The organism is Streptomyces sp. OR43 (genome assembly GCF_008042275.1).
In the GTDB taxonomy this organism is placed as follows: domain Bacteria; phylum Actinomycetota; class Actinomycetes; order Streptomycetales; family Streptomycetaceae; genus Streptomyces.
In genome coordinates this window covers 171,722-215,340 of sequence record NZ_RDBK01000022.1, presented here as the reverse complement: position 1 = coordinate 215,340, position 43,619 = coordinate 171,722, and the positions used below count along the sequence as shown (strand labels likewise).

Annotated in this window: 34 protein-coding genes, 1 tRNA gene and 3 pseudogenes; 22 read left to right on the top strand and 16 right to left on the bottom strand. The window is 69.6% G+C overall.

What is annotated here, in order from left to right:
• Positions 1-118 precede the first annotated feature (118 nt).
• The 13 genes from EAO72_RS10780 (at position 119) to EAO72_RS10720 (ending at position 12,466) form a co-directional block, all read left to right on the top strand.
• Positions 119-1,693: an ABC transporter substrate-binding protein gene (locus tag EAO72_RS10780; protein WP_148017029.1), complete on the top strand. Its 1,575-nt coding sequence runs from the start codon at positions 119-121 to the stop codon at positions 1,691-1,693.
• Positions 1,694-1,734: 41 nt separating this feature from the next.
• Positions 1,735-2,763, top strand: coding sequence for an ABC transporter permease (locus tag EAO72_RS10775; protein ID WP_148017028.1), 1,029 nt, complete (start codon positions 1,735-1,737; stop codon positions 2,761-2,763).
• Between the two features lie 2 nt (positions 2,764-2,765).
• Positions 2,766-3,656: an ABC transporter permease gene (locus EAO72_RS10770; protein ID WP_148017027.1), complete on the top strand. Its 891-nt coding sequence runs from the start codon at positions 2,766-2,768 to the stop codon at positions 3,654-3,656.
• Positions 3,653-4,534: an ABC transporter ATP-binding protein gene (locus EAO72_RS10765; RefSeq protein WP_148017026.1), complete on the top strand. Its 882-nt coding sequence runs from the start codon at positions 3,653-3,655 to the stop codon at positions 4,532-4,534. The genes EAO72_RS10770 and EAO72_RS10765 overlap by 4 nt, the downstream gene beginning before the upstream one ends.
• On the top strand, positions 4,531-5,391 hold the full coding sequence (locus EAO72_RS10760) for an ABC transporter ATP-binding protein (RefSeq protein WP_148017025.1): 861 nt from the start codon (positions 4,531-4,533) through the stop codon (positions 5,389-5,391). Before EAO72_RS10765 ends, EAO72_RS10760 begins: the two co-directional genes overlap by 4 nt.
• A gap of 64 nt (positions 5,392-5,455) precedes the next feature.
• Positions 5,456-6,796 (top strand): NtaA/DmoA family FMN-dependent monooxygenase, encoded by a 1,341-nt coding sequence (locus EAO72_RS10755; RefSeq protein ID WP_148017024.1) that lies wholly within the window; start codon positions 5,456-5,458, stop codon positions 6,794-6,796.
• 146 nt (positions 6,797-6,942) lie between these two features.
• On the top strand, positions 6,943-7,734 hold the full coding sequence (locus EAO72_RS10750; protein WP_148017023.1) for an alpha/beta hydrolase: 792 nt from the start codon (positions 6,943-6,945) through the stop codon (positions 7,732-7,734).
• A 136-nt stretch (positions 7,735-7,870) separates the two neighbouring features.
• Entirely contained in the window at positions 7,871-8,428 is a 558-nt protein-coding gene (gene ssuE, locus EAO72_RS10745) for an NADPH-dependent FMN reductase (protein WP_148017022.1), read from the top strand.
• 392 nt (positions 8,429-8,820) lie between these two features.
• Positions 8,821-8,973: an aromatic-ring hydroxylase C-terminal domain-containing protein gene (locus EAO72_RS41910; protein ID WP_187285002.1), complete on the top strand. Its 153-nt coding sequence runs from the start codon at positions 8,821-8,823 to the stop codon at positions 8,971-8,973.
• A gap of 97 nt (positions 8,974-9,070) precedes the next feature.
• Complete coding sequence (locus EAO72_RS42480) at positions 9,071-9,388, top strand: putative quinol monooxygenase (RefSeq protein WP_222724082.1); 318 nt, start codon at positions 9,071-9,073, stop codon at positions 9,386-9,388.
• A 457-nt stretch (positions 9,389-9,845) separates the two neighbouring features.
• Positions 9,846-10,574 (top strand): hypothetical protein, encoded by a 729-nt coding sequence (locus EAO72_RS10730; RefSeq protein WP_148017021.1) that lies wholly within the window; start codon positions 9,846-9,848, stop codon positions 10,572-10,574.
• 6 nt (positions 10,575-10,580) lie between these two features.
• Positions 10,581-11,708: a hypothetical protein gene (locus EAO72_RS10725; RefSeq protein WP_148017020.1), complete on the top strand. Its 1,128-nt coding sequence runs from the start codon at positions 10,581-10,583 to the stop codon at positions 11,706-11,708.
• Between the two features lie 200 nt (positions 11,709-11,908).
• Entirely contained in the window at positions 11,909-12,466 is a 558-nt protein-coding gene (locus EAO72_RS10720) for an SMI1/KNR4 family protein (protein ID WP_261991410.1), read from the top strand.
• A 484-nt stretch (positions 12,467-12,950) separates the two neighbouring features.
• Here the strand turns inward: EAO72_RS10720 and EAO72_RS10710 are convergent.
• From EAO72_RS10710 to EAO72_RS10695, 4 genes and pseudogenes are all read right to left on the bottom strand, one after another.
• A pseudogene (locus EAO72_RS10710) lies at positions 12,951-13,713 on the bottom strand (IS701 family transposase); the annotation flags it as partial.
• Between the two features lie 199 nt (positions 13,714-13,912).
• Entirely contained in the window at positions 13,913-18,199 is a 4,287-nt protein-coding gene (locus EAO72_RS10705) for an nSTAND1 domain-containing NTPase (protein WP_261991408.1), read from the bottom strand.
• Between the two features lie 134 nt (positions 18,200-18,333).
• Entirely contained in the window at positions 18,334-18,702 is a 369-nt protein-coding gene (locus EAO72_RS10700) for a CU044_2847 family protein (protein ID WP_148017016.1), read from the bottom strand.
• Positions 18,703-18,964: 262 nt separating this feature from the next.
• Positions 18,965-19,260, bottom strand: a pseudogene (locus EAO72_RS10695) (IS3 family transposase); the annotation flags it as partial.
• A gap of 167 nt (positions 19,261-19,427) precedes the next feature.
• Between EAO72_RS10695 and EAO72_RS10685 the strand changes: the two are divergent.
• Positions 19,428-20,891 carry a tyrosine-type recombinase/integrase gene (locus tag EAO72_RS10685; protein ID WP_410090203.1) on the top strand — a complete coding sequence of 488 codons (1,464 nt, stop codon included), beginning with the start codon at positions 19,428-19,430 and terminating at the stop codon, positions 20,889-20,891.
• Between the two features lie 32 nt (positions 20,892-20,923).
• Here the strand turns inward: EAO72_RS10685 and EAO72_RS10680 are convergent.
• Positions 20,924-20,997: transfer RNA gene (locus tag EAO72_RS10680), tRNA-Pro, on the bottom strand.
• 128 nt (positions 20,998-21,125) lie between these two features.
• On the opposite strand from EAO72_RS10680, the gene EAO72_RS10675 reads away from it, so the two are divergent.
• Complete coding sequence (locus EAO72_RS10675; protein WP_148017014.1) at positions 21,126-21,830, top strand: thiamine pyrophosphate-dependent enzyme; 705 nt, start codon at positions 21,126-21,128, stop codon at positions 21,828-21,830.
• Positions 21,831-21,892: 62 nt separating this feature from the next.
• The gene (locus tag EAO72_RS10670; protein ID WP_148017013.1) at positions 21,893-22,795 is read left to right on the top strand and encodes a transketolase family protein; all 903 of its coding nucleotides are present in this window, start codon (positions 21,893-21,895) and stop codon (positions 22,793-22,795) included.
• Between the two features lie 250 nt (positions 22,796-23,045).
• On the opposite strand, the gene EAO72_RS10665 is transcribed toward EAO72_RS10670, so the two are convergent.
• Positions 23,046-23,993 (bottom strand): NAD-dependent epimerase/dehydratase family protein, encoded by a 948-nt coding sequence (locus EAO72_RS10665; protein WP_148017012.1) that lies wholly within the window; start codon positions 23,991-23,993, stop codon positions 23,046-23,048.
• A 142-nt stretch (positions 23,994-24,135) separates the two neighbouring features.
• On the opposite strand from EAO72_RS10665, the gene EAO72_RS10660 reads away from it, so the two are divergent.
• Positions 24,136-24,861 carry a TetR/AcrR family transcriptional regulator gene (locus EAO72_RS10660; protein WP_148017011.1) on the top strand — a complete coding sequence of 242 codons (726 nt, stop codon included), beginning with the start codon at positions 24,136-24,138 and terminating at the stop codon, positions 24,859-24,861.
• Between the two features lie 137 nt (positions 24,862-24,998).
• Here the strand turns inward: EAO72_RS10660 and EAO72_RS10655 are convergent, their stop codons facing one another.
• The 5 genes from EAO72_RS10655 to EAO72_RS10635 form a co-directional block, all read right to left on the bottom strand.
• Positions 24,999-27,197, bottom strand: a complete 2,199-nt coding sequence (locus EAO72_RS10655) for a right-handed parallel beta-helix repeat-containing protein (RefSeq protein WP_148017010.1) — start codon at positions 27,195-27,197, stop codon at positions 24,999-25,001.
• Positions 27,194-28,660, bottom strand: a complete 1,467-nt coding sequence (locus EAO72_RS10650; RefSeq protein WP_148017009.1) for a M1 family metallopeptidase — start codon at positions 28,658-28,660, stop codon at positions 27,194-27,196. Before EAO72_RS10650 ends, EAO72_RS10655 begins: the two co-directional genes overlap by 4 nt.
• On the bottom strand, positions 28,657-30,330 hold the full coding sequence (locus EAO72_RS10645) for an extracellular solute-binding protein (protein ID WP_148017008.1): 1,674 nt from the start codon (positions 30,328-30,330) through the stop codon (positions 28,657-28,659). Before EAO72_RS10645 ends, EAO72_RS10650 begins: the two co-directional genes overlap by 4 nt.
• Before the next feature lie 58 nt (positions 30,331-30,388).
• The gene (locus EAO72_RS10640; protein ID WP_148017229.1) at positions 30,389-31,249 is read right to left on the bottom strand and encodes a carbohydrate ABC transporter permease; all 861 of its coding nucleotides are present in this window, start codon (positions 31,247-31,249) and stop codon (positions 30,389-30,391) included.
• Positions 31,250-31,331: 82 nt separating this feature from the next.
• Positions 31,332-32,354 (bottom strand): ABC transporter permease, encoded by a 1,023-nt coding sequence (locus tag EAO72_RS10635; RefSeq protein ID WP_148017007.1) that lies wholly within the window; start codon positions 32,352-32,354, stop codon positions 31,332-31,334.
• Between the two features lie 339 nt (positions 32,355-32,693).
• On the opposite strand from EAO72_RS10635, the gene EAO72_RS10630 reads away from it, so the two are divergent.
• From EAO72_RS10630 to EAO72_RS10610, 5 genes are all read left to right on the top strand, one after another.
• The gene (locus EAO72_RS10630; protein WP_148017006.1) at positions 32,694-33,683 is read left to right on the top strand and encodes a hydroxyacid dehydrogenase; all 990 of its coding nucleotides are present in this window, start codon (positions 32,694-32,696) and stop codon (positions 33,681-33,683) included.
• A 62-nt stretch (positions 33,684-33,745) separates the two neighbouring features.
• The gene (locus tag EAO72_RS10625; RefSeq protein ID WP_148017228.1) at positions 33,746-34,840 is read left to right on the top strand and encodes a LacI family DNA-binding transcriptional regulator; all 1,095 of its coding nucleotides are present in this window, start codon (positions 33,746-33,748) and stop codon (positions 34,838-34,840) included.
• A 159-nt stretch (positions 34,841-34,999) separates the two neighbouring features.
• A complete protein-coding gene (locus tag EAO72_RS10620; RefSeq protein ID WP_148017005.1) occupies positions 35,000-36,358 on the top strand; it encodes a M60 family metallopeptidase in 1,359 nt (452 codons plus the stop codon).
• Positions 36,359-36,381: 23 nt separating this feature from the next.
• A complete protein-coding gene (locus EAO72_RS10615) occupies positions 36,382-38,781 on the top strand; it encodes a polysaccharide lyase 8 family protein (RefSeq protein ID WP_148017004.1) in 2,400 nt (799 codons plus the stop codon).
• Positions 38,782-38,814: 33 nt separating this feature from the next.
• Positions 38,815-40,752 carry a DUF2264 domain-containing protein gene (locus EAO72_RS10610; protein ID WP_148017003.1) on the top strand — a complete coding sequence of 646 codons (1,938 nt, stop codon included), beginning with the start codon at positions 38,815-38,817 and terminating at the stop codon, positions 40,750-40,752.
• A gap of 21 nt (positions 40,753-40,773) precedes the next feature.
• Here EAO72_RS10610 and EAO72_RS10605 read toward each other — a convergent pair whose 3' ends face one another.
• From EAO72_RS10605 to EAO72_RS41905, 5 genes and pseudogenes are all read right to left on the bottom strand, one after another.
• On the bottom strand, positions 40,774-41,364 hold the full coding sequence (locus tag EAO72_RS10605; RefSeq protein ID WP_148017002.1) for a GAF domain-containing protein: 591 nt from the start codon (positions 41,362-41,364) through the stop codon (positions 40,774-40,776).
• Complete coding sequence (locus tag EAO72_RS10600) at positions 41,361-42,014, bottom strand: GTP-binding protein (RefSeq protein WP_148017227.1); 654 nt, start codon at positions 42,012-42,014, stop codon at positions 41,361-41,363. The genes EAO72_RS10605 and EAO72_RS10600 overlap by 4 nt, the downstream gene beginning before the upstream one ends.
• A gap of 178 nt (positions 42,015-42,192) precedes the next feature.
• Positions 42,193-42,564: a DUF742 domain-containing protein gene (locus tag EAO72_RS10595; RefSeq protein ID WP_148017001.1), complete on the bottom strand. Its 372-nt coding sequence runs from the start codon at positions 42,562-42,564 to the stop codon at positions 42,193-42,195.
• 2 nt (positions 42,565-42,566) lie between these two features.
• Positions 42,567-43,001: a roadblock/LC7 domain-containing protein gene (locus EAO72_RS10590; protein ID WP_148017000.1), complete on the bottom strand. Its 435-nt coding sequence runs from the start codon at positions 42,999-43,001 to the stop codon at positions 42,567-42,569.
• Positions 43,002-43,008: 7 nt separating this feature from the next.
• A pseudogene (locus EAO72_RS41905) lies at positions 43,009-43,619 on the bottom strand (hypothetical protein); the annotation flags it as partial.

Genomic DNA, 43,619 nt, shown 5'->3' with positions numbered 1-43,619 from the left:
CCCCATGCCCACCCTCGCCGCAGCACCGCCTGGATCCATGGCCCCCGCCTGCCTTCGCCCGCCCCTTATGTCCCGGTATATCCGAGCCGGTTCGGGGCCTCGCCACAGAGAGAATGAGATGTCCCCACGACTCACGACGCTCCGCCCCGGACCGATCGCCCGGACGGCCCGGCGGGCCGGTAGCCTGCGGGCCGGCGCCCTCGCAACCGCCTTCGTCGCTCTGCTCACGCCCGCCCTCAGCGCCTGCGGCGGCGACGTCTCCGCCTCGGCCGGCGGCTCCACACTGAAGTGGGCCTCCCCGTACTTCCCGGGCCATTGGGACCCGGTGGTCTCGGGCAGCGGCGCACAGTTCCGTGAACTCGCCCTGGTGTACGCATCGTTGACGCGCACGGACGAGACGGGCAAGGCTGTCCCCGATCTCGCGGAGAGCTGGAAGTACAACGATCGCGGCGACCTGATCACCTTTCACCTGCGCCCGGGGCTGAAGTTCAGCGATGGCGAGCCGGTCGACGCGGCCGCGGTCAAATCGGCCATCGAGCGCGCCAAGAAGCAGAAGAACTCTGCCCTGTTCGGCGATCTGACCTCGATCGAGTCGGTGGACGCCAACGGGCTGGACGCGGTTCTCCACCTGTCTCAGGTCGACTACCAGATCCCGCAGCTCCTCGGAGAGCGGGTCCTGCAGATCGCCAGCCCCAAGGCGGCGAACGACCCCGCGAAGCTGGACCAGAACCCGGTCGGTGCCGGGCCGTTCATCGTGAAGCAGCTGATTCCCGGCACCAAGGCCGTCCTGAGGAAGAACCCCGGCTACTGGGATGCGAAGAACATCCACATCGACGACGTCGAGCTGACCTCGGCCCCCGACGCCTCGACGGTCGTCTCGGGTCTCCAGACCGGTGTGTACAACTTCGCCGACCTCGATCCGAGCCAGGCCGACGCCGCCAAGAAGGCCGGCCTCGACGTCTTCTCGCAGCCCGGCTTCAACGCCTCGAACCTCAGCATCAACGTCAACAAGGCCCCGTTCGACGACGAAAGGGTCGTCGACGCCCTCCGCTACGCGGTCAACCGTCAGGAGTTCGTCGACAAGCTGACCTTCGGCTACGGAGAGGTGACCGACCAGCCGTTCCCGAGGAAGTACGTCGCCTACGACCCCGAGTCCGAGAACTCCCACCCGTACGACCCGGCGAAGGCGAAGCGGCTCCTCGCCGACGCGGGTCACCGGGCCGGCAACATCAAGCTGAACCTGGTCATCCCGGCGGAGGACCCCCAGGCCGAGATCGTCCAGTCGCAACTGGCCGCCGTGGGCATCAGCGTCACCATCAAGATCGACAAGAACTGGGCCACCCCCTTCTTCGCCAAGGACCTGGCCTTCTCGCTGTACTCGACGACCGGGCGCGATTCCGCCGTACAGACGCTCACCGCCCACTTCGGCCCCGACGGCCCGCTGAACCTCAGCACCCCGTACCAGCCGGACGGCTTCGAGGCAGCGGTCGGCAAGGTCCGCCGCACCCCGCTGGACTCGCCGCAGTACGCAAAGACGCTGCGGGAGGCGACCCGGGCGGGCCTGAAGAGCAACGCGCTGATCTTCACCTACTCCTCGCCGAACCTCTTCGCCAAGAGCAAGCAGGTCTCCGGCCTGCCCAAGAACCCCGCCCACATCGACTGGACCGGTGTGACGGTCTCCGGCGCCAACTGACCACCACTCACAGAAGAGAACGGAAGAGAGGAGGCAGCCCCATGACGACTACCGCCCCACAGTCCGCACCCGCCCACCGCGGCGGGGTGGCCGCGGCCAGGACCCGGCACGCGACGGGCCGTCTGCTGGCCGCCCTCGGCCGGTCGGTCGCGATCTTCGTGCCCGTGTTCCTGGTCGCCACCTTCGTGACGTTCGCCCTGCGGTCGCTGAGCGGACTCAGCCCGGCACGCATCCAGCTGGGCGAGCAGGCGACGCCCGAGGCGATCGGCCGGATCGAGGCCCATTGGCGCCTCGACAAGCCCTTCCTGACCCAGTACTGGGACTGGTTCTCCGGTGTGCTGCACGGGCAGCTCGGCACCAGCTGGGTCAACGGGGCCGACATCTCGACGCTGATCGGACTCGGCCTGGGGGTGAGCCTCTCGGTCGCGACGTTCGCCCTGGTCATCGGGGTGGTCGTCGGCTTCGGCCTCGGCACCCTTGCGGCGCTGCGGCGCACCACCGCCGTCGACCGGGCGATCACCGGGTTCGTCACCGTGATCTCGGTGATGCCGGCCTTCGTCGTCGGCATCGTGCTGGTCGCGGTCCTCGCGGTCGGACTGCGGCTCTTCCCCTCGGCCGGCTACATCCCGGCGGAGCAGGGCGTCGGCCCGTGGCTCGCGCACATCACCCTGCCCGCGCTCGCGCTGAGCTTCGACGTCATCGCCGACGTGGCCCGCCAGTTGCGCGCCAGTCTCATCGCCGCGTACGAGGAGAACTACGTGACGGGCGCGGTGGTACGCGGGCTGAGCCCCCGGCGGATCTTCTTCGGCCATGTCCTGCGCAACGGCATCGGGCCCGCCCTCGCGACGCTTGGCCAGAAGTTCCCCGCGCTGGTCGGTGCGTCCGTGGTGACGGAGTGGATCTTCGGTCTGCAGGGCTTCGGACGATTCGCCAACGACTCCGCCCAGGCCGGTGACGTACCCGCGGTACAGGGCGTTCTCGTCGTCTCGATCGTCCTGGTCGTCTCCTTCAACCTGATCATCAATCTGGTGCTGGCCCGCGTCATGCCGGCATCCCAGCGAGGAGTGTGACCATGGTGCGCCGCGTACTCGCGCTCACGTCCGGACGGATCGCCGTCGCCATCCTCGTCGTCGTCGCGTTGCTGGCCGTCCTCGGCCCCTGGCTCGCTCCGCAGAACCCCCTGGCCACCAGTGACCACCCGCTCGCGTCCGTGTCACACGCTCACTGGCTGGGCACGGACTACCTCGGTCGTGACGTGTTCAGCCGGCTCCTGGACGGATCACGCGTCAGTGTCCTCGGTTCCCTCGAAGTGGCGCTGATGGCACTGGTCGTCGGCGCCGTTCCCGGCATCCTGTCGGTCTACCTCGGCCGGGTCTTCGAATGGCTCACGCTGCGCCTGGCGGACACTTTGGTCGCTCTTCCGTTCCTGCTCTTCGCCATCGCCGTGATCGCTCTGCTGGGCAACGGCATCACCCAGGCCATGCTCGTGACGGGGGCGCTGGTCTCCCCGCTCTTCTACCGGGTGGCCCGCGCCGCCACGCTGGCCGTCGCCCGCTCCCCGTACGTCGAGGCCGCGATCGTCTCCGGGGCCTCCATCGCGTGGGTCGTGCGGCGCCACGTCTGGGTCAAGGTTCTCCCGCCGATCGCGGTCGCGCTCGCGCAGACCATCGGTGTCGGGTTCGTCATCGTTTCGAGCCTGACGTTCCTCGGCATCGGAGTCCAGCCTCCCGCGCCCACCTGGGGCGGGCTGCTCGCCTCGGACCTCGGCTACCTCAGCCACCAGCCGTGGGCTCCGGTGGCGCCCGCCCTGCTCATCATGATCACCGTCTGGGCCTGCAATCTGCTGGCCGATGCCATGCGAGACGTCTCCGGTGAGGCGGGCCGTGCGTTGGCCAACCACCGCAAGGTCCGCGCCCACCGCCCCGACCGGACCGGTCCCGCCCCTGCCGGAGGTTCCCTGTGACCACGCTGTCCCCGAACATCGCGACCGGGCGGGCCGCACCCGCGGCGACCGCCGGCCCGCCCGCCCCGCCGGTGCTCGCCCTGCGCGACGTACGCATCACCGACCGCGTCAGGGACCGCGAGATCGTCCACGGGGTCAGCCTTGAGCTCACCCCGGGCAAGGCGGTCGGCATCGTCGGTGAGTCCGGCAGCGGCAAGACGCTCACCTGCCGGGCCGCGCTCGGCATCCTGCCGCCGCACTTCGAGGTCTCCGCGGGCTCCATCGAGATCGCCGGGACGGACATCGCGACCCTGACACCCCGTCAGTGGACCGGCCTGCGCGGCTCCACGATCAGCGCCGTCTTCCAGGACCCGGCGTCCTACCTGAACCCCTCGATCCGCGTCGGAGCCCAGATCGCCGAAGTGCTGCGTACCAAGCAGGGACTGAAGCGGCGCGCGGCGCGGCACCGCGCCGTCGAGCTGCTGCGGGCGGTGCGGCTTCACGACCCGGAGCTGGTCTACGGCCAGTACACGTACGAACTGTCGGGGGGCATGCTCCAGCGCGTCCTGATCGCGGCGGCCATCGCCGTCGAACCACGGACACTCATCGCCGACGAGGCCACCACCGCGCTGGACGTCACTGTCCAGGCCGAGATCCTCGACCTGCTCTCCGAACTGCGCGAGCGCACCGGCCTGGCGCTCGTGGTCGTCTCCCACGACCTTGCCGTCGTCTCCCAACTGTGCGACGAGGTGCTCGTGATGCGAGAGGGAGAGGTGGTCGAGCACGGCCCGACCCGCGCCGTCCTCCACGATCCCCAGCACGCATACACCCAGTTGCTCATCCACGAACACGAACAGTACGGCCTGGAGAAGTTCCTCGCACCGAAGGAGGCGGCGTGACCACCGAGTTCGCACCGTCCGGCAGCGCGGAGTTCCCCGGTGCCGTCCTGGACGTCAGCGGACTGGAGGTGCGCTACGGCCGGGGCCGTCGTGGCCGCCGGGCCCTGAACGGCGTCTCGCTCAGCGTCTCCCCCGGTGAAACCCTCGGCGTCATCGGCGAGACGGGGTCCGGCAAGTCCACGCTCGCCCGAGCCGTTCTGGGCCTCGTGCCGGTATCGGCCGGCTCGGTCCGCGTCGACGGCGAGGACGTGAGCGCGTACGGGCGCCGTCAGTGGCGTACGCTGCGCCGCCGCGGGGTGATCCAGTACGTCTTCCAGGATCCGCTGCGCAGTCTCGACCCGGACCTGACCATCGAGGACTCCCTCAGCGAACCGCTGCTCGTCCAGGGGGTGCCGCGCAAGGAGGCTGCGGCCCGGGCCCGTTCGTTCCTGGACCGCGTCCACCTGTCCGAGGAACTGCTGGAACGGCTGCCCGGCGAACTCTCGGGCGGGCAGCGCCAGCGGATAGCCGTGGCCCGGGCCCTCGTCACCGAACCCCGGGTGGTCATCCTCGACGAGCCGGTCAGCGCGCTGGACTCCGCCAACCGGGTCCAGGTCCTGGAGATCCTCAAGGAACTCAGGGCCACCGGCGTGGCCCTCGTCCTCATCTCGCACGATCTCGGCTCCGTCGCCGGCACCGCCGACCGCATCGCCGTGCTGTACCGGGGCGAACTCGTCGAGACCGGCACCGCCCGGGACGTCATCAGCCACCCCCAGCACGCCTACACCCGACTACTCGTCAGCTCGGCCCCGACCCTGCGCACGGGCCCTGCCGACCGGGCCGAACGCGAAGCACTGCGCGCGCTGCTGAACGCCTGATCATCCGGGCATGCCAACGCCTCACGACCTGGCCGTCCCGGCCGGCCCCTCGAAAGGAACATCCATGTCCCGCAAGATCCATCTCGCACTGCACCCGGTCGGAGTCGGAGGGCCCGGTCAGCACGGCCTCTGGAAGGACCCGCTCGTAGCCAAGAACGCCAGCATCGACATCAACTACTACATCCAGCAGGCCCAGGCGGCCGAACACGCGCTCTTCGACGCCCTGTTCATCGTCGACAGCCAGTTCATCAACGACACCTACCCGTCGCACTACCTCAACCGGTTGGAACCCCTCACCCTGCTGTCCGCGGTCGCCACGCACACCAGGCACGTCGGCCTGGTCGGAACGGCGAGTTCGACGTACAACTCGCCGTTCAATCTCGCCCGCCGGTTCGCCTCCCTCGACCACATCAGCGGCGGCCGCGCCGGATGGAACGTGGTCACCAGCTTCGACACCGGTACCTCCAAGAACTACGGTCTGGACGAGCATCTCGACTACGCCACCCGTTACGGCCGCGCCCTGGAGTTCGTCCAGGTCGCCCGGGGCCTGTGGGACTCCTACGAGGACGACGCCTTCCCGGCCGACGTGGCGCGCGACGTCTTCCTCGACCCGGCCAGGCTCCACGCGCTCGGCCACGCCGGGGAGCACTTCAAGGTCGCCGGCCCGCTCAACATCTCCCGCTCCGCACAGGGTCAGCCGGTCATCTTCCAGGCCGGGGTCTCCGCCGAGGGCCGTGACCTCGCCGCGCGGGTGGCAGAGGGCATATACGCGCCCGGCGGTTCTCTGGAGCAGGCGCAGGAGTACTACGCCGACATCAAGTCGCGCACCGCCGCCTACGGACGCGACCCCGACCACATCAAGGTCTTCATCCACGGCGGCCCGGTCGTCGGCGCGACCGACGAGGAAGCCAGGCGCCGGGAGCGGGAGATCTTCGAGGAGGACAACAACTTCGAGCGCAATCTGGCGCTCCTGGGCCGCTCCTTCGGCGCGTACGACTTCAGCGGTCATGAGCTGGACGCCCCCTTCCCGGACGTCTCCCACCTCGCGGAAAAGGGGGGCCGGACGGGCGCTGCGGAGATCATCGAGCGAGCCCGGGTCCAGAAGCTGACCTTGCGCCAGGTCGCGGAGTCGGTCAGCGCGTTCCGTCGATCTCCGTTCGTCGGGTCTCCGGAAACCGTCGCCGGGACCATCGAGCAGTGGTTCGAGGCCGGCGCCTTCGACGGCATCAACCTCGCCTTCCGGAACAACGACGACCTGAGCCGGTTCATCGACGGTGTGGTTCCGCTGCTGCAGAAGCGCGGCCTCTTCCGGACCGAGTACGAGGCCGACACGCTGCGCGGCAACCTCGGCCTGCCGGTTCCCGAGAACCGCCACACCCGCGAGCGCCAGCTCGTGAACGACTGATCGGCGTCCTCTGCCGAACCGCGGAAGCGGTGCGTCACGGCGCCCCCGCCGGGGCGGGCCGGGGAACGCGACAGCGTCACCGGCCCGCCGCCGCGGTGCTCGCACCCTCCGCCCCCACATCCCGACCCAACCCGCAGGAGCCCGACATGCCCGAATACACCGACCACTTCGGCCCCGAGGGCCTGCGCACCCGCGGCACCGTCGTCGTGGTGCCGGGCCGGGGCGAGACCCGGACGGCATACGACCGCTTCGGCAGGCGCCTCGCCTCCGACGCCTACCGTGTCCGCGTCATCAACGCGCCGGACATCGACGCCGACGACCTGCCCGGCTCGCTGGCCCGATTCCGTACGCGACTCGCCGCAGCACTCGACGGCACGGCCACGGATGACGGCATCGTCCGCCCCTTCGTGGTGGTGGGAGCCGACTCCGGTGCCGCCGCTGTTGCCGCACTGCTCGGCCGGGACGCCGGCCCCGGCAGCAGTCGACCGGATGCCGTCGTCCTCGCGGGGCTGCCGGGCGACGGGGCAGCGGCTGCTGGAACGTGGGACCAGGAACTCGACGTACGCACCTTCTGTCCCGCCCATCGGGCCGCGCTCACCGAGGACTCCGAGGTGCGGCGGGGCTCACTCGGGGATGCGGTCCCGGAGGCCCTGCTCGCCGCGGCGTACGGTCTCGACGAGGACGGTGGCATCCATCCGGATGTGGATGTGCCGACGCTGATCCTCGTAGGGGACGAGGACCCGCTCGCCGACCGCGCCGCACTGGCACGTACCGCGAAGTCGCGTTCCCGGGCCCGCCTTTCGGTGGTCCGAGGCGGCCGTCACGATGTTCTGAACGACCTCCAGCACCGTTCGGTGGCGGCCGAGGTCGTCACTTTCCTGGAGACCCTGCGCAACGAGCTGACGCCCGTGATCGCGGTGGAATCCAGTGCTTGGTGAGGACCGTCGTCCGGCCCGCCCCTCGGCGACGTCGCGACCTTCGGCGGTTCCGCCACCCCTCCCAGCCGTCCCGTAGCGCCTCCAGCCGGTCAGGTTCGCCCGCGCTCCACCGGCAATCGACACGAAAGGTCTCCCCATGGCCACCATCCTCTCCGTCTCGGGAAGTCCGTCCTCGACCTCCCGCACCACACGGCTCCTGCGTGACCTGGACGACCGCCTGAGGAGCCAGGGCCACGACGTCACCTCGCTGGAGGTCCGCACCCTGCCGCCGGACGCGCTGCTGGGTGCCGACTTCAGGCATCCGGCCATCGTCGCGACGACGAAGCTGTTCGAGCGCGCGGACGGGGTGGTGATCGGCACACCCGTGTACAAGGCCGCGTACTCCGGGCTGCTGAAGTCCCTGCTCGACCTGCTCCCGCAGTACGCGCTGACCGGCAAGACCGTGCTGCCTCTGGCCACCGGTGGCAGCATCGCCCACGTCCTGGCGATCGACTACGCGCTGCGCCCCGTGCTGAGTTCCATGGGGGCCGCGCACATCGTGCCGGGCTGGTTCACGCTCGACAAGGACATCACCGTCGGTCACGACGGTGCGCTGACCGTGGCCCCGGACTCCGCCGAAGCCCTGGCACAGGTGACGGACGGGTTCTCCGCGGCCCTGGGCGGCCGGATCGCCGTCCTGGCGGCCGCCGAATAGCCAGGGGGAAGCCGTCGCACGGGCAAGACCGACGGGCCTGCCCGTCGCACGGGCAAGGCCGACGGGCCTGCCCGGGGCGTGCTTTCCCGGGGCCCGGGCAGCGGCCGCCCCGCACCACGGCGGCGAGACACGCACGCCACTGGCCGCGTGACGCCCGGGGCGGACCGCCTCTCCGGGCGCAGGACCGCTCGGGCTGATTCCCGGCCGGCCCCGACAGCGGCTCAGGGCCGGTTCGCGATTGCTCCCGAGCCGGCCCTGACGTCACCGTCCCGCTGGACTCGGCGTACTCGCCTGTGCAACCGCGTCCTTGACGTTCGTCGGCTTCGTCCACGAGCTGCTGAGTTTGGCCGCACGCCGCACGCCGCAGGGCGTCGTCGGCATCGAACCAGATCGTGTACCGGTCCGGTCCAGCGCGCAACGACGTCGGCTTCACAGCGGTGCTCGTACGCCCCGAGGGCGTCGTGGCCTGGGTCGCAGAAAAAGACCGTGACCCGGGCGCCTTCGAGCAGGCCGCCACACGCTGGTTCGCCCCCGCCCAGCACTGACCTGGCCTGAGCCCATCACCGACAGGGCCGCCACGCCGCCCCGCCCAGCCACGCCCAGTCACGCCCATGACGGTGCATGACACGCACGGAGCACCTCATGATCGACCCGAGCCGGCCCGGCAAGGTCCTGCGGTTCAAGGCCAAGCCCGGCAAGGGAGATGAACTGCTCGCCCTGTGCGCCAAGCTGAGCGACAAGTCCCCCGCCACCGACAAGGTCGTCATCGCGCGTGCCGAGGACGACCCCGACACCCTGTGGGCCATGGAATTCTTCAAGAGCGACAAAGCCCTCGCCGCCCAGGACACCGACCCCAATGGGACGAGCTGCACGCCCAGATCGGCGCACTCATGGAGGAAGGCTTCACCCCCTCGCCTGCACGAAGCTCGCCCCGGCGTCCCGCGCTCTCGCACCGCCTGAGCGGCTCCCGTACCGCACGCCGCCCCGCGTATGCCGCCGATCAGCTGCCGCCGAGGCCAGACCGGCGGCCGCCCCACCTTCGCCCCCTTCGGCAACAACGGCTCCAGCCCCGCCCACTGCCCGTCCGCGAGGTCTCCTCGCCCCACGACCTGAGACCATTCCTCACTCAAGATCCACTTTCGATACACGGTCTGTTGGCCCTTGAGCGTGCTACTTGGCCTCTGAGCGCGATGGATGGCCCGCTGAGCAGCCTCTGAATCACCCTGATCCCGACGAGGCCGACGGCCTCCGGCTCGGGCATCTGTCCATGCCTGAATCAAACGCCGGGCCGGCCGGCGGGACGACGGGCGAGCACGTGAATGCTCCGGTGACAGGTGGAGCACATGATCGCGTGACCTGCGCGAGTCTGTGCCATCGGGCAGACTGAACGACCGCCAGAACAGTACGGTCGTGCCCCATGGAAGCAGAAGAAGCTGGACGTGCAGTTCGAACCGTCCACGAGGCCGCTGCTCACGCGTTGGAGCGGCTGGAAGGTATCGACAATGTAAGGGCGGAGGCGGACGCCAAGTTGGCCTTGCTCGGCGGTCTGGTAGACGAATTCTCCGCCAGCATGCGGAGCGTTCTGCCTGTTTGGGCCGAGATGGCCTCCGGTGGTTTCAGGTGTTCGTACCCAGGAGACCCCGAACACCTATGGGTTGCTCTCGGCGCGTTCCTCGCTCTGAACGAAGACCGCGCCGAGACGCTAGTTGACAAACGCTTCCGGATCCGGGACCTGATCGGCTGTCTCAAGAGGGAACTTACCGTCGCGCTTGCCGAACTCGATCCGCCCATCCCACAGCCTGAAGCCGGCACCAGTGAGAGTGCCCATCCGTCGCTCAATCCGCCCCTCCAGCAGCCTGGCGCCGGCGCCAGTGAGGGTGCCGGCTCGTCGGGGTTGATTGGCTCGCGCCCCCCTGGTCCTGCGTTCCATGAATATGTACCGGAGGGTGAAAGGCACCGATGGAACAGGTTCAGGGACCGTGGACGGGAATACGCCGAGGCTGTCGCCGAGGAGCAGCGCGAGATCCCATCACCGCCGGAATTGAACTCGGCGCACTCGGTTCCGGGGACCATCTCCGGCCCTTACGACGATCTGCGCGAACCGTGGTATCGCCGTCTGGTGCGCCGCAACCGGGGCCGGCGGTAGTCAGCGGTGACCGGGCTGATTCAGAGCGCCCTCGGAGGTGGGCGCGCGTTGCTGGTCGGGTGGATCCTGCCCAGCCTGATCAACGTGCTGGTCTTCGGGTTCGTGGTGGTGCCGAAGCTGAGCAGGTTCGCAGCACTCGGAGCTGAAACGGGCCGGGCCGCGATCTTCGGTCTGGTTGCCACTGCGGTCCTCGGTTTGGTCCTTGCCGCCCTGCAGACACCGCTGTACCGCGTCCTCGAGGGCTATCTCGGTTGGCCCCAACGGTTGGCTGCGGCGCGACGCCGACATCATCTGGCCCGCAAGCACCTTCTGCGCAACCGCGTGGACGCTGTGGCCTTGGCCGGGCAGGAGCGTGCTGGTTGTCTGGCCGTTGCCGACCAGCCCGCGCTCGCTGCCCTCCGTGCCCACCCGATCATCAGCCGCCACCTCGCCACGGACGTCAACAAGGGCGAGGTCTGGTTCGCGCTGCTCAACGAGCGGCTGCACCGTTACCCGCTGGACGATCAGCAGGTCGCCCCGACGCAACTCGGGAACGCCGTTCGACGTTTCGAGGAGTACGGCTACGACCGCTTCCGGCTCGACTCACAGGTGCTCTGGCACGAACTCAACGCTGCCGCCCCGGATTCGGCTCGCCAGCAGACCGATGACGCTCGGATGAGCGTCGACTTCTTCATCAGCTTGCTCTACGGGCACCTCATCGTCGTCGTGGCCGCCATCGTCGAACTCGCCGTCGGCAACGCGTCGCGTCCTTGGCTGGTCGCAGTGATGATCGCGAGCCTGCTGCTGCTGACGATGCTCTGGTATCGCCTGGCGGTCGTGGCCACCGACGAGTGGGCGGGCGCGGTCCGGGCCATGGTCAACCTCGGGCGACACCCGCTTGCCGCAGCGCTCGGACTCACCCTCCCTCAAAGGCTCGAGGACGAACGCGCCATGTGGCGCCTCGCGAGCAATCTTGTCGACACCGGCTTCCGTCCAGGGCTATCCGCCCTGGATGCCTACCGGATTGCCCCCTCGGAACCGAGCGCGGCACCTACCCCGACCCAGTCCACGCTACCGGCGGCTCGTTCATCTCCAGCAGCGCCAGCAGCCACTGCCGACTCACCACCCAGTGGCGGCGCGCCAGCAGGCCCATGACACCGCCTTCGTCGTCCGGGGAGGTCCGATCGCACCTGCTGGCACCCATGGTTCTGCGCCGGGCGGTCAACGCCTTCGGCTGTCCCTTTGGCTACCTGCTCCGATGGACGGGCCAATGGGTCTGAACTTCCCGGCGCCCACCTGTCCACGCGGCGGCCCTGACCGTCGGCATGTCAGTGGGCTCTGACAGCATCACGGCCATGACCGATACCGATGACCTCGTGCAACGCGTTGCCACCCGGGCCGCATCGGACAGCAAGGACCTTCCCGAGCCTGTCGACGAAGCCCAGATCACAGAGGCCGAGGGGCAACTGGGCATCGCGCTGCATCCCCTGCTGGCGCGCCTGTATCGCGAGGTCGCGGACGGCGGCTTCGGCCCTGACTACCGGCTGCTGCCACTGCTTGGTCCGGGCTCCAGCGTCGTTGGCGAGTACCTGACGCGACGTGAGGCGTCCGTTGGAGTGGAGCGCCCGGAGTGGCCCGAAGGCGTCGTACCCATCCTGACCTGGGGCTGTGCCATGTACGCAGGCGTTGATTGTCGCAGTGAGAACGGTCAGGTCCTGCTCTTCGAGCCGAACCCGTACAGCGGCGGATCGTGGGACCAGTGCTGGTTCCTCGACTCCGCCAGCCTCGCAGCGTGGCTGGAGACGTGGCTCGCGGGGACGGGCTGGTTCGAGGAGGACGCCTTCGACAGGGACGACCAGGTCGAGCCTCAGCCATGGGACCAGGCCGCAGGCCGACTGTCCTCCGGTGCATAGCGAAACAGCAACGCTCCGTCCCGTTGGCGCAGGCTACGAGCCCCACCGTCATGACCCGCTGACCGGGTGAGGGCGCCGGGCCTCCAGCTGGTCCCCAACTGGTCCCCAAAAATGATCAAGGGCCGGTTTCGGATTGCTCCGAAACCGGCCCTGCTCTACGACTGTCTCCAGTCGGGACGACAGGATTTGAACCTGCGACCCCTTGCCCCCCAGCCACAACTGGTCCCCAACTCACGCCCAGGCCATGCCTCATGCCCTTCAGCGATCCCTACGAGAGAGACAACGATGTAGCAGACTGCCCCACCGATTGGGGCAGTCTGCCGATACCGTCCCGTTCCTGGGCCGGGACTCCATTCATGGGTGTGTGTCAGCCTCATGGCGCTCCATGGCAGAAGAGGAACGAACACCCTGTGAGCATCGCTCGCGTAGACGGGCGGGTACAGCCTGCCCGCTCCGGTAACCCGAAGCAGGTCGGTCCCTACCGGCGGCACCCGGCAACCTGCACGAGATCGGCGACGGTGGCGTCCAGGGGCGCGGATGCGAGGAAGTAAGCGAACTCGTCGGGCCTGGTGATGCTGCGGCGGGCAAGCATCCAACGTTGCCGGGTGGGCTCGTCGCCGTCGAACTCCCAGGCCGTCGGCAGGCGGCCGGCAGCCCAGTCGTAGAGCCGAGGCCCTTTGGCGCCGTCGCCGCAGGAGAGCCGCTGCCATGCCTCGGCGGGAGCTTGGCGGGAGCTTGGCCAATGAGGTATTCGATGCGGGGGCCGTGCACTTGCTGGGACTTGGGCATGGCCACGACGTAGGAGAGGCCGGCGTCTTCCAGGAAGCGTCGGAAGCGGGAGTCCTGTCCGTAGGCGGCATCGGCCGCTACCCAGGCGACGGGCAGCGGTCCGGCCTGCGCGCGCAGGACCATGGTGCGGGCCAGCTCGTTCTGGGTCGCGAACGGGCGGTTTGCGGGGATGCGGGCCGTGCGGAAGCGTTCCGGGTCGTCGATCCAGGACTTGGGGACGTAGAGCTCGCGGTCGACGAGAGCGTGGCCGCAGGTGGTGGCGTAGGCGGCGAATACGCCGACCTGGCAGTTCTCGGTGCGGCCTGCGTTCCGGACTACTGCCGTTGCACCCCGGCGGAGGTGGTGCCCTTCTTGACGAATCCGGTGTCATCAATGATCAGGATGCCGTCGTCGGTGCCGAGGTGATCGGCGACGTATCCCTGCAGGTCGTCGCGTATCTCGTCGGCTTCCCAGCGGCTCCTCGCCACGTCCCCTTGACGACTGCGCTGGTGCCGACTCGCACGTCCGAGCCCTCCAACTGCAATCGCGTCGGCCTCTCCCCCGGTCGACCGTGCCCGTCCCGGTTTCACGTACCGGTCACGCGCGCCGTCGGCGAAGTCCAAGTGTTCGGGGAAAGCTTCTGATAGGTCACAGAAACACCCATACAGAAGCTTGATGTCAGGTAGGGCAGATGCGATCCGGTAGGCCGGCGGGCAGCCCGCGGCGCTCGTCCTGGGTGAGATCATGACCGACGACGTCGCACAAATGGCGTTTCCAGAGCTCGGGGTCGAGGTGAATTAGGTCCAGGCGACCATTTTCTCCGTTTCCTCCTCCGAAGCCACCTCCGGAAAGAGTCCGCAACAAGGTGTTTCCATCTTTGGTGGCCGCCAGGAAGTACTGATTCGCCGCGAAATCGTATGTCTTGAAGCTGCTGGGGTTCGATAGCTGCTGGAAGCGTACAGTGCTTCCGTTGGCCACATAGAATTCACCGTCGTTTGCAGTGAAGCCGAAGGTATACCCTTCTCCAGTGAAATTGTCGTTCGATCCCAGCGGTCCGAGTGGGCCGACCACTCTATGCGGTCGCTGTCCAGCCGCCGCCCACCATAATTCCAGCATGCCGCCTGAGGTCTTAGCGGCCGCGTAATGGCCACTGCTGTCCAGGAAAGCCCGCTCAACATCCCGGCCAAGAGGGACGCGCAGCGCTCTGTTCTCCCTGCCCGTACGCAGATTAATGGCATGCAGCACTTGATTGCCGTAGATCATCACCTGTGCGTAGCCCGTTTCGGGACGGCTGTTCAGCGCGAAGTCCGAACGAAAACCCACTTCAGCTGAGCTCGACCGGGGCGTCTCACCGAACGGGAGCGCGTGGGCGTCGATGGGTCTGGACAGGTGTCGGCCGGTCCGGGCGTTCCAGTGCTCAATCCGGCTGCCGGAGAGCGTCGCGAGTTCATCACCCCCCCGAAGGAAAGCGAGCGTGATCGGTTCCGCGTGTCCACGCTCATCGACGGGAGGCGTAAGAGTGGTGATCTCGGCTACCAGACGCAGGGACGGAATTTCCCGGATCAGGATCTTGTCAGGTCCGACTACGTCCGCCACGAGAGTTCCCGCATCGTTGACCGAAAGTGAGTTCTCTGCGTCTGGATCCTGTGCCCCGATTAGTTGGGGCCGCTTTACCGAGGATGAAATTAATCCGGAGGCCGCATCAACGAGAGCCAAGGTAAAGGAGTTATCAGGTTTGTCCCAGCGCCTGACACGGGCGACCAGTGTCTTCCCACCGTCGATCAACCGCGGCGAGTTAACGTCGATGTGAGAGCCGTCGATATCACTCGGGGTCAGTGGGACTGCGGCCAGTGAAATATCACCGTCAGCTACGGTCAGTACGAGCGGCTGATGTTCATCTCCGAGAAGCTGGCCTGTGGCCACTGCGGACGAGGGAGCCATAACATGCCGCACGCGGCGTGCGTTCCGAGTCTCGACGATCACGCCGTGGTGGTTTACCGCGAAGCGGTCGCCCTTCTCATCGACAGCAATGGCTCCGCAGTCACTATTGGTCCCCGAGTATGTGTATGTGTTCAGCACCCGCCCATCCGCCACACGCAGTGCTCGGTATGCGGCGTCTACTTCGTCGCCCCGTGCCACCTGGCTGCAGACAACCAGCACGCTCCCGTCTCCCGATAGGGCCGTGGGCGAGTTCGTTGCCTTAGGGTCAACATTTCCCGCCAGCTCGCGGACCTTCCCCGTACCCGATTCCACTGCCTTCAGCGAAGCTGCGCCGGTCTTGGAGTCTGTGTGCCTGACCACCAGCGTGTTCTCGTCCGGCCCGAACCACACGGACACGCCGCCTTGCGTTGGCACCCGGCTGGGCACGTTCTGGTGGCGTCCCGTCCTCAGATCCCACAGCCCTAGCCGCCCCTCTGCAATGGTGGCCAAGTGCCCAGCGCCGGGTGAGAACGCCATGAAGTTCTCACTCTCGATCAACGAGTTCACCTGTTCGGTAATTTCCTTGAATTCCGCGCCGCGCAAGGAGTGTGGCTTCCCGAGTATGTCCTTCGGTTCGGTGGCAGTGACGGCAACGTCGTGCCAGACGAGCGCCCCCGCCGCAGACAGATAAGCTATGCGTCGCCCGTCCCTGCTGACCAAAGGGTGGAAAGCCATCTCGTCAAGGCTCAGTTGGAGCTGCTGAGTTCTCCCCTCCGCCTGGCGTACGAACAGCGTGGCGCGGCCGTTATCCGTCGTCGCGAAAGTCACTGTGCCGTCTACGCTCGATGCGACGTTGCGGATCTTCCCCTCAGGCCCAGTCAGCACCCACGCGGCTTCCTTGAACTGGTCATACCTGCGGAGCATGGCATTGCGGGCCTCATCCGTCGGCGAGATTTCATAAGCTCCCATGGCGATGAGCGCGGCCTGCCCGGGATCACTTTTGGCCACCTCGGCGGAGTAGTTGGCAAGCAGCCGGGATCGTGACTCCTCCTCGCGCTGGGTACTTACGCGTTGCTGGTAGACGAGGAAGGTACTCAGACCGACGATCAGTGCGAGGACCACGGCGGCCGCGGTCCAAGCGGCGCGAAGTCGGTTTCGACGCACCTGACGAAGCCGTCGTGCGCGCAGGAGGAAGTTTGCCTCCGCGTCGTCGAGCTCCGCTTCTCTGCCCTTGAGTCGCTCTTCTAGGGCTGCGAGTTGGACGGTCCCGGGCAGTAGACCAGCTGCCTTGTTCCCGTTGGCCCAGCGTTCACGTTCGTGGGCGAGTTCCGCTCGACCAGCCAGGAAACTGCTGTCGGCCCGCGCCTGATCTCGGAGGGCGGGCCAAACTTCGACCAGTGCCTCATGCACGAGCTCGACCGATTCCGGTTCTCCGGGGCCGCCATGTACGACGAGCAGTCGCCGTTCGTCAGTGGTGAACCATTGCGCGATGTCCCACCGCTTCTGTTGCGCCTCCTGCCGGGTCAGCCTGCGGCGCAGCGGGGTGGAGCTGCCGGGCAGCACCCTGATCAGTCCGGTGAGTAGGCGTTGCGCTTGGAGTGCGTCGTGTTTCTGGATGCACAACTTCCAGGCTTCCTCGGCGTGGCGTGCCAGTGCGCCGGCAACGCCGCCCTCCTTTTCGTAGGTCGCGAACCGTAGCAGGCCATCCTGCTGCCCCTCCCACAGCTTGTCCAGAGTGAAGCCGAGAAGCGGCAGTCTTCCTGGTTCGTCCCCCGCGTCGGCCAGAATGCGTTCGACGAGCCCTTCCTCGTAGCGGACGCCCGGGATCTGCTCCAGCGGCTTGCTGACCACATCTCTGAGCTGTTCTCGCGACATCGGAGTCAACGGCAGCGTGACACCAGCGTGCACGGCCGGACCGAGACTCGGGTGCTTGAGGGCCGCGTCCATGAAATCGGCCCGGAGCGTGACCAGCACGCTCAGTCCCGCGGCTGGCGGTCCCGAGGGGAAGAGCACTTCGACGGCCTGGGCGACGTCGCTGGGGTCACGGGCCAGCAGAGCTTCGGCCTGATCGAGTACGACGAGGAGCTTCCCACCCGCTGCGCCGCGGATGCGGTGGAGTGTGTCAGCGAGCCCCATCTGTGCGAGCCACTCCTGCACCTCCCCGGCGTTCCGCACCCGCGTCGACCCGCCGGGACCGAAGCAGAAGGCTTCGTACATCTCGGTTGCGAGCGCGGCCACCAGCGAGCCGATTGCCCCGGCGTTTACCACCAGGACGTCGTATCCAGCCTTGCGCATCCTAGGTACAACGCCGGCCAGCGCGAGCGATGACTTACCTGAACCCGAGGGCCCATACACGGTGACAGCCCCATGATGGCCTCGCAGGGCGCCAGAGACGTTGGCGATGTCATCGTCACGCCCGAAGAACACTTCCGCGTCATTCTCCCCGAAGGCTTTCAGGCTCCGGAAGGGAGAATCTGGCTGCAGGGCCTCTTTGAGCTGGGGTAACTCTGCGCTGAGGGTGCTCGTCCGGATCATGAAGGTCTGCGGGGCTTCGTGATCGTTTTGTGTCACGACGATGAGGCCGATGGCCGCGCCCAGTTGGGAGTCCCAGACGGGACTGCCGCTGAACCCCTTCTTAACGCGGGGTTCTTCGCTATCCAGTCGGGAGAACTGCCGCCAGCCCTGCTCGTTGGTACCGCTCGGCCGTCCCCGGGACCAGATTCCTCCCGGCTGTGCGCCCGTGAATCCCACGACACCGACAGCGTGGTCCCAGGCGGTGTCAGGCTCAACCATGGGAATCGGGCGGGTACCAGGAATTACATCCCTCAGGCGCAGGACCGCGATGTCTCCCGATTCGTCCTCGCGTTCCGGGACGAAGTGCTCAACCTCGGCGGTCCAGGTCTTCCCTTTCAACTCAGCGACCAGGGGTACATCCAACGTCACCGAGGTTCGGGCGACGACTTTCTGCAGACGCGGGTACCCCAAGGCATATGCCACTACGTGGGCACAGGTCAGCACCAGGTCCGGAGCGATAAGAAAGGCCACGCCCACAGGCTCACCACTCTGCCCCTTGATACGGACAACCGAAGAGGCCAATGCCTCATCCGGCTGCTGTGGCCCCGCCCCCGTCATCGCCGCCTCCGCCTACCGCCCTTGTGGACACCCGTCGTTGAGTCAACTCAGCCAGCATTCTCGCTCGTTGAGCTGTTCGTAGCACTACGGTTCCAGGTGAGTGTCACGGAGAAATTCGCTGCGGTCGCCGTCGAAGCGATGACGACGTCCGCTTCTGCAGACAGGGACACGCCGAACTCCAGGGCGATCTCATCCGGTGCGTGTGCAAGTTCTCTGAACCGCGTCACGAAGCTGTCCGCCACGGGACGTACGGTGTCCAGCATCTGTCCGAGGCTCTGCCCTGCGCGGGCAACGGTACGGCCACCCCGCCCGACACGGACGAGCGACTCGTCCACTTCACGGATTTGGACCCGTACGACTTCCTCGCTGCCGCCGCCCAGTGGGACTTCGACGGTACGAATGTGCTGATCGCTCATCGGCGCTTGAGCCCGCCTGTGGCCGGGACGAAGCTATCTGCATTGCCGCTGCTGTGGCTCGGGCGAGGCCAGGGAACGGTGGCTGGATTCACAGTGACACGCATAGTGCTCCTCACTCTCGGGCAACAAGCTTCCGCCGGCCTCGGCGGCAGCGAGACGTGGGCCCACCGGGGATCATAGCCACGTGGGCGGGGCGCGGACTCGGTAAGTGAAAGGTTGCTTGCTCAGCTGACATTTGAGGGCCATCGGGTCTGATGCAGGTTCAGGTGACAGGCTCGGCCCGGCGGGCCGGTGGTGTCATGACGGTTTCGAATTCGACGACGTCAGACGACCGAGTGAGGCTTGTCTGCAGCGTCGGTGGCAGGTCCTCTCGATCCAGCTCACGATCGCGATCCGCAGTTCCTCACGGGTGACCCACGAGGGGCCGTCGAGGACGTTCTTCTGCAGCAGACTGAAGGAGGACTCCATGGCTGCGTTGTCGGCCGCCACCCCCACGCTCCCTATCGATCCGGCCATCCGGTGCCGGTCGAGCGTACGGACGAACTTACGGGGCCGGAAGGCGACGAGGGCCGCCACGACGGCGTTCCAGTACGTGGCAATCTTCATGGGTGCCTACTTCTGGGGGAACTTGAGGACTTGGCCGACGCCGATCCTGCTGGGATTGGCCAGCTTGTTGAGGGTGGCGATCTGCTTGTAGCGGCCGGCGTCGCCGAACCCGGCGCGCGATGGACGAGAGCATGTCGCCCTTCTTGACCGTGTACGTCGTGCTCGTGCCCGGCGACCAGTTCGCCCCCCTCGTTGAGGAGTTCGGCGACATGCGTGCGCATGGACGCCATCGCGAACCCCTTGGGGTCCACCTTGTCGTCAGACCATTCGAGGTGGCCGATGAGGCTCTTGGCGCTCCGGCCGTGTGCCCGGCAGATCACGGCGGCGCTACAGCGGCTGGCTCCGACCACGATCTCCCCATTTCCTCAGGTCAGAAGCAAAGGCAGACGACGAAGGATCAATTGGCTGACCGCTGCTACTTGGCGCCAAGACAAGGGAAAATCGCTGGTCACGGACTCTCTGGCGGGCGTGGTGGTCGCGTGTGYTCGCACGCTGAGAAGGTCAGGCCCATCTCCGCCCCTGGAGGCGATCGTCATGCGCACCAGCGCCGACCGAGGCCGCATCTACCGCCGCTGCGGCTGCAGAGACACCCACCGCCACCAGATAGGCGCCCGCTGTCCACACCCAGTCACAGACAGCACCCACGGAACCTGGGGCTTCGCCGTCGATGTCCCCGCCCCAGCGCGCTCGGCGACGCCGTCCGCCAGCACCGCCTCCCCCACAACCCAGCTTCTCCCCCGGTGCTGCACCGGCCGCCGTCGCCGGAACGACGGATCTGGACAGCGGAGGAAGCAGCCCGATTCCTCACCCACTGCCATCAGACCGACCCCGAGATGGCCGACCTCTTCGAGGTCCTCATCGGCACCGGCATGCGCAAGGGCGAGGCCCTCGGCCTGCACTGGGACGACGTCCACCTCGCCCAGGGCGTGCCTTACATCCGCTGCACGCTCTCCGCCGTCGACAACAACCGCCTCGTCTTCACGACGCCCAAGACCCGGTCGAGCAGAGGCTGGGTCGCCATCTCACCCCGCGTGGCCACCGCGCTCCGCCACCGCGCACGATCCGCTCCAAGTCTCCGCGGCGACCCGTTCGCGGGACTGGTCTTCTGCCAACCCGACGGCCGCCCGCTCGGACCGCACCTGGTACTCGACCGACTCCACCGGCTGTCCGAGGAGGCCAGGGTCCCCCGGGTCACGGTCCACTACCTGCGGCATCTCGCCGCCACCATCACCATTACCGCCGGCGTCCCCCTCACCGTGGTCTCCAAGACGCTGCGGCACTCCACCCTGTCGACCACCGCGAACCTCTACAGCCACCTCACCCAACAGGCCGCGCACCAGGCCGTCGACACCATCGACCACGTCCTCAGCGGCGCCCAGCAGCCGGCGGTCCGTACAGACCGGCCCGTGCGGCTGCGACCACCACGCGACCACATCCACCGCCCCCGTGCAGCCCTCCACAAACTCCGCTCCCCCGCACCACCCGCCACCAGCACCCAGGCGAACCAGCCCCGGTCCAGGCGTGCGATCACACTGCGACCACCACGCCCCGGGACGCACGAAAAGCCGCCCTCTCATGGATGAGAGAACGGCCTCCGACCTGCGTTTCCGCATAGTCGGGACGACAGGATTTGAACCTGCGACCCCTTGACCCCCAGTCAAGTGCGCTACCAAGCTGCGCCACGTCCCGCTGCCCGCCTGACCTGGGGTTTCCCCCGGTCCGAACGCGCATGAGAACAATACCGCACTTCCACCGGTGGTCACGAACGCCTTTCGCCGCTTGACCTCAACCGCGCTTGACGTTGAACGCTGGGCGGCATGACGCACACGACCGCCACGAAAACGCCCGCCGCCTACCGCGACCTGTCCCGGCTGATGAGCCTGATGACCGGCGACGAGAAGCACGGCCCTGCCGCGACCTCGACCCTGGACGCGCTGTGGGTGCTGTACGACCGGGTTCTGCGGGTGACACCGGAGACCGTCGACGCCCCGGACCGGGACCGCTTCCTCCTGTCGAAGGGGCACGGGCCGATGGCCTACTACGCGGTCCTCGCCGCCCACGGATTCTTCGGGGAGGAGCTGCTGGCAGGTTTCGGCTCGTACGGATCGCCGCTCGGCCACCATCCCGACCGGCTTCTGGTGCCGGGCGCCGAGATCGGCAGCGGCTCACTGGGACACGGCCTGCCGCTCGCCGTGGGCAGTGCGCTGGGGCTGCGGGCCCAGGGACTGACCGGGCCGCGGGTCTGGGTGCTGACCGGCGACGCCGAGCTGGACGAGGGCAGCAATCACGAGGCCATCGCCTATGCGGGGCCGGCCGGTCTGGAGCAGCTGCACACCGTGGTCATCGACAACGCCTCGGCGACGTACGGGCGCCCCGGCGGGATCGCTGAGCGATTCGCGACCGCGGGCTGGTCGGTCGCGTCCGTGGACGGGCGGGATCACGAGGCCATGTACGCGGCCTTCACCGCACCGCACCCCGGGCAGCCCCGGGCCGTGGTCGCCCGGGTCGCTCCCAAGAGCTGAGTCACGCGGCGCACGCACCCCCGGAATCTGCTACCGAAGAAGAGAAGAAGAGGAACAGCCCCATGGACACGATGCGTGACCGCTTCATCGCCACCACCACACAGCTGCTCGACGAGGATCCTCGCCTGGCCCTCGTGCTCGCCGAGATCAGCCGCGACGGATTCGGCCGGGCCGAGCGGGACCACCCCGACCGGGTCGTCAACGTCGGCATCCGTGAGCAGCTGCTCGTCGGGGCCGGGGCCGGAATGGCGCTCACCGGCATGCGGCCGATCGTGCACACCTTCGCGAGCTTCCTCGTGGAGCGCCCGTTCGAGCAGGTGAAGCTGGACTTCGGCCACCAGGGGGTCGGCGGGGTGCTCGTGAGCGCCGGGGCCTCGTACGACTGGCCGGCCGGCGGGTTCACCCACATGGCGCCCGGGGACGTCGCGCTCATGGACACCCTGGAGGGGTGGACCGTGCACGTGCCGGGCCATCCCGACGAGGCGGAGATCCTGCTGCGCGAGGCGGCCGCCGGGGACGGGCGGGTGTACGTGCGGCTGTCGCTGCAGTCCAACGACCGGYCGCGRCCGGTCGGCGGGGCGGGCGGGTTCGCCACCGTGCGGGAGGGAGCGAACGGGGTCGTGGTCGCCGTCGGCCCGATGCTCGACAACGTCCTCGCCGCGACGGAGGGACTCGACGTGACCGTGCTGTACGCGACCACCGTGCGGCCGTTCGACGGCCGAGGGCTGCTCAGGGCGGCCGGCGGCCGGGCCACCGCCGACGTGGTGATCGTCGAGCCGTATCTGGCGGGCACCTCGACGGGCGCCGCCAACGACGCCCTCACCGCACTCCCCCACCGCATCCTGGGACTCGGCGTGGCCCGCGAGGAACTGCGGCGGTACGGGCAGATGGACGAGCACCTCGCGGCGCACGGTCTGGACCCGCGCGGCCTGCGGGACCGGATCAGCGGCTTCCTGGGCGGGTGAGCCGGCGCGGGCGGGCCCGTACCGGCCGTCCCATGGCCCCGCGTCACCGGCGGCCCTGCTGACGGGGACCGTCGGCGGGGTAAGGCCGGCCCGTTCGCCGTGTTCGCCGGTCCGGCGTGGAGGCGCGGGACGGTCGCTCGCCGTGTCTGCCGGCCCGGCGTGGAGGCGGGGACCGGCCGGCCTGTTCGCCGTCGGCCGGTTCCGCTTCGACGGTCCGGCGACCGACGGCGGACAGGGGTGCGCCGCCGGATCAGTGTGCGGCCAGGAGTTCCCCGTACCACGCGAGTGTCTCGTCGACCGTGGCCGCGAGGGGGTTGGGCATGAGCCCGTACGCCTTCTCGATGGCCGAGGAGTCGACGATCTGTGCCTCCGTGTGCTGGTAGAACATCTCGGCGTACTCCGCCATGAACACCTCGTCGAACGGTCCGAACGGGCGCGGCTGCGCCACGACGGTCAGGTTCAGGGCACGTCCCACCCGCTCCTCCACCATCGTCAGGATCTGCCGCGTGGTGAGCGCCGGCGCCGTGGGCAGGTGCCAGACCCGGCCGTCCGCGTCCGGGTTCTCGCCCAGGGTCGCGAGCCCCGCGGCGACATCACCGATGTACGTGTAGCTGTGCGGCAGGTCGATGTCGCCGAATGCCGGAACCTCTCCCCCGGTCAGCGCGGCGGGGAACACGGCACCGCCCAGCGTGGAGTTGAGGACCCCCGGCCCGACGAAGTCGGCCGACCGGCCCAGTACGACGCGGAGCCGGCCGTCGGCATGGGCGGCGAGATAGCGGGTGTCCAGCTCCGCACGCATCCTGCCCTTGCGCGTGGTGGCGTTCCACGGCGTGTCCTCGGTCATCACCGCACCGCGCGTCTCGCCGTACGGATAGAGCGTGTCGAGGACGACGAGACGGGCCCCCACCGCCTCGGCGGCAGCCAGTACGGCCTGCTGGATGCGCGGCATGACCTCGACCTGGAGGTGGTAGCCGACGTTCACGCAGTGATAGACGACGGCCGCCCCTTCGACGGCCGCGCGGGCACCCTCGACTGTCGCCACGTCGGCGGCGAACCGGTCGACGCCCGCCGGTGCGGCTCCCTCGCCCGACCGGTCGACGAGCCGTACCGGGTGGCCACGGCGGGCCAGTTCGGAGGCGAGCGCGGTTCCGGCGGGGCCGGCGCCGAGAACGACGTGGAGGTCATGCGTCGCGGTCATGGAGTGCTCCTCGATGTGCGGTCCGAGGAGCCTTACCGCCCCTCACGCTTGTTAGACAACGTAACTCTCGCAACACCCCGTCGCAACCCTGACTGTTAGACTCCGTAACTGAAGTGAGCTTGCCTAGCGAAAGGGGCCCGGGATGCCCGAGGCGCAGCAGGGGCCACGGGCCCGGTACCGGGAGCAGACCCGGGCGGAGATCAAGGAGGCGGCGCTGCGGCAGCTCGCCGACGGAGGCGTGGCGGCACTCGCGCTGACCCGGATCGCGAAGGACATGGGTCTGTCGGGCCCCGCGCTCTACCGCTACTTCGCCAGCCGCGACGACCTGCTGAACGCCCTGATCAGGGACGTGTACGACGACGCCGCGACGGCGATGGCCGCAGCCGCGGCGAGGTCGGAGGCCGCCGCTCACGGCCCGCGCGAGCGGCTGCACACACTGGCGACCGCCTACCGGGCCTGGGCGCTGGGCGAGCCGCACCGCTATGTGCTGATCCAGGGCTCACCCCTACCGGGGTATGCGGCTCCCGCCGACACGCTGGAGCGCGCCCGCGCCGCGCTCGGGCCGTTCCTTCCGGTGTTCACGGACGGGGTGCCGGGGGCGGGGGTGGCTCCGGTGGTGGCCCAGATGGAGGCCTGGCTGACGGCGGACACCGCCGTGGGCGACTGGGTCGCCGCGTACGCGGTGGATGCCGCCAGTGACCCGGCGGCATCGGCGCGTGCGCTGGCCGGCGCGGTGCTCGCATGGGCGCAGCTGCACGGCTCGGTCGGGCTGGAGACGGCGGGCCAGTTCACGGGGATGGGCCACGACGGGGGCAGCCTGCTGGCCGCACAGACCGACATGCTGGCGGACGCGTTCGCGCTGGGGTGAGCCTTGTCGCGGCCGCGCAGGACAACGCCGGACGCCGGACCGGCCTCGATGGCCGGTCCGGCGTCCGTGTGCGGTGCGGGCGTCCCTATGCGATGCGGGCGTCCAGGCGGTGCGCGCGTCCCAATGCGATGCGCGCGTCAGGAGTGGATGAGCACCTGCGAGAGGGCCACCCGGCCCGTGCCGGTGGTCACGATCTTCAGCGTGCGGGTACGGCTGTCCAGGTCGATCACGGTGGGGCGGAGCGCCTTGCCGCTGACGTGGACGGTTCCGTCGTCCGTCACGATGTCGAAGTCACCCGTGGCGGAGGCGGAGTTGTTCCAGACCTCCACCTGCCGGACGTGCCGTACGCCGCCGAGGTCCACCTGCCACCAGGCGCCCGCTTCGGAGAGCGTGCGGGTGTCCGTGTTGGTGTCGGCGTCCAGGGCCAGTTCCGCCGTGGCCGTCCCCTCGGTGGACGACTGGGTGGCCGTGCCGGTGCGCGCGAGGTCGGTGCGCAGTTGCTCGACCGGACCGCCGCGGGAACCCGCGCGCGCGGCGACGGCGAGCGCTTCGGCGGGCAGCCGGTCCAGTCCGGTGAGGTTGTCCGTCATGACGGAGCCGCGTCCGCCGAGCGCGGGTGCGGCGGTGTCGGTCCAGTTGTGGCGCGCGGTGTTCTCGATCCCGTAATCCGCCCAGTTGGAGACCCACTTGTAGCCGATGCGGGTGATGACGTTCTTCTCGACGGTGATGTGCGAGGACTGCTCGTCGAGGTAGATGCCGTTGCCGTCGCGCTCGGTGTTGCCGTATGCGGAGCGGTTGATGTAGTTGCCGCTCAGGACGGTGCCGGGCTGGGCGCCCTGGGTGTAGATGGCGCCGCCGTCGTGCTGCTGCTGCGCCACCTCCATGACGTCGGTGATGCGGTTGTTCGTCACCTTGTTGTCGCGCAGTACGGACGTCTGCGCCTCGGTCTGGTTCCAGCCCCAGCCGACGGAGATCCCGGAGTACGGGAGGTGGTCCAGGCTGTTGTGGTCGACGGTCAGCCCGGCCTCGTAACCCGCCCAGATGCCCACCGCGTCGGTGTACTCCACGCCGGTGCGGCTGATGGTGTTGTACGCGACGGTGTTGCGCTCCCCGGTGAGTTCGGCCCCCGGCAGCGGCTCGGTGTCGCCGACGTACACCGCGCCCGAGGACAGGTCGGTGAAGGAGGAGCGGGCCACGGAGCTGTCCTTCGTGCCGGCCTCCAGGATCGCTCCGGCGCCGCCGAGATGGGTGAACCGGCTGTTCTCGATGCTCACCCCCCGGCCGCCGCGGACGGTGACCGCGGCGGCCGGCTTGGTGTAGAAACGGCCCGCGTGGTCGACGGGGCCGGTGGCGCCGGTCAGGGTGAGACCGGCCTGCATGCCCGCATACCCCTCGTCGGTGCCGGGCTGTCGGTAGGCCGCATACGCGAAGCCGATCCCGTCGACGGTGACGTCGTGGGCGCCGTCGACGACGAGCAGCTGTTCCGTGTGCGGAGCAATGGCCCGCGCGTGGCGCATGTTCTCGCCCTTGCGCGGCAGGTAGGTGACCGTGCGGTCCGTCGAGTCCCAGACGAACTCCCCTGGCTGGTCCAGGAGTTCGGGGGCGTTCTCGAAGAAGGCGACGCCGCTGTAGCGGGTGGAGTCGACCGTGGTGGAGTCCCAGGCGGGTCCGGTGCGGTCCGTGCCGCTCGCCGAGTTGGTCCAGCAGGGCTGGGCGAACGTCATGGTGTCGCCGCTGACGGCCGCGATCCGGCAGTGGTAGTTGCGCCAGCGTACGCGGATGACGGCCTCGGCGTCGGTCGGCCGCTGCCACTGGTTGATTCCGGTGGCGGTAGCCCCCGTCATGCCCGTCTTGGTCGCGTCGCACGTGGTGGCGGCGCAGGCCTCGCCGCGGGCACGGGTCGCGCGTGTGCCGTCGACGAAGAGCTGCCGTGGGGTGACACCTTCGGGAACGCCGGCGCTCCAGGTGCCGTCGTCGTTCTGCCGCCAGCCGGTGATGTCCTGTCCGCCGGAGAGGACGGGGCGGGCGCCGGGGGCCGCGGTCCAGGTGACGCCGGAGTCGGCGGCGCCCAGCTTCAGGGGTGCGTCGAGCCGGTACGTACCGTCCTCAAGGAGTACGCGTACGTCGCGTCCGGTCACCGTGCGGGCCAGGTCGCGGGCCGCTTCCGGGGTGCAGGGACGGGCAACGGCGCAGGAGGTGCCGCGGCCGTCCGGGGCCGCGTACAGGGTGCGGGTGCCGGGTGCGGCCTGGGCGGCCGGGGCGGCGAGGAGCGCGGTCAGGACGGCGGCGGTGGCGGCAGCGGCGGTTCCTCGTACGACGTTCATGGGGCGGTTCACGCGGACGCCTTCCAGTCGGGGTGGCCGGGCATGGGCGGGTTGACGGCTCCGAAGAGCCAGTCGCGCAGGAACGGGTCGACGGTACGGTCCCGTGTCACGTCGACGGTGTGCCGGATGAAGATCTCGCTGGTGTAGGTGGAGTCCTTGAAGCGCTTCACCCACTCACGCATGACCTGGTCGAACGCCCGCCCGCCGATCCGCTGGTTCAGGGCGTACAGGACGAGCGCGCCGCCGTCGTAGATGTTCGTGCCGCCGAGCGCCCTGGGCAGTCCGGGCGGGCCGTCGGCGGCGCGGACCGCGTCGAGCTTCTCGTACGTCGACTTCATCTTGTCGGCGAGGACGGACCAGCCGCGCTCCTCGCCGTACAGGCCCGCGTAGTACACGGCAGGGCCCTCGTTGAGCCAGGCCTGCTGCCAGTCGTCGGGGGTGACGGAGTCGCCGAACCACTGGTGGACGAGCTCGTGGACCATGGTGGTCTCGTAGCCGGGCTGACCGTTGGCGTTGAGCTTGAACCAGTTGGTGGAGAAGAGGGAGAGGGTCTGGTTCTCCAGGGCGTCGGTGTAGCCGTCGTAGATGTGGAGCCCGTAGACGGAGAACGGGTAGCGGCCGAACTTCGCCTCCAGCCAGGAGAGATGGTCGGGGGTACGGGCCACGATCGGGGCGTATTTCTCCTCCTGGCCCCGCGGGACGATGTGCCGCAGGGGCAGGCCGCGGTGGCTGCTGCCGTACAGGTAGGTGCCCTTGACGACGGCGATCCCGATGAGTTCGGTCGCCATGCGCTCGCGGAGGGCGAAGTGCCAGACGGTGGAGCCGTCGGCGCGGGGGGTCTTGTGGGTCAGCTCGCCGTTGGCGGTGGCGACGAAGCCCTCGGGGGCGCTGATGTGGAAGGTCCACGTCGCCTTGTCGGACGGGGTGTCGTTGCACGGCAGGAAGGTATCGGCGCGCGAGGACTGGGCGGCCGAGGCGAAGCCGCCGTCGGTGCCGAACTTCCAGCCGGTGAGGCCGAGTCGGGGCGCCTTGCCGTTGCCCCGGTAGCGGATCTCGGTGGTGAACGCCTGTCCGTCGTGGAGCGGGCGGGCCGGGGTGACGGTGAGCTCCTGGCCGCTCTTGCCGGGTGCGAGCGACCAGGTGGCGGGGCGGCCGGCGACGGTGACGGAGTCGATGGTGTGGCCGTCGGTGTCCAGGTTGAAGGCGGAGAGGTCCTGGGTGGCCTTGACGCTGATCTTCACGGTGGCGGTGAAGTCGTACGTCACCGGGGTGAAGTCGAAGGTCAGGTCGTAGTGGAGAACCTGGTACCCGCCGTTGCCGAGCGTGGGGAAGAGCGGGTCGCCCACGCCGTCGGAGCCGGGCTCCGGGTCGAATCCGTGCGGCCGGGCGGAGGCGGAAGAGGCCAGGGCGGGGATGGCGACGGCCGCGGCGACCGCGGCTCCGCCCCGTGCGAGGACCGAGCGTCGTGTGGTCACTTCTTCCCCTTCTGGAAGGCTTCCTCGAACTCGCCGCGGGCCTGCTCGCCGCCCTTGGCCAGGTAGTCCTTGACGAGCTGGTCGTAGGCCGACACGGGCTTGCGCCCGGAGATGATGTCCTTGAGCGCGTCCGACTTGAACGTGTAGAGGCTGCCGGAGCCCTTGGAGTCCCAGGTGGGCGAGGAGTACCGGAGCGTCGGGTCCTGCTCCATCATCGGGATCATCTTGGTGAAGGCTTCGTGCACGTGCCGGACGCCTTGCTCCGAGTCGGCGCTGAAGATCGCGGGGACGGCGGATGCCATGAACTTCCAGGGCACGGTGACGTCCTGGGTGCCCTGCTTGGTCAGCGCCGGGTTGCCCTTGGCGTCGCGCGTGAAGTCCTTGCCCTCGACCCCGTAGTTGATGAGGGTGTACTCCTGGCTGCCGAACGGCGAGGCGGCGAAGTCGGCCAGCGCGAGGACCTGCTTCACGCGGTCTCCGGACGCCTTCTTGACGTGGGTGTTCTGGAGCTCGACGTTGTCCATCCAGGCGATGGCCTCGCTGCCGAACGGGACGAAGGGGCGGGGGTCGTACTTCTTGTCGATCGCGCTCATGGCCGCGACGTAGCCGACGCCGGGCGCCAGGTACGTGGGCATCCCGTCGTACACGTAGGCGCCCTTGCCGTTCTTGAACATGTCCGTGTACTGGGCCTTCTGCGCCCCGGACATCTGGAGGGTCCCCGGATAGAAGCAGCCCGCCTTGTACAGCAGCCGGGCGGTCTCCACGGCCTTGCGGAACTCCGGCGTCTCCAGGTCGCAGGTGAACTTGCCGGTCTGCTCGTCCAGCCGCCAGTAATAGGGCGCTCCGGCGGACATCGCGAGCATGGTGGTGGCGCCGGCGATGATGGCGTACTGGTCCTTCTTGGGCCGGGTCAGCTCCTTGCAGACCTCGACGAAGCGGTCGAGTCCGGTGATCTGGTCGAGGCTCGTGACACCGACCTCTTCGAAGAGGTCGTGGCGGTAGACGCCGGCGCCGCCGGTGCCGGTCCGGGCGATCGGGATGCCGTAGAGCTTCCCGCCGAAGATGGCGGCCTGCCAGGCGCCCTTCGGGATCGCCGCCAGGTTCGGGTAGTCCTTGACCTTGTCGCCGGCGAGGTACGGGGTCAGGTCGGCGCACGTGGCCCGGAGGAAGCCGGACTTGTTGTCGACGCCGCCGACCTCGGGGTACATGAAGAGGTCCGGGAGGCTGTCGCTGGCGACCATGGTGGAGAACTTGGTGCCGTAGTCGTCGGCGGGCACGGCGGTGATGTTCACCTCGCCGCCCAGCAGCTTCTCGATCTCCTGCCAGGCGGCGTTCCTGCCCCGGGAGGGCGGCGGCGGGGAGAAGGTCTCCATCGTGGCGCTGATCGGCTTCGCGCCCTTGAGGGGCGTGCCCTTCGTGGCCCTCAGCGGCTGGGCGGGGTAGCTGAAGAAGCCCTGCGGGACACCGGCGGCGGTACCGGCCAGGTCGGGCTTCAGGCCGATGTTGCGGACCGCGGTGTCCGGGAGCAGCGAGGCGCTCTTGGCCTCCGCCTTGGCCGTCGTGCCGCCGTCGCCGCAGGCGGCGAGCAGCGGGGCGGCGGCCAGTCCCAGACCGACGCCCGCACCCATGCGGAACAGTGCTCTGCGATTGATGGGGGTGGAGCTCGACACCTGAATCTCCTTGGAGGTGGGAAAGGGGAGGAAGGAGTGGGGGGCGGTGTGGCCGCGCTCAGCCCTTGACGGCGCCGGTGAGCACGCCCTTGGTGAAGTAGCGCTGGAGGAACGGGTAGACGCAGAGGATCGGGACGACGGCGATCACGAGGACCGCCATCTGGACGGCCTGCTGCGGGGCGAGCACCTCGCCGGCCGAAGCGGCGTTCAGGCTCTGGCCCTGGAGGACGTAGGTGCGCAGCACCATCGGCAGCGGCCATTTGTCGGTGTCGTTGAGGTACAGGAGCGAGTTGAAGAAGGCGTTCCAGTAGGTCACCGCGTAGAAGAGGCTGATCACGGCGAGGACGGCCTTGGACAGCGGCAGGACGATCCGTACCAGGATGCGGAAATCGCCGGCGCCGTCGACCTTCGCCGCGTCGTACAGCTCCTCCGGCAGGTTCATGAAGAAGGAGCGCAGGACGACCAGGTTGAAGGCGCTGACCAGGGTGGGCATGACGAGCGCCGCGTAGGTGTCGTACAGGCCGAGTCCCTTGACCAGCAGGAAGTTGGGGATGATGCCCGCGTTGAACAGCATGGTGAACAGGGCGGTCATCAGGATGAAGCGGGAGCCGGTGACTTCCCGGCGGGAGAGCCCGTACGCCATGCCGACGGTGACGAGCAGACTGGCGAGGGTGCCGAACACGGTGATGCCGATGGAGACGAGCAGCGCCCGGGTGACGACGCCGCCGGTGAAGATCGTGCGGTAGGCGTCCAGGGTGGGGTGGTCCGGCCACAGGACGAGGCCGGAGCTCTTGATGATGTCGGTCTGGGAGGCGAAGCTCGTGCCGATGACGCCGATCAGCGGGTAGGCGACGGCCAGGACGACCACCACGACAGCGACCGCCTTCGCGGTCGTGCCCATCCGGGTCGGGCGCTCCATCCACGGCGGCCGGCCGTCGGACTTGCGTACGGGGGCGGGGCGGGGCGCCGGTGCGGTGCTCCGGGTATGGGCGCGCGTCTTCTCAGCGGTCAGCACCGCGGTACACCCCTTCGTGGCCGAGCCGGTGGGCGAACTTGTTCGCGCCCAGTACGAGTGCGGTGCCGATGACCGCCTTGACGAGTCCGACGGCGGCGGCGACGCCCCAGTCGTTGTCCTTGATGCCGTGGTAGTAGACGTAGGTGTCGAGGACTTCACCGGCGTCCGGGCCGACCGCGTCGCGCTGGAGCAGGATCTGCTCGAAGCCGACGGAGAGGATCTGCCCCAGGTTGAGGATCAGCAGCAGGATGAGCACCGGGGCGATGCCGGGCAGGGTCACGTGCCACAGGCGGCGCCGGGGTCCGGCGCCGTCGATGGCGGCGGCCTCGTACTGCTGCCGGTCGATGTTGAGCAGCGCGGCGAGGATGATGATGGTGCCCCACCCGGCGTCCTTCCAGGCCACCTGGAGGGTCAGCAGCCAGGGGAAGGCGTCGGGGTCGCTCATCATGTCGTAGCGCGGCAGGCCCATGCTGCCGAGGACGTCGGGCAGCACTCCGGCGCCGCCCAGGATCTGCTGGAAGATCGAGACGATGATGACCCAGCCGATGAAGTGCGGGAGATAGACGACGCTCTGCACGAACCGCCTGATGCGGTCGCTGGCGATGCTGTTGAGGAGCAGGGCCAGCGCGACGGGCACAGGGAAGAAGAACACCAGCTGGACGAGGGCGATCTCCAGCGTGTTGAACGTCGCGCTCCAGAAGGCCGGTTCGGCGAACGCCGCGGAGAAGTTGGCGAAGCCCACCCAGACGCTGTGCATGTATCCGAGGTACGGCTGGTAGTCCTGGAACGCCACCACGTACCCGAGGAGCGGGACGTAGTGGAAGACGACGAAGTAGAGCAGGCCGGGCAGGGTGAGCAGCAGCATCACCCGGTCGCGCTTGATCCGCTGCCCGAGCGTGAGCCGGCGTGGGGCGACCGGGGCCCAGTCGGCCGGCGGGGCGGGTTCTTCGACCCGCTTCCGCCACTTTCGCCGCTTTTCCCGCGGCAGCGGGGGTGCTGTGTCAGCCATGGTGCGTCCTGTTCGGCTGGGTGGCGCATGGTGAGCCTTCTGCGGCCGCAAGTTAGTAAGCGGTTAACCCAAGCGTCAAGGGATCCGGGCGAACGTCTTTGTTTCACGATGCTCTCCACAAGGAAATCCGCCCCCCGAACGCCTGAATACCCACACATATAGGGCAGTTTGGTGGTGGCAGAGCTTGACGGTCACCCATCACGCTCCTTAGCGTGCCGGTCATTCCATAGAACGCGATTACTGTCCGGAGGCAGGGTGCGAACCACCGAAGAGGCGCCGGCTCGTTCCGGTACCGATGCTGCGGCCCCGCCCGAGAGGCGCCCGCGCACGGTCCTGGTCATGAGCCCCGGGCTGCTGGACGACGTCTTCCCACCCCCTGTCCGGGCCCGTCTGGAGGAGACAGCGGACCTCCTCGACCCGTCCCTGATCAGCGAGTTCGACTCACCCGACGCCGGACGGGCACTGGCCTCGGCCGAAGTGCTGCTCACCGGCTGGGGGTGCCCGCCGGTGGACGCCGGCCTGCTGGAGCGGACACCGCGGCTGCGGGCGGTGATCCATGCGGCGGGCACGGTGAAAACGTTTCTGTCACCGGCCGCCTTCGACCGCGGGATCACCGTCTCGTCGGCCGCGGCGGCCAACGCGGTCCCGGTGGCGGAGTACACCCTGGCGGCGATCATCATGGGCGCGAAGCGGGTGTTCCCGCTGGCCGGGCTCTACCGCGCCCGCCGCACCCACCGCACCGGCGCCGACCTGGACCGGCAGCACTGGCTCGGTACGCACGGACTGACTGTCGGGGTCGTGGGCGCGTCCCGGATCGGTCGCCGGGTGATCGAGCTGCTGCGGCTGGTCCTGGACGCGGAGGTGCTGCTGTACGACCCGTACGTGGACGCGGCCGAGGCCGAGCTCCTCGGCGTGACCCGCACGGACCTGGACACCCTGGTGGCCACCAGCGACGTGGTGAGCGTCCACGCCCCGGACACCCCCGAGACGCGGGGCCTCATCGGCGCGCGCCGGATCGGCCTGATGCGGCCCGGCACCCTGCTCGTCAACACCGCACGCGGCACCCTGGTGGACACCGAGGCGCTGACCGGCCATCTGGTCAGCGGGCGGCTCGACGCGGTCCTGGACGTCACGGCACCCGAGCCCCTGCCCCCCGGCCATCCGCTGTGGGACCTGCCCAACGTCTTCCTGACCCCGCATCTCGCGGGCGCCCAGGGCAACGAGGTGGGCCGGCTGGGAGCACTCGCCGTCGACGAGCTGGCCCGGTACGCGCGGGGCGAGCCCTTCGCCCATCCGGTGCGCCGGGCCGACCTGGGGAGGATCGCATGAACACCGTCCCCCGGCAGGCTCTAGGCTCGGCGTCACACAACAGCCACCAGGGGGTGAGCCGGATGCGCCGGCAGAGCACGGCCGCGGACGGACAGCGGCGGGCCACGGTCACCGACGTCGCACGGCGCGCAGGCGTCTCGACGGCCACCGTCTCCCGCGTCCTGAACCGCAACTACCCCGTCGCGGAGGCCACCCGGGAACGGGTCGAGTCGGCCATGCGCGAACTCGGCTACGTGGTCAACGCGCACGCCCGCGCCCTGGCCGGCGTCTCCAACCGCACGGTCGGCATCATCGTCAACGAGGTCATCGACCCCTTCTACGCCTACATCGCCCGCGGTGTGGAGCGCGAGGCGGCGCTCGGCGGGCGGCTCTGCCTGGTCTGCTGCACCCAGGGCGACCCCCAGCGCGAGCTGGCCTTCATCGACCTCATGCACGAGCGCAGGGCGGACGCGGTGGTGGTGGTCGGCGGGTCGATCGCCGACCGCGGCTACACCTCCGAACTGGCCCGCAGGGCCCGCGAGCTGGACGCGGGCGGCTCCAAGCTGGTGCTGTGCGGCCGGCCTCCTCTGGGCGAGAGCGCGCCCACGGCCGCGGTCGAGTACGACAACGAGGGCGGCGCCTTCGCCATCACCGACCATCTGCTGATGCAGGGCCACGAGCGGATCCTCTACCTCGGCGGCCCGCCCAAGCTCTCCACCACCCGAGACCGGCTGGCCGGCCACCGGCGCGCCCTGGAACTCCGCGGCATCGCCCCGGACCCCGAGCTGGTGCAGCCCGGCGCCTTCAGCCGCAACTTCGGCTATCGGCGGATGGCCGAACTGCTGCGGGACGGGCCGGACTTCACCGCGGTCTTCGCGGCCAACGACGTGGTCGCCGCAGGTGCCGCCCAGGCGCTGGAGGAGGCGGGCCTGCGGGTACCCAAGGACATCTCCCTGGTGGGGTACGACGACATCCCCGTCGCCCAGGAACTCCGCCCCCGGCTGACCACCGTCCACGTACCGCTGGAGGAGATGGGCCGCCAGGCCGTGCGGCTCGCCGTCTCGGGCGGGGACGAGGACGACTGGCGGGAGCCCACTACGGGCGCCCTGCGGCTCGGCACGCACATCGTGGTACGCGATTCCGTCGCGCCCCGGGCCGGCAGGTCCGGCCGTATGTGACCGGTTACCACCCGCCTGTCCGCAGTCGGCCATAGAAAATCACAGTAACTTCGCGACTCCCCTTGCGGCTCGACAGCAACCGCTTACATGCTGACGGAACGCCCCACACCTGATCCGCACGCTTCCGCCCCTCATTCGTTTCTGCAGGGAGAGTTCCGCATGCGCAACTTCAGCTCCTCCAGCCCGGCTTCGCCCTCCGTCGGCCGCCGTGCCGTCCTCGCCGCGGGTGCGGGGGCGGTCGCCGCACTCGGCGCCGGTGCCGTCTCCGCTCAGGCCGCGCCCCTCCGTCCCGCCGTCCGCCCCGTCTCGCTGACGGTCACCGCCCGTCCGGCCGCCGAGGCCGAGCGGCTGCGCCTCGCACAGGCGCTGCGGGGATCCGAGTTCCAGGCCACCGGGCTGTACGCCCCCGCCGGGGCCCCGCTCTCGCTCACGGTCCAGCCGTACGACGAGCTGGTGCCCACGCTCTGGATCGGCGCCTGGGACTACTACGGCGACGTCACCGAGCCGCGCAGCTACCCGCTCACCCCGGGCGCCAACACCGTGACCGACCCGCACGGCGGACCGGTCTATCTGACGCTCACCGGGCAGGGCGAACGGGCGGGCGTGCTGTTCCGCTCCGGCGCCGTTCCCATGCCGGTCTTCACCCTGGGCAGCACCACGGAGGCCCAGTATCAGCACCAGCTCGACACCCTGACCGCCTCGCCCTGGGTGGAGCTCCACGGACCGAACACCATCATGACGCTGACCCGCGAGGGCGCGCTGCTGTACCGCGGCGAGGACCATGCCGCGCTGCTCCGGCTGGTCGAGACGATCATCGACTCGCACGCCCGGATCAGCGGGCTGGACGGCTCGAAGGCGGTGCACCGGCGCAAGGCGGGCCCGTACCACTTCACCGAGGTCAGCAAGGTGCCCACAGGCGTCGGGGCCTACGCCACGCACGGCTACAACGGATTCCCGAGGGCCTATCTCGACCGCGCCACCACGGTGGAGGGACTGCGCACGCGCGGCTGGGGGCTCTATCACGAACTCGGCCACCTGCACCAGCAGATGGCGTACAAACCGGGCGGGCTCACCGAGGTCACGGTGAACATCTACTCGCTGGCCGCCCAGCGCACCCTGGGCCGGCCGTCCAACCTCCTCACCGTCGACCCGGCGACCGGCCTCACCGCCTTCCAGACCTCCCGCGCGAAGTTCGGCACGGACGGGCTGACGTACGAGAAGTCCTTCGGCGCATACGAGAAGCTCGTGCCGCTCCGCCAGTTGGAGCTCGCGTTCGGCGACGACTTCTGGCCCCGCTTGCACAAGCTGGTGCGCGAGGAGAACCCGCAGTCGGACTACACGGAGAACGCCAAGCGCTACCGCGCGCTGGCCACCTACTCCAGCCGCGTCGCGGGATTCGACCTCACCGACTTCTTCGTGCACACCTGGGCGTTCCCGATCGATGCCGTCGGCAAGGCCGAACTGGCGGCCCTCGGCCTGCCGCAGCCGACCGTCGACCCGAGCACCCTCACCGACTGACCCGGCACGGCAAAGGAGTGACCATGCAGTGGAGCAGAAGGACCCTCCTGGCCGCGGGCGGCGCCACCGTGTCCGCAGTCCTGACCGCCGGCCCGGCACGGGCCGCGGAGCCGGGACGCGCGGCGCGGAGCGCCGGCGAGGGTGTCGACGGGCTGCTGGACCGCGCCGAGACCCTGCTGACCGGGGGCGGGTTCGATCCCTCGGATCCCGACTTCGCCGCCGGGGTCGCGGCCCTGGACAGGACGGCGAAAGAACTCTGGGACACCCTGGACCGCAGCGCGGCCCGCACGGCGCTGTGGAGCGATCTCGCACCCGTCACCGATCCGGGGAACTTCGGGCAGAGCTATACCCGGCTGCGCACGCTCGCGACCGCGTGGGCCACCCCCGGCACCTCGCTGACCGGCAGCGCGGAGACGGCGGACGCGCTGCTGTCCGCGCTGCGGTTCGCCTTCGACACCGCCTACCATCCGTCCGCCCGGGAGAGCGGGAACTGGTGGTTCTGGGAGATCGGGGCGCCGCGCGCGCTGATGGACACCTGCGTCCTGTTGCGCGGGCGGCTGCCAGACGCCGACCTCGCGGACTATCTGGCGGTCGTCGACCGCTTCTGCCCGGACGCCGACCGCCGCACCAACTCCCCCACCCTGTCCGAGACCGGCGCCAACCGCACCGACAAGGCCGTCATCGTCGCGCTGCGCGGGCTGCTCGGCAACGACGCCGGCAAGCTGGCATCCGCTCGCGACGCGCTCTCCGATGTACGCGACGCCGGACGCAACAGCCTTTTCCGCCACACGAGTTCGGGTGACGGGTTCTACGAGGACGGCTCGTTCGTCCAGCATGGGGTGGTCGCGTACACCGGCTCGTACGGCACCGTACTGCTCGGCGGCGCCGCCTACCTGCTGTCCCTTCTCGCCGGTTCGCCGTGGGCGGTCACCGACCCGAAGGTCTCCGTGATGTACGACGCGGTGGAGCGCAGCTTCGCACCGGTGATCTTCGACGGGCTGATGATGGACGCGGTGCGCGGACGCGCCGTTTCCCGGGAGCGCGCCGGCGACCACCGGGACGGTGCGACGGCCGTCGCGGCGATCCTGCTCCTGGCATCGGGTGCCCCGGCGGACCGCGCGGACCGGTGGCGGGCGCTGGCCAAGGGCTGGCTGACCCGCAACCGCACCACCCCCTTCGCCACCCTGGCCACGCTCCCCCAACTCGCCCTGGCCAAAGCCGTACTGGATGATCCGGCGATCCCGGAAGCGACCCGTACGACGGGCAGCTTCGTCTTCGCCGACATGGACCGGGTGGTGCACCGCCGCCCCGGCTGGGCGTTCGCCCTGTCGCTCTCCTCCCGGCGCATCTCGGCGTACGAGGCGGGCAACGGCGAGAACCTGCACGGCTGGTACACCGGCGACGGCATGACGTACCTGTACGACGGCGACGATCTCGGGCAGTTCAACGACGGCTTCTGGCCGACCGTCGATCCGTACCGTCTCCCGGGCACCACGGTCGACACGCGCGAGCGCGCCGATCTCGGCACGGGCGCCGGGACCTCCACCTACCGCCCGGCGAACGCCGTCGCGGGCGGCGCGGTGCTGGACGGCCGGCACACGGTCGCGGCGATGGAGGTGGTGGGCGCCGAGGGCAGCGCCCTGCGGGCCAGGAAGTCGTGGTTCCTCCTCGACAACGCGGTGGTCGCGCTCGGAGCCGGCATCACGGCGAGCGACGGCCGAACGGTCGAGACGGTCGTGGAGAACCGCAACCTCGGCGCGGGCGGCCGCGGCCGGCTGCTGGTGGACGGGGCGGAGCCGGGCGCGAGCACCGCTGTCCCCCGGGCGGGCTGGGCGCATCTCGACGGCACCGGCGGCTACGTCTTCCCCGGCTCGGCCACTCTGAAGGTCCTGCGCGAAGAGCGCACCGGCACCTGGCGGGCGATCAACACCGGTGCGGACACCGGGGGCAGCGCCGACCCCGTGACGCGCCGCTACGCCACGCTGTGGCTGGACCACGGGGTCTCCCCCACCGACGCGGACTACGCCTATGTGCTGCTGCCCGGCGCGTCGGCGGCGGCCACCGCGGTGTGGTCGCGCTCGCGGCCGGTGCGGATCGTGACGAACGACGCCATCGCGCAGGCCGTGGAGGACCGCAGGTCCGGGCTGACCGCGGCGCACTTCTGGGGCGCCGGTTCGGCGGCCGGGTTCACCGTGTCCGGTCCGCTGACGCTCCTCGTACGGCGACGGGGTGCACAGGTGTCCGTCGCGGTCGCCGACCCGGGCCGGACCGGGAGCGTGGTCACGGTCGAACTCCCCTTCCGTGTGCGGTCCGTGGCCTCGGCCGACGACACCGTGACCGTCACCCCGGGTGCCCGGGCGGTCCTCACCGTCGCCGTCGGCGGCTCCCGGGGCCACACCCACCGCGCCGAACTCGTCCGGTAACCACCTCCACCGATCCCTGGGAGCAGCACCACCATGTCCGTCGCCCCGCACCTTCATCTGCCGCCTGTCGACCGGGTCCTGTCGTCGCGTACCGGCTGGACCCGGGCCCACTGGGAGGCGACCGCCGACCGGATGCTGGACGCGCTGACGCCGTACGCGACCCCCGGCTTCGCCCAGTACCGGCTGCCGGGCCGCGGCAGCTGGTCCGGGGTCGTGTCCGACGGACTGGAAGGGTTCGCCCGGTCGTTCCTCCTCGCCGCGTTCCGGATCGCGGGCGCGGGCGGGGCGGTCGACCCCGCCCTGACCGCGCGGTACGCGGCCGGTCTCGGGGCGGGCACGGACGCCGCGAGCGGGGAGGCGTGGCCGCGGCTGACGGACTGTTCGCAGCAGATGGTGGAGGCGGCCTCGATCGCGGTCGCGCTGCACGAGACGCGGCCGTGGATCTGGGACCGGCTGGACGCGAGGGTTCAGGAACGGGTCGTCGACTGGTTCTCGGGGTTCGTAGGCGGCCGCACCTGGGACAACAACTGGCGGCTCTTCCAGGTGGTGTCCGAGCAGTTCCTCGCCTCGGTGGGAGCCCCGTACCGCGCCTCGGACATCGAGGAGGGGCTGGACAGGATCGAGGACTGGTACGCAGGTGACGGCTGGTACACCGACGGGGACGGCCGCAACTTCGACTACTACATCGGCTGGGCGATGCATCTGTACCCGATGCTGTGGGCCCGGATCGCCGGCCCGGGCGGCGACGGAGGCCGCAGCGCCGTCCACCGGCAGCGCCTGCACCGGTTCCTGGAGGACTACCCGCACTTCTTCGGGGCCGACGGCGCCCCGGTCCACCAGGGCCGCTCCCTCTCCTACCGGTTCGCCGCGCTCGCTCCCGTGTGGATGGGCGCGCTGGCCGACTGCACACCGCTCGCCCCCGGCCTGACCCGCCGCCTCGCCTCCGGCACCCTGCGGCATTTCGCCGAGCGCGGGGTGCCGGACGAACGGGGACTGCTGACGCTCGGCTGGTACGACACCTTCCTGCCGTCCACCCAGCCCTACTCCGGGCCCGCTTCCCCCTACTGGGCGAGCAAGGGCTTCCTGGGCCTGCTCCTTCCCCCCGACCACGAGGTGTGGACCGCACGCGAACTCCCGCTGCCGGTCGAGGAGTCCGACACGTACACCGCGCTGCCGGCCCCCGGCTGGCTGTTGCACGGCACCCGGCACGACGGCATCGTCCGCCTCGTCAACCACGGCAGCGACCACAACCCGCCCGCACCGGACTCCTCGGACATCGAAGCCGGCACGGACCCGGACCTGGGCGCGGGTGAGGACGATCCGCACTACGCGAAGTTCGCCTACTCGACGGCGACGGCCCCCGAGTCCGCTCCGCACGCCCTGGTCCGCGATGTCGACGGCCATATTGCGCTGCTCGCCCCGGACGGCACTCCGTCCCGGCGCCGCCGGATCCATCCGCTGCGCTGCGAGGACCGCGTCGCCTCCTCCTGGTCAGCCGCTCGGCTGCCCGGTGACGAGCGCGCGTACCGCGTCGAAACGACGAGTGTGCTGCACGGCCCGTGGGAGATCCGGGTGCACCGGGTGGAGGCGCCCGAGGGCGCGGTGGTCCGCGAGGGCGGCCACGCGGTCGCGCACGCGCAGAGTCCGTTCGCCTCGTCGGCGCCCGACTGGGCGCTCGCGCGCACGGCCGACGGGCTGAGCAGCGCGCTGGTCGCGCTGTACGGATGGGACGGGGGTGTGGACGGGGCCGCCGTGGCACGCGATGTCGAGTCCAATGCGTACGGCCCGCACTCGGCGGTGCCGTATCTGCGCAGCGCACCGCATGCGGGTGGTCGCAGCGTGCATGTCTCGCTCGTCGTGCTGTCCCGCGACAGCATCCACCCCGAGGCGTTGCGCACGGCCGTGCGGGTACGGGCGGACGGCGACGCGGTGGTGCTCACCTTCCTGGACGGCCGCACGGTGGAGGCCTGACGGCAGGGTCCGGTGCGGGGCTCAGATGCCGAGGATGTTCTCCTCCCGCTGGTGGATGTGCCCGACGAGCTCCTGCGCCAGTGACTTGATGGTGTCGAGCCCCGCCCGTCCCCACGGGCGGGGCACGATGTCGACCGCGCACACGGCCCCCAGGGCGACGCCGGTGCGGTCGATGAGCGGCGCCCCCAGGTAGGAGCGGATGCCTATGTCGTCGACGACCGGATTCCCGGCGAACCGCGGGTAGTCGCACACGTCCTCCAGGACGAGTGCCTTGCGCCGGACGACGACATGCGGGCAGAAGCCGTGATCGAGGGCCACATAGCGCCCCCGGCGACCGCTGCCCGCCGCCGCGGCCCCCAGGTCGGAACCCTTCCAGGTACCCGCCGGGGTGTGCAGCCCGGCGAAGAACTGGCGGTTGCCGTCGATGAAGTTGACCATCGAGTAGGGCACCTCGGTCACTTCGGCCACCCGGTCGGCGAAGGCGTCGAAGTTGTCGAACGAGGCATCGGGCCGCTCCCCCAGACCGAGGCTCCGCAGCCGCTGGGTCCGGACCTCGGTGTCGCTGTCGACGGGCGTCAGCAGCAGCCGTCCGAGGGCGTGCGGGGTCGTCACGGATGGACTCCGTAGCTTCCGTGGCCGGTCAGCGGGGCGGGTTCGGCGGTGGCGTTGATGAGGTGCTGGACCAGGGTGACCAGCGCACCGGTGCCCGAACTCGCGATGCGGGCGTCGCAGAGGACGACCGGGACGGCGGGCGCGAGGTCGAGGGCCGCCCGTACCTCCTCGGGGCCGTAACGGAACGCGCCGTCGAACTCGTTGACCGCGACGATGAAGCCGATTCCGCGCCGTTCGAAGAAGTCGACGGCGGCGAAGCACTCCTCCAGTCTGCGGGTGTCGGCGATCACAACCGCTCCGAGGGCGCCCTGGGAGAGCTCGTCCCACATGAACCAGAAGCGTTCCTGTCCCGGCGTGCCGAACAGATAGAGCACATGCTGCTCGTCCAGCGTGATGCGGCCGAAGTCCATCGCCACGGTGGTGGAGGTCTTGGACTCGATGCCTTCGAGGCTGTCCGTCGCCGCGCTGACCTGGGTCAGCAGCTCCTCCGTGCTCAGCGGCGCGATCTCGCTGACCGCGCCGACGAACGTCGTCTTGCCGACGCCGAATCCTCCGGCCACCAGCACCTTGAGCGCGACGGGGAAACTCTCGGGGCTGCCGGGGACCTCCTCGTAGCCGGACGTGCGGGTGCCGTCCTCGTACCCGGAGATGCCGGATCCGTTGTCGTACCCGGAGGTGCCGGATGCGTCCTCGTACCCGGAGGTGCCGGATCTGTTGTCGTACCCGGCGTGGCCCGGCGGGGCCGCGTAACCGCCGCCCGGGGCGTCCGCGTAGCCGACGTGTCCGGGGCTCGCGGTCCCCGCGTACGGGGCGGAACCGTCGAAACCGTCAGAGCTGTCGTCGTAAGCCATCGAGCACTGCCTCCAGCAGAGATCGGTCGGTGGGCATGTCATGGAAGGCGGGCGGGTGTGCGGTGACCGCGCCGCAGTCGACCAGGTCCGAGAGCAGGACCTTGGTGACGACGGCGGGCAGCCTGAGGTGCGCGGCGATCTCGGCCACCGAGGTGGGACCGCCGCACAGTCCGAGCGCCACGGAGTGCTCGGGACCCAGGTGTGTCTGCGGGACGGTCCCGGTGGCCATCACCAGGGAGAGCAGGTCGAGCACGGTCGTGGGACGGGTGCGGCCGTTGCTCACCGTGTAGGGGCGGATGAGGCGGCCTGCCGCATCGTCGAGCAACGGCCCGTCCTGCGTGGCCGGCATGGTCATAGTCCCGAGGCGCCCGGCACCCCGGCCGCTTGTCTCGTCGGCGTCATCAGATAGGGCCGGACGCTCTTGACCAGCATCGTCATCTCGTAACCGAGCACGGCGGCGTCGGCGTTCCGCCCGGCGAGCACGGCCAGACAGGTGCCGGAGCCGGCGGTGGCGACGAACAGGAGCGTCGAATCGAGCTCCACCACCACCTGGCGGACCTCTCCGTTGTCCCCGAACCGGGCCCCGGCACTGCGGCCGAGCGAGTACAGGCCGGCGGCCAGCGCGGCCATGTGGTCGGCGCTGTCGGCGTCCATGCCGTGGAGGGATTTCACCAGCCCGTCCGCGGACAGCAGGACCGCGCTGCGCGTGTACGGCACACGCTGTACCAGCCCGCTCAGCAGCCAGTCGAGGTCCGAGACCTGACCGGACGGCATATCGGTCGCCATGGTGCATCTACTCCTTGGTGGTGTTCACGTTCGCTTCGAGTGGGTCTTGATCGCTGTGGTACGAGCCCGCCCTGAGCAGTTCCACGGGGACGGCGCCACGGACCGGGAGCGGCTCCAGCGGCGCCCTGACCGGTGCCGCGGCTTCCCGGCCGGTCCTCGGCTCCCCGGGCCCGCCGCCATCCGCTCCGGGCCCGGCGTCCGGTGCGGGATCCGCCTCGGCCTCCTGCCGCGCCTCGGCGAGGTCGATCCCGCGCCGGAAGGCCGCCACCAGCCCCGGGTCGTGCAGGGTGGGCTCCTCCTCGGCACGCGGCGGCGCGGGGGCCTCCCTGAGCTGCGGGACCAGGTGTTCCTGGTTGGCCCGCCTGGGGAGCTGGGGCCGGCCCATCGTGCCGCGCACGACTCCGGTCTCCCGGGGCAGAGCGGGGACCGCGTCGTCGGTGGTCCCGATGCCGGGGTGCGCGTCGGCGGGCGCGGGCCGGTCGAGGCGCTCGGCCCGCAGCGGGAGCGGGGGACCCTCGCCCTGACGCGGCGCCTGCTGCGGTGCCTGATGCAGCCTCAGCTGCTGCTGCGGTACGTAGGGGCGTCGCTCCGGTTCGGGGGCGGCTGCCCGTTCGGGGG

Bases quoted from the DNA above. Each gene is read 5' to 3' on its own strand.
- EAO72_RS10780 (WP_148017029.1), top strand. From the start codon at position 119: ATGTCCCCACGACTCACGACGCTCCGCCCCGGACCGATCGCCCGGACG.
- EAO72_RS10775 (WP_148017028.1), top strand. From the start codon at position 1,735: ATGACGACTACCGCCCCACAGTCCGCACCCGCCCACCGCGGCGGGGTG.
- EAO72_RS10770 (WP_148017027.1), top strand. From the start codon at position 2,766: ATGGTGCGCCGCGTACTCGCGCTCACGTCCGGACGGATCGCCGTCGCC.
- EAO72_RS10755 (WP_148017024.1), top strand. From the start codon at position 5,456: ATGTCCCGCAAGATCCATCTCGCACTGCACCCGGTCGGAGTCGGAGGG.
- EAO72_RS10750 (WP_148017023.1), top strand. From the start codon at position 6,943: ATGCCCGAATACACCGACCACTTCGGCCCCGAGGGCCTGCGCACCCGC.
- ssuE (WP_148017022.1), top strand. From the start codon at position 7,871: ATGGCCACCATCCTCTCCGTCTCGGGAAGTCCGTCCTCGACCTCCCGC.
- EAO72_RS42480 (WP_222724082.1), top strand. From the start codon at position 9,071: ATGATCGACCCGAGCCGGCCCGGCAAGGTCCTGCGGTTCAAGGCCAAG.
- EAO72_RS10730 (WP_148017021.1), top strand. From the start codon at position 9,846: ATGGAAGCAGAAGAAGCTGGACGTGCAGTTCGAACCGTCCACGAGGCC.
- EAO72_RS10720 (WP_261991410.1), top strand. From the start codon at position 11,909: ATGACCGATACCGATGACCTCGTGCAACGCGTTGCCACCCGGGCCGCA.
- EAO72_RS10700 (WP_148017016.1), bottom strand. From the start codon at position 18,702: ATGAGCGATCAGCACATTCGTACCGTCGAAGTCCCACTGGGCGGCGGC.
- EAO72_RS10675 (WP_148017014.1), top strand. From the start codon at position 21,126: ATGACGCACACGACCGCCACGAAAACGCCCGCCGCCTACCGCGACCTG.
- EAO72_RS10665 (WP_148017012.1), bottom strand. From the start codon at position 23,993: ATGACCGCGACGCATGACCTCCACGTCGTTCTCGGCGCCGGCCCCGCC.
- EAO72_RS10660 (WP_148017011.1), top strand. From the start codon at position 24,136: ATGCCCGAGGCGCAGCAGGGGCCACGGGCCCGGTACCGGGAGCAGACC.
- EAO72_RS10640 (WP_148017229.1), bottom strand. From the start codon at position 31,249: ATGGAGCGCCCGACCCGGATGGGCACGACCGCGAAGGCGGTCGCTGTC.
- EAO72_RS10635 (WP_148017007.1), bottom strand. From the start codon at position 32,354: ATGGCTGACACAGCACCCCCGCTGCCGCGGGAAAAGCGGCGAAAGTGG.
- EAO72_RS10630 (WP_148017006.1), top strand. From the start codon at position 32,694: ATGAGCCCCGGGCTGCTGGACGACGTCTTCCCACCCCCTGTCCGGGCC.
- EAO72_RS10625 (WP_148017228.1), top strand. From the start codon at position 33,746: ATGCGCCGGCAGAGCACGGCCGCGGACGGACAGCGGCGGGCCACGGTC.
- EAO72_RS10620 (WP_148017005.1), top strand. From the start codon at position 35,000: ATGCGCAACTTCAGCTCCTCCAGCCCGGCTTCGCCCTCCGTCGGCCGC.
- EAO72_RS10615 (WP_148017004.1), top strand. From the start codon at position 36,382: ATGCAGTGGAGCAGAAGGACCCTCCTGGCCGCGGGCGGCGCCACCGTG.
- EAO72_RS10610 (WP_148017003.1), top strand. From the start codon at position 38,815: ATGTCCGTCGCCCCGCACCTTCATCTGCCGCCTGTCGACCGGGTCCTG.
- EAO72_RS10595 (WP_148017001.1), bottom strand. From the start codon at position 42,564: ATGCCGGCCACGCAGGACGGGCCGTTGCTCGACGATGCGGCAGGCCGC.
- EAO72_RS10590 (WP_148017000.1), bottom strand. From the start codon at position 43,001: ATGGCGACCGATATGCCGTCCGGTCAGGTCTCGGACCTCGACTGGCTG.